We start from the raw sequence: 51,848 nt of genomic DNA on the forward strand, positions 1-51,848 counted from the left end.
TTCCTAAGCATTACTCACCCGTCCGCCGCTAGAAATCGGTAGCAAGCTACCTATTCCCGCTCGACTTGCATGTGTTAAGCCTGCCGCCAGCGTTCAATCTGAGCCATGATCAAACTCTTCAGTTTAAAATCAATAGTACCTTAAAGGGTACCAATCTTGGCTCATCAATTACTGACAAAAATTTGCTCAAATAAACTTCGAGTAATTTCTACCATTAATCAATGAAAATAATTTCGATCGATCAATCAGTAAAAATCCACACAAGTTATTCTTCATAATCTCTTAATGATCTTCTTAATGCTTCGTCAGCAAATAAGAAAACAACATCAAACAACTCAAAACCTTATGTTTATCGCTGTCTGCGTTGGTATGCAGCGTATTCTATAGAGTTTCAAAACAAACACAAGCCCCTATCACAGAAATTTCTACGATATTGCGCTTGAGTGTTTATTTTTTAAACTAAAAGCAATTTATTGCTTATTTAAAGATCAATATATCCGTATATTTTGCCTTATGAAAGACGAATTTTATAATTCTTGGTGATTTTTATATTCTTCAATCTAAAAAGCCCGTAATTCAACGGACTTTTCAAATAACACGGATTTTAAGAAAACCAATGAAGTTACGAAAGTGACTTTAGTTTGCTTGCTCAGCCAACCAACTCATGAATTTTTGACGTTCAGCCTTACTAGCCTTCTGCCAAAGCTGAATTAATTGTTGATCTGCTCCATTTTGATGAACAGCCACATTTTTTGGAGTAGCTACAGGAGATACTACGTTCGTTGGCTTTACTGTTACGGATTGTGCATAAACAGGTGCTGGTTGATTTTCTGGCACAGCTTCTTTCTTCGTAAAATCTACAGCATTACCCAAAACACCATTAGAGAAAATCGTTTTTTGTTCTTTCTTTGCCCCTGCTTGCTGCACAAGCAATTGATTAGATTTGTCATACAACCCAAATATCGGTTGGTCTTTATATTTTTGCGCTGCATCAAAATCTTTTGGTGCATTGACTAGAGCCAAACGATACTCTTGACCATCAATTAGTGCTGGAGTACGAATAGCCGCAACACCTGACTTTAAAATATCATGGGAATTATCAGCATGTTGAAAAAATTCGCTATAACGTACTGTTAATAGGTTTTCACCTGCATCTAGCTTATATTTCTCGGTAGATCTAAATAAACCACCGGTAACTTCTTGATCATTAACTGCAACTATTTTAATTTCTTCCGGAACAGTCAAAGTTACAGCTGCAAATCCGGCACTACTTAACATCAGCGCTGCAGCAGCAACAGTTAATCTTAAAGTCATCATTATCACTCTTTATCAATTATTTAGTTTCGATTGCACTATGCAATGCATATGTGACAATCTTATGACATCTAACAATCACTGTATATTTAGTTTCAAGTCATTATTTAGATATTCATTCAAGAATTTTACATATAAAAAAAGGATGCTTAAAGCATCCCTTTTTAATTCATCACACCATCATTACTTGAATGTTTTGAATCGCTCTTCATCTGCAATAAAGGTTTTTTCACCTGCAGGCGCTTCAATCGAACCGAAAACAAGTTGTGCACGTAGTTTCCATTGATCTGGCACATCAAATGCCGCAGCTGTTTCAGCATCAACAATTGGATTGTAATGTTGTAATGACGCACCAATATTTTTTTCAGCCAAAGCCGTCCAAGTAGCAAATTGAGCAATCGCCGTTGAGTGTTCAGACCATACTGGGAAATTATCTGCATAAAGTGCAAATTGTTCTTGGAGTGCTTTTACTACAGCCTGATCTTCATAAAATAATGCTGTACCAAAACCTGCTGCAAAACTATTAATCTTGCCATTGGTTCCTTCAAATGCATCTGCAGGTACAATTTTACGTAAAGTTTCACGTACGATATTCCAGAATTTTTGATGTGCATCACCAAACAGAATAACGACACGAGACGTTTGAGAGTTAAATGATGACGGACTTAAACGTACTGCATTTTTAATGGTTTGCTCAATTTCATCTTGCGATAAAGTAACGTTATTACCAATAGAATAGATTGTGCGACGTTGTTCGATTTGATTCAAGAATGACATTACAAGACCTCTTTTTATTTTCAATTAGCTGACTAAGTTGAGATTTATAATAGGTGATGTTTTTAACAGTTGCATGACTATATTTACAACATTGTGTCTTATTTCTAGAACAATCAGTTGCAAGCATCTAAATACCTACAACCCACTTACATTCAAATATTGGTTCACAGTCTTTAGGACAGCAGAAATCAAAGCAACCTACAGAACATAGAAATTACTCATAAATTCTAAACTGATCTTGATCTTCTGGTTCTAAACGTTCAGGCGCTTGACCTTCAATTGAACCAAAGACCAACTGCGCACGTAGCAGCCATTGTTTTGAAATATTAAAGTGTTCGGCAACGGCATAATCAATGTGTGGATTATAGTGTTGTAAACATGCGCCTAAACCTGCATCTGCGATCGAAGTCCATACTGCGAATTGCGCCATACCTGACGTTTGCTCCGACCACACTGGAAAATCTTCTGCACTTAATGGCACTTTCTTTTGTAATTGTTGAATCACAGCTTGATCTTCATAGAAAAGCACAGTTCCCAGGCCAGCTGCACACTGATCTATTTTGAGCGCCACACCTTCAAAAATATAACTCGCAACATTCTTGCGTTGTACGTCTTTTACAATGTCCCAAAATTTTTGATGAGATTCGCCAAATAAAACTACAATACGTGTGCTTTGCGAATTATATGCAGATGGACAACTTCTTACGGATTCTTGAATCAGTTCCGCCAAATAAGCCTGACTGTAATGCACCTTTTTTCCAAGCTCATAAATACTTCGACGTTTCTTTAGTTGGTCGACAAATGACGCTTCTACTTCTTGTTCGGTAGTTTTCTTTTTTAATTTAAAATCTTTAGTGATATCCGCAGTCAATACATGACCAATTTTATCGAGTAACGCCACCCTAAACACCCCAAAGCAATTTTTATATATAACAACAATTCCTTACTTATTCTAAGGGTATATCAGGCTAAATTTTGACTATGATTTATTCACATGTTGCTTTTTAAATCAATCAGTAAGTTCAAAAACAAAAAACTCCGCATTTTGCGGAGTTTATGTGACATTTAACGCAATTTATTTATCAGTTTCAAATAATGCTGCGACAAATGATTTTGCTGAGAATGGACGCAAGTCATCAATTTTCTCACCTACACCAATAAAACGAATTGGCACATGGGTACGGCTTGCAATATTAAATAACACACCACCTTTCGCAGTACCATCCAGTTTAGTAATGGTTAGACCTGTAAGCCCTACTGCCTCGTCAAACATTTCAACTTGGTTAATGGCATTTTGACCTGTACCTGCATCAACAACCAACATCACTTCATGTGGAGCTGTAGCGTCAATTTTTTGCATTACACGTTTTACTTTAGACAACTCTTGCATGAGGTGTCCTTTGTTGTGTAAACGACCTGCGGTGTCTGCAATCAGCACGTCTACGCCTTTTGCACGAGCACTTTCGAATGCATCAAAAATAACTGAAGCAGAATCTGCACCATGACCTTGCGCCACAACTGCAATATTATTGCGTTCGCCCCAAATTTGTAATTGCTCTGTTGCTGCTGCACGGAATGTATCACCAGCAGCCAACATTACTTTTTTACCTTCACCTTGTAAGCGTTTTGCTAATTTACCAATCGTGGTGGTTTTACCCACACCATTTACACCAACAACCAAAATCACATACGGATTTTTATTGCTGTCGATATGTAGCGGTTTAACACGTGGTGCAAGTAATGCCACAAGTTCTTCTTGAAGCGCTTTATATAAAGAATGTGAATAGATTAAATCGCCACGTTCAGTACGTTCAGTTAAGTTCGCAATAATCGTTTTAGTTGCATCGACACCAATATCAGCAACCAAAAGTTGCTCTTCAACTTCCTCTAAAAGCTCATCGTCAATTTCCTTCCCACCGATCAGGATATTCACCATGCCGTCTGCCAAGTTCTTACGTGACTTTGCTAGACCTTCTTTCATTCGACTAAAGAAGCCGCCTTTCGCCTTCGAGTCTTCAGTTTCTGACTCTGTTTCTTGTAATGGTGCAGCAACGTCTTGCTGTACTTTCGGTGTCTCGATAATCGGCACATTTACCGCAGGTAAACTCGGTAGCGTAACATCGTCATCACCGATATCAGCATCAATCAAAAATTTATTCTGCCCATGAGATTGCTGTTGCATGCCGAATCCTTGAAAAGCACTGCGTTAAAAAAACCGATTCTATCATAAGTTATCTTAAATTGAGTCGATACACGCCTGTCAGAGCGAAGCACACTAAAAAACAACATGTTGAACTTGCAATCAAAATTAACTTTAGGAAAACTAGATAGCTATAAAATGCATTTTAATGGATTCCTTTGTGTCCCATAAAAACAGATTTTCTCCTTGTCTTTTTAAAACTTTATTTCGCTCTGCGCTTCCTATCTGTGTCATTAGCAGTTGCCTTTGGTCAGCAACTCATCTACATGCAGACACACGTACCCAATTAACGCGTAGCACCTTTGAAACCACGCTTAAAAATGGTTTAAAGGTCATTATTCGTGAAGACCACCGTGCGCCGATGGTAATGACTCATATTTGGTATCGTGTTGGCAGTAGTGATGAGTCGGGCAATCTATTAGGGATCTCTCATGCACTCGAACATATGATGTTTAAAGGAACCACCAAAGTTCCTAATGATGAATTTACACGTCTCAGCCGTATCTATGGCGGCAGTATTAACGCTGCAACCTTTACCAATTACACCAATTATTATCAGTTGTATCCAAAAGCCTATTTCCCTATGGCGCTGGAGCTCGAAGCGGATCGTATGAGTAATTTACGATTACAACAACAAGATTTCGACCCTGAAATTAAAGTGGTTATGGAAGAACGCAGACAGCGCACAGATGATAACCCTCGTTCTTTGGCTTATGAACGTTTCAAATGGATCTCTTATCCGACCAGTCATTATCGCCAACCCGTCATTGGGCATATGAAAAATCTGCAAAACATCAAATTGGCAGATTTAAAACAATGGTATAAAGATTGGTATACCCCGAATAACGCCATTTTGGTGATTGTTGGTGATGTCGATGCCGAAGCAGCCATTCGTCAAGTTCAAAAATACTTTGGTGATATTCCATCACGCAAAACACCTGATCGTAATGATGTGATGGAATTCGAACGTGTGGGCTATCGTCACATGGAACTAAATTTGCCCGTACAAGTGCCTAATTTGTATATGGCGTGGAATGTACGCTCACTGGCTACCGCAAAAAACCCACAAGATGCTTATGCTCTCAATATTATTCGCAACATTTTAGATAGTGGTATTTCATCGCGCCTACAAGACAAACTGGTACGCGATAAAAAATTACTCACCGCTGTAAGTGTTTCTTATGATCCATACAATCGTGGTGATAGCTTGTTTACCATTTCAGCACTCCCTGCCGATGGCGTCAAAATGGAACAAGCTCAAAAAGCCATACAAGATGAAATCGAAATATTAAAAACAGAATTAGTCAAAACACCTGAAGTTGAACGTATCACCACACGTTTTGTCTCCAATTTAGTCTATAACCAAGATGACATCAGCAGCCAAGCCAAGACTATCGGTAACTTAGAAGTCAATGGACTCAGTTTCAGGCTAATGGATGAATTACCTAAATTATATGAAAACGTCAGCGCACAAGATATTCAACGTGTCGCCAATGCGTATTTTGTCCGAGAAAATTTAAGCACCATGTATCTGCTTCCGGAACAGACGGAGGTTCCAACAACCTCAAATAAAGCAGATCAAACTACAAAACCGGCTCAAACGGAAGTTGTTATTCCAGAGCAACAAACCAGCTCAACCCAAAACACAGAAAGCGTCTTGTAAGGATTAGTGATGACTATTACGAAAATTTTATCTCTAAGCTTACTCACTGCGTTTGGCTCACTCCTCCATGCAGAAACTTATACGGAAAATGTTCCTGACCTCAACGATAACCCGAGCCAATTACAATCTATCCCCATGCTGCAAAGTTTAAAGAATTTACAGATTGATAAAGACTACCGTGCTCCACTTGTTCAAGTGCTGAAAAACCGAAATGGTGTGAATAGCCTGTTTGTTGAATCGCAAGATCTACCCATGGTGGATATTCAACTGACCTTTAATGCAGGTTCTGCTCGTGATGAAGAAGTCGGAAAAGGCTTGTATGGTGTTGCCAACATGGCTGCACGTTTAATCGATGAAGGCACAGAAAAATACAATGCAACGCAAATTGCCTCGGTTTTTGACCAAACAGGTGCTCAATTTAGCGTGCAAGCACATCGAGATATGTTTGTCGTTCGGTTACGCGTATTGTCAGACCCTAAAAAATTAGAACCTGCTTTAAGTATGATGATGGACGTGATTAAAAATGCGACTTTTAAAACCTCTAGTCTAAACTTAGCTCTCAGTAATAACCAAGCTGGTCAGAAGCAACTCCAAGAAAGCCCAAGTCGCTTAATGAATATTCGTTTCTATCGGGCTGTATACGGCACACATCCTTATGCAGAACCGATTACGGGAACCAATGGCAGTATCAAAAAAATAACACCAGACATTTTAAAGAAGTTTCGTGATCAATTTTTAGTTGCTCAAAACATGAATATTGCCATTACAGGTAAACTCAGCAAAAAAGAAGCGCAAAACCTAGCAGAACGTATTTCTGGAAACTTAAACCAAGGTGAAAAAGCCAAAGCGCTTGCACAACCAGAAGAAAAACAAGGCTTTGATATTATCCATCTTCCCTACAATTCCACCCAAGCCAACGTCATATTTGGACATTTAGGCACCACACGCGATAACAAAGATCGATTAGCCTTAGAAGTAGCCAATCGAATGTTTGGCGGTGGTGGTTTTAACTCGGTCCTCATGCAAGAGCTTCGTGTTAAACGTGGTTATACTTATGGTGCCTATAGTGCATTTAGCTTTAGCCAAGCACCCGGAATCTTTAGTTTTAGCTATGGAACACGTCAAGATCAGCTTATAGATAGTATTCGAGTGGCACATAAGGCTTTTAATGATTTTGTCAAAATGCCTATTGATCAAAAACAAATGGAAGAAACCAAAGCCGGTATGCTGCGTGCTTTTCCAAATAATTACAGCAGTAATGCAACGATCAATGCACAGCTTGGTCTATTGGGCTTTTATCAACAAGACCCAGATTATTTGACCCAGTACCCTAAATTACTGGAAAAAATAACTGTAGCTGATGTACAAAATGCGGTTCGTACCTATATGCACCCTGAAAATATGACGGTGATTGTGGTCAGTAAAACCTTAGATAAAAATGAAGTACAGCAGATATTGGAGGAGAATGTACAAGCAGCTCCAACCAAGATAATCCCTGCGACTAAGGCTGTTCCTCTGCCAAAGCCGGAAGTTGATGTGCCCGCACAGACTCCATCTGATAAGCATGCATCAATTTAAGATAAGCACCAACGCGAATGTGATCTTGCTGTCTCAGCAGCATCGCCATTTCCTGAGTTTCAGGATAACTTTGCTGCAACGCAAGTCGTGACACGTTTTGGTATTGCTGTACAGAAATTGGACGATATAAGGCAATCACAGCCAATACCAAAATCACCACGATCATGACTGAAACAAAGATATTATAAATTTGCTCTAGCTGTATTTTAGATTTGAATTGAATAATTTTTTCTAAATCAATAGTCATACACTACCTCAGGTTCAAAGTAGTGTATGGCTGACGTTCAAGAAGTTCAAGTCACAGCGCTTAAAACTGCATCAGTCCCCTGTTTCAGTCTGTGAGTTAGCTAAACAATTTAATGAATAATGGTACGTATCACCGCAAAATAAAGTATCAATGCAATAATCGCCAAAACGATAAATACTGCAAAAATACTCATGCCACCTTCTGCATGCGCTGGATGTAAATCGTCATCATCGGCGATTTTGAGTAATTCGCCATTGTATGCATTGTAAAATTCTAAGCGCTGTCCCTTATCTAAATCCCGCGTGAAATCATATACACGTTTGCGCTGTGCCAAACCAAAATCTCCTAAATGAATCTCCTGATGAAAAATTGCGTCATCAAGATTGCGACGATGTAGATGTGCCAACTCCACAATTTGCGCTAATGTCGGAGGATAATCTAAAGTTAAACCGTCTAAAACTTTTGTCATTTTACTTCTCCTTATTATCTACAACTTCTTATGTTAGTATTTTACCCATGAAAACAATTGTTCATTGTTTAATCATGTAAACTATAGCAAATTAGAAATATTTACGTGAATAGTTGACAATTCAAGATAATTGTAATATTAGTTTAATAATACTTAGTTAAATTAGTTAATAGGGCTAAAGAATGGGCCCTTAATGATCATAATTAGAATAAGGAGTTAAATATGATTCAACAATTCTCTCAACATGAACTCGAACATGTATACGCAAATGCGGTAAACACAATTCAATCTCAAATGAACTTCAGCGATGCAGTTCATGAATTGGAAGATGCAGCTCGTGCTGGACATGGTAAAGCAGCGTTATTTTTGGCTGAACTTTATTATCAAGGCTTCCGCGTAGAACGTGACTCACTCAAAGCGCAATATTGGCAGAACATGGCAACCTTGCAAGCATAACAAAACGTCACTAAGGTGGCGTTTTTTACACCCTTCAACTTTTAACTACATAAATTCTTACAATCAAGTTCAAAGCTTACACAGCTTTTTCATAAGAATTTCCTACAATAGGAGCAACATCAACTACACGCTGCATATGATGTCTAAATTAAAGCAATATAAACCTATTCCAAAAGATTTATTTTTCAAAATTAGTATTTTAAAAACCATGATGTACTGTGGAGTCCTTTGGGGTCTCTACCACCAACAAGGTTGGGCAATGACCAGCGATCAAGATCATATTATCTTCCCGTTTTGGCTAAATGGCATTCAAGCGCATAAATATGCCAAAAAGCATTGGCCCAACTACACTCCACGACGCATTACACCAGAAGATTTTGAGGCATCGCTATTACCAACATTGACACGCCTTAAAGTTATCCCTGCGTTGCATAGCTCAAGTCACATTCGTCTCAAGCTCACAACATCACAAATGCGTTTATTCTTTTTTAACCAAGATAAGATTCAAATGGCATAAAACCCTCAGTGCATGTTTGACCTCTGCATGCACTGAAAAGTATTTGCTTTTTTCAAATTTCGCGCTAATTTAAATTAAACAAAAACTACTATAAAGGAATGAAAATATGACTACAGTTGCCCAAGTACTTAAAGACAAAGCTTATCAAGAAATTTACACCATCACCCCAGATGCGACTGTACTCGAAGCCATTTCCCTGATGGCACAAAAAGGCATTGGTGCCCTCGTTGTGACCCATGAAGGCACAGTTGTTGGGATTTTGTCTGAGCGTGATTACACACGTAAAATCGCACTCATGGAAAGAACCTCTTTCGATACCTCTGTCAGCGAAATTATGACGGGTAGTGTCATCACCGTGACAAGTGCCGCGACTGTCGAAGAATGTTTAGAACTTATGACAGATCGCCATTTACGTCATTTACCTGTCGTTGAGGAACAGAAATTAACCGGCTTAATCTCCATCGGCGACCTTGTAAAAGCAGCAATGGATGATCAACGCAAACTGATCGAACAACTTCAACAATATATTTCAGGCTAAACTCAATAATTCCCCCTTAACAAGCTTTAAGGGGGGAATTCTAAAAATCAATAATTTAATATAATTCAAAATTTGTAATGACATACACATTACAAATTAATTACTTTTCTCAATTTCCTTCTTATGCTTAAACCCGCTTTAGATAAATTAGACCAACTAGATGCCATCATTTTAGAATTAGAACGCTTAATGTTATCGATGAAAGACGATGAACTGCTGCAATACCACCGATGTACGATCAATTTAGAGATTGCTTCTGCTGTCGCTGAAATTTTAGATGCAAAGGCAATTATTTATGCGCTACATCCTGAGTTAATTCCAATTACATCAAGCGTTAACCACACTATATATAAAAATTATGTCAAAAAAAATATCCCAGTTAAAAACTGGGATACTTCGAATATAGATCGGGCTATACAACTGCAAAAGATTTTTGCACCATCAACAGATGATGAGCAACTTAGTCTTTTTTAATGGCAGTAATTAATTTAAACCTAATTTTTCAGCCACATAGTCTGAGTCTTTATCGCCCCGGCCTGAAACGTTAACAACAATCTTCACATCTTTGGCAAGTTTTGATGCTTCACGAATTGCCCATGCAACCGCATGTGAACTTTCTAGTGCAGGCACAATACCTTCTACACGTGAAAGCGTCATGAATGCATCTAAACATTCTTGGTCTGTCGCTGTTGTATATTCAACACGGCCTAGGTCTTTTAACAAGCTATGTTGTGGCCCCACTCCAGGATAATCCAAACCTGATGCAATTGAATGCACTGGTAATGGCTCACCCTGTTCATCTTCAAGGACATAACATGCCATACCATGAATTTGACTTGGTTTACCCAATGTCAACGTCGCAGAGTGCATATTGGTATCTAAACCATGGCCTGCAGGCTCCACACCCACAAGTTTTACATCTGTATCATTGAGGAATGCTGTAAATGCACCAACGGCATTTGAACCACCACCCACGCATGCAACCACATAGTCAGGATTTGCACCAAATCGATCATTGGCTTGAACTTTAATTTCATCACCAATAATTGACTGGAAGTCACGGACCATTTTCGGGAATGGATGTGGGCCAACCACTGAACCAATCGCATAAATAAAATTGGTTGGATCTTTTAAATATTCTTCAAAAGCGCTATCTACTGCATCTTTGAGCGTAGCTGTACCACGTGTAACAGAGATCAGGTTGGCACCTAAAATCTTCATTTTCACCACGTTTGGATGTTCTTTTTCAATATCCACTTGCCCCATGTGAATTTCACATGGAATACCTACCAAGGCACAAGCCGTTGCCAATGCTACACCATGCTGACCCGCGCCAGTTTCAGCAATCACTTTGGTTTTACCCATGTATTTTGCTAACAAAGCTTCGCCAAGGCAGTGGTTAATTTTATGCGCACCGGTATGGTTGAGGTCTTCACGCTTTAGGTAGATTTGTGCGCCACCTAATTTGTCAGACAAGCGCTTTGCATAAAACAATGGACTAGGACGTCCAACATAGTGTGCAAACAACTCTTTCAATTCATTTTGAAATTCTTCTGTATGACGAATTTGCTCATAAGCAACATTAATGTCATCCATTGCCTGTTTTAAATCTGGTGGAATGAACTGCCCACCGTATTCACCGAAGAAACCTTCTTCATTAGGTAATGCGATACCATTAATTTGATGATCCATCATATTTCCTTCATGTTGTATGCAAAACAAAGACTTTTAAATACTATCCAATTTTGAAAATAAGAAACAATGCAAAATTGGAGTAAGTAATATAAACATCATTGATAAGAAAAAGTAGCGTTTTTAAAGCTTTAGCGCGCTAAATATTTCGTCATATCTTCCACACCTTTGAGGGTCATCGGGAACATATGATCTTCAAAGATTTGTTTAATCGCAGCAATGGTCTGGGTGTAATGCCAATAACTTTCTTCTTCTGGATTTAACCACGCTGTTTTATCAAAATGATTGCGTAAGCGCTGTAACCACACCTGACCAGCTTCATCATTCATATACTCCACAGATCCACCTGCCGAGTTCAACTCATATGGTGCCATACTCGCATCACCGACAACGATGACACGGTAATCTCGACCATAGGTGTTGAATAGATCCCATGTATTCATACGCGTGCTTGAACGGCGAATATTGTCTTTCCATACATAATCATATAAACAGTTATGAAAATAGAAATACTCTAAAGTTTTAAATTCCGTTTTTGCAGCGGTAAAGAGCTTCTCACATTGGGCAATATGTGAATCCATCGAGCCCCCAACATCAAAAAGCATCAAGACTTTAATGCGGTTACGTCGTTCTGGAACCAACTGCACATCCAAAATACCCTGTTTGGCAGTTTCACGAATGGTTCCGTCGATATCCAGCTCTTCTGCTGCACCTTGACGGGCAAATTTACGCAAACGACGCAAAGCCATCTGCATCTGACGACTGCCGAGAATCTGCTCATCATCTAGGTTTCGGTATTGACGTTGTTCCCACACTTTCACCGCAGATCGTTTACGACCAGGCCCACCAATACGCACGCCTTCAGGATGGTCGCCATAGGCACCAAACGGCGACGTACCACCCGTCCCAATCATCCGATTACCACCCTGATGCTTTTTATGCTGCTCGCGCAAACGCTCTTCGAGCATTTTCATCAGTTCTTCTAAGGAACCAGCTTTTTTTAATTCTTCTCGTTGTTCTGGTGTTAGATGCTTTTCGATGAGCTCAAGGTCAAACCAATCTTTTGGCAGTTTATGTACCTGATTTAATAGCTCATCCAAATCAAAGGTAGCAATACCGTCAAAATAGTCCTTCATTGCACGGTCGAACTTATCAAAGTAACGTTCATCTTTGACCATGACGGTTTTTGCAAGCTGATAAAATTCATTTTGATCTGCAAAGACCAGCCCTGCTGCCACTGCTTGGTTCAAGTCAATCAATTCACGAGTTGAAACAGGAACACCGTATTTTCGAAGGGTATAAAACAATCGCACAAACATAGGCGAATAAAATCCAATAAAAATTAAATATCAGGAGGTCAAATCCAGTGTGAATGCATGTGATCTTGTTATTTCATCTGCAACTGAGTCTTGCCTTTACATCCACCATTATGAAAAATTGATCCTTACAAGTAAAGCCAAAAGCTTTTACTGCGTGTTCATATACGTTGCCCTACTACCCAAAGAAACACATACAGCATGATTTATTCGCAAGTCGCATTTCTTTCTTTAAGTGATTTTTTAAGAGTTTCATATTTGTGCTGAACATTGAGGCGATCTTGCTGCAACTGTTCAATAGATACGATTTTATGAAAACCTTGATGGTTTCTATAGCGGTTAAAATCGCTTAGGTTCAAGATCACAAAATCATAGTATTTCAGCTCGAGTACAGTTGCAGCACAGGTCTTTTGTTGAATGGCTGTGTGAGTTTCGGGATGATCCGATTGATCGATGAGTTTTTCTTTAAGTTGATGTTCTGAAACTTGCGCCCAATACGCATCTTGAAGTAACTGTTGATGCTGCTGTTCAAACTGAGCATCATCCATCGCATAGCTAAAACTAGAAAAATAAAAACTCGCAACCAACAAGAGTGCTGCCGACTTAAACCTCCTAGGTACAGCTAAATGTACACGTGATACGTATGCGCTTGTCTGCATAATTCACCTTTATATTTTTTAATGCTCAAAATAAAAGCCGGATAACCGGCTTTTAAATCTTTTATAGAATTGATATCAATTAACGACGTGACATAAATGCTAGACGCTCAAGCAATTGCACATCTTGTTCATTCTTAATCAAGGCACCATAAAGCGGTGGAATTGATTTTGATTTATCTGTGTTGCGTAAAATATCTTCTGGCATATCATCCGCCATCAGCAAACTCAACCAATCAATCAACTCAGAAGTTGAAGGCGGCTTCTTTAAACCCGGAACTTGACGTAATTTAAAGAAGATTTGTAGTGCTTCAGAAACCAAGGTATTTGAAATATTTTCAAAATGCACATCGATGATTGCACGCATAGTTGCTTCGTCCGGGAATTCAATATAATGGAAGAAACAACGACGCAAAAAGGCATCTGGAAGTTCTTTTTCATTATTTGAAGTAATGATCACGATTGGACGTTGTGTTGCCGTAATCGTTTCACCTGTCTCGTACACAAAGAATGACATTTTATCGAGTTCGTGTAGCAAATCATTAGGGAATTCGATATCTGCTTTATCAATTTCATCGATTAAAAGTACACAACGTTCTTCACTAGTGAATGCTTCCCAAAGTTTACCTGGCTTAATATAGTTTTTGATGTCATAAACACGGTCATCGCCCAACTGACTATCACGCAGACGAGATACGGCGTCGTACTCGTACAAACCTTGTTGAGCCTTGGTCGTCGATTTAATATGCCAAGTAATGAGCTTAAGGCCTAAACTTTCAGCCACTTGTTCGGCTAAAAGTGTTTTACCTGTCCCCGGCTCACCTTTAACCAAAAGTGGCTTTTGCAATGAACGTGCAGCTTTTACTGCAAGTTTTAAGCTATCGGTCGCAATATATTGATCTGTACCAGTAAATTGTTGAGTTTCAACAGACATGACATAACCTTATTTTTTTATTTAAAGCGGTGAAATTTTCTTGTTTACAACGTGCTGTGGTTTCGCTGCATTGTATTTTGTCCAAAAATATCCAAGGACTAAACCAATACCCACCACAAAGAGAATCAGCGATAGATTCAACCAAACCAATGGCAGATCTTTTGTTAATACACCAAAAATCAAACCAAAAATCGCAGGTGCGATCGCTGCATTTGAACCTTCAGAAACGGTTGGTGTTAATAAAATAGCAAATACGATAAGCCAACCAATGGCACCGATCGTTTTGGGTAAGCGCTTCATCAGCCCATACCAACACAACAAAGCAATTACAGCCCCACCTAGGTAAACCGTAATTGCAATACTGCTTTCAGGAATTGAGTCCAATACCGATACTACACCATTCATTTTCACAACTCCTGAATTAACTTAAGCGCCGCGCAAGCCTTCTGGCTCAACTGCATTTGGGTCAATTAAACCTTCTGGAGGCATTTGAATAAAGAACCCTTTTGTTTCAATTGAATCTAATACATGCAATACGTTCACACGTGCAAGTTTGCGTGATTCACTGAGTTCTAGATCCATGACAAATGTGGCACGACCAAATGCTGTACGTAAAGCATCAGGCATTACTGCAAGCGGATCTGTCGCTTCAGTTTCGTTTTCATTAACTTCAGGACGAGCAATATAAAGATACATTTCATCTTTTTTGCTCGATTTGTAGATAGAACAGTACATAATTGAATCAATACTCATTAAACGCAAGGCAAAGGATACATCAAAAAAAAGACTGATACATTAGTGTTTATTAACGCATCAGTCGTGAATTTGTATAAGTGATAGTTCTTTAATCAATCAGAACTTATTCCAACACTTTCATTTGACCAGAAAGATAACTTTCATCGGCATGCAGCACTTCAATTAAAGGCTTCGTCAGCAAATCATAGCGCCAGCCCAATAGATAGCTCGGTAAATCCTGTTCATCATTATGAAATACCACATGCTGATACAAGGCATTTAACCATTTTTTGCGCATTAAAACTTCTTTAGGCACAGAGGTTTCTTGTACTGCACGCTGAATAACGGTATCGACGCGCGAACCAATATCCTGAGAAGAATGACGAATTGGACGTGCCATACGCAGCGGCCATTCAGCTTGTTCTGGTAAAAACTTCAACAAATCTAAAATAATTTTACCATGCTCACGCACAATGTTCGGACGAATGTCTTTCACCGCGCTCAATTGAAAATTATTTTTTGGATTTTTTTCCACCATATCAATGATGGTTGAGTTTTTAAGAATAAAACTACGTGGCTTATTTAAGGCTTTCACCATTTGCTCACGCCAAACGGCCAATTGCTGAATTTGCATGAGCTGACGACGTGAATGTCGATAATTACCAACATCGTGATACAACAAATGGATCGGCGTTTCAGTGCCGATTTCATATGTTAAATTTTTGCAGTCCTCAAGCACACAATTTAATAAACTTTTCGCAGCCAACTCATTTTGAATCGTTTGGCTTAAATTCATTAAATAATGTACATCATTCGCTGCATAGTTCATTTGCTCGGCACTGAGTGGGCGAGCCAACCAATCTGAACGGGTCTGATCTTTATCAATATCGACATCGAGCATGGTTTTTAAGGCATTTTGATAGCTGACTTGTAAGCCATGCCCTAAAAATGACATCCCAACTTGTGTATCAAAGACATTTTCTAAAGACTTATGCTGTGCATAGTGATAAATCAGGTCGATATCTTCACTACAAGCATGAAAAATGTTTTGCTGGGCCACAAATAATTTTTGCCAAAATTGGCTTAAATCGAGGGTTGTACCATCAAGTAAATACACTTGATTTTGTACATTAATTTGGAAAAGTCCAAGTTTGGGCCACAGGGTATCTACTTTTATAAACTCGGTGTCGAGTCCGTAAATCGAGCTTTGGTCCATAAGATTTAAAACGGAATTTAAATCTGGCTGATTTTGAATAAATTGATACATAAGTTGCTGAGTCTAATTTTAGATGCTCTATGAGCTTATATTAACTGATATATATTATTTATCTATAAGGAAAAACGTTATTTTAGTGACTTATTTCCTTTATTTGGCTTTTTTATTCATTATAAACAAAAACTTTAATCGTTATTAAGTATAAATAATTAGGTGAATTTTATACAAAGCGAAACGAGTTTCGCTCTATAGTTATTTCATTCGCATTCGGTTATGCACGGCCTGACTTAAGGTATGGCTATCCACATATTCAAGCTCACCACCCTGTGGTACACCCTGTGCAATACGGGTCATTTGTATTGTTAAATGCTTGGTCGCTTCAACCAAATAATGTGCTGTCGCTTGACCTTCAACCGTTGCATTGGTCGCCAAGATCACTTCCTGCACTTTACCATCACTTAGTCGTTGAATTAAATATGGAATACCAATTTCGTCGGGGCCAATACCATCGAGTGGTGACAAATGTCCACCCAATACATGATATTTCCCTCTAAAACTGCCACTTTGCTCGATTGCCATGACATCTGCTGGAGATTCAACCACGCAAAGCAGCTGATCATCACGCTCTGAAGAGATGCAAATATTGCATACTTCATCTTCAGTCAATGAATGGCAAATGGAACATTCATGAATATAGTTGGTTGCTTCAGTCAATGCATGTGCCAAACCAACAGCGCCTTCCCTATTTTTCATGATTAAATGCAGTGCCATACGTTGAGCCGACTTTGGCCCAACGCTTGGCAAAATACGCAATGCCTGTACAAGTTGATCAAAACGATCACTAAACATTCAACGTATTCCTTAGAATAAACCTGAAAGACCTGGTGGAAGCCCCATACCAGAGTTTGCAGATTTCAGTTTTTCTTCTGAAATCACTTCAGCTTGACGTGAAGCATCATTCATTGCCGCTGCAATTAAGTCTTCAATCATATCTGCATCATCTTGAAGTAGTTCAGGATTAATTTCGATACGTTTCACTACATGACGTGCAGTCATAGTAACTTTAACCAGACCACCACCTGCTTCAGCGTGAACTTCAACTTGTGCAAGCTCTTCCTTGGCTTTTTTAATGTTGCTCTCAACTTCTTTTTGCATGCGTTGAGCTTGCTGCATGAGCATATTAATGTTCATAAAAATCTCCGAACAAAACTGATGAATTCACTTTAGATAAGATCTAAACCGCGTGAAAGATCGCGAATAATATCATTAATATCTTCTAAACCAACAGATACGCGAATTAAACCTTCGCTAATCCCTGCTGCTTTTTTCGCTTCTGCTGACATTCTGCCATGAGAAGTCGTTGCAGGATGAGTAATTGTTGATTTTACATCACCCAAATTACTTGTAATAGAAAGGAACTTGGTATTATCAATCACTGTCCAAGCGCCTTCACGTTCGCCTTTCGCAACAAACGATACAACTCCGCCAAAGCCTTTTTGTTGCTTTTTCGCCAACTCATGACCTTCGTGATTTGGAAGTCCCGCATAGTACACTTTTTCAACTTTCGGGTGCGCATCCAACCATTCAGCTAAAGTCTGAGCACTGGCACAGTGGGCTTTCATACGTAAGCTTAAAGTTTCTAGGCCTTTCAGGAAGATCCATGCATTGAATGGGCTCATCGAGTTACCCAGTGTACGAATAACACCTGTAATCTCTTCCATCAATTTTGCACTACCTACAACTGCACCACCGAGCGCACGACCTTGACCATCAATATATTTTGTTGATGAATAGATCACGAGGTCCGCACCAAATTTAATCGGTTGCTGTAACACTGGTGTACAGAAGGTATTATCGACTGCAAATAATGCCCCATGTGCATGTGCAATATCGGCAATGGCTTGTAAATCACCTACTTGAGCTAATGGGTTTGACGGTGTTTCAATAAACAATAGGCGTGTAGTTGGACGAATCGCTTGTTTCCAAGCATCTAAATCTTCCAAATCTACAAAAGTAACATCAACGCCAAATTTGATGACATATTTTTCAAACAGAGAAATGATCGAACCAAAGACAGCACGTGAACAAACCACATGATCGCCAGCTTTCAAATATGCCAAAGTAATTGCGTGTACGCCCGCCATACCTGAACTTGTCGCAACCGCGGCTTCAGCACCATCCAAAACAGCTAAACGTTTTTCGAAAGTTTGTACAGTTGGGTTGGTATAACGTGAATAGGTATTGCCTTCAATTTGACCTGAAAATTTTGCTGCGGCATCTGCTGCACTTTCACAAACAAATGATGAAGTCAGGAAAATTGGCTCGCTATGTTCACCCTCAAAAGTACGAGTATGACCTGTACGAATCGCTAAAGTCTCTAATTGGTATTCGATGTCGTCTTGTTGGCTCATCTGTATTACTCAGTCGCGAAGAACTGCCTTTGTGAAGAATTGCCAATATTTTGAGCGTCTAAGCTATTTAAGGTCAAGGTAAAATACGAAATTATCGCTTAGACTTCGACCAATCCTACAAGGACTTAGGCAATTGACAGTTATGCACCCTTTCAAACAGAAATTTCTGGCGCAGCAAAAGAAAATTAAACACCTGTCTACACGTGTGTTTAATGCAAAATCGCTGGTCCTTTCTCAATCGACACCCTATGAAGTGATTACTGAATATAAACATGCAAAAGTTCGGTATTACGCTTCGCCTGATCGCAAATACAAAGAACCCTTAGTGTTTGTTGCACCACTAGCCATCAATATGGCGATTTATGATTTGTATCCATATCGCTCATTGGTGAAACATTTTCAACACAGTGGCTTTGATGTCTATTTGTTGGAATGGGGAAAATTAAACTTTCAAGATCGTTTCTTAAATTTTCTATCGTTTATTGATGATGTGATTCCACATTGTATTGATCAAATTTCTCAGCATGCAGATAGTCGATACATCTCACTACATGGTTGGAGTATGGCTGGGGTCTTTGTAACGCTGTATACCGCATTACATCAACCTGAACATGTTAAAAATCTAATGGTGATGGGCGCGCCGATAGATAGCTATGCCTCAGGTCGTATCGGAAAGTTATTTCAAAAAACCAATCGCTTGCTTTCACGTAGTAAGAATTTACAAGATACGGTCTACACCGGGAAAATCCCTAAACATTTTATCCATACACCGGGTGTGCTCAATGCGATTGGCTTTAAAATCGTCGATCCAATGGGTTGGTTCAAAAGCCAAAAACAATTTCTTTCCAACTTAGATAATCTGCATGATCTGTATGAACATGCAACCATGGGCGATTTTCTCAATCACATGATTGACTATCCGGGTGGCATTAACCAAGACATGGTATTCAATGTTTGGCTGCAAAATCCGCTTAAAAACGGCATTATTCAATTGAAAGATAAAGTTATTCAATTAAAAAATATCCACTGTTCATTGTTAATTGGCGCGGGTTCTACCGATCAAATCGTTACGGCAGATGCAGCAAGTCCTTTAGGCGAATTGACAAGTAGTCAAGATGTCACGTTTACTCTCATTCCCGGTGGTCACCTCGGCCTGATGTCGAGTCAAAAAAGTGCCAATCAATTTTGGCCAACTTTGACCCAGTGGCTTACACAAAGATCCAGTTTATTGAAATAAAAATTTAGAGGGTAAAGATGATTCAGTCAGTTGCATTTATCGGATTGGGCGCAATGGGTTACCGTATGGCAGCGCACCTACCAAAACAGTTCGACACGGTTTATGTCTGGAATCGAAACTTTACCAAGGCAGAACAACATGCTGCTGAATTTGGTACGCAAGCGGTTGCTTTAGAGCAAGCAATACAAGCGGACATTATTTTTTCCTGCCTACCCATCAGCCAAGATGTTGAAAATTTAATTGCGAGTGTAACGCTGAAATCAGGCTCGATTTGGGTCGACTGTACCAGCGGTGTACCAGAATCTGCAAAAAAACTCGCTGCTGCCTTAAAGCAGCAAAATATTGCATTCTTAGATGCCCCTGTGAGTGGACAAACCATTGGCGCTGAAACGGGAACATTAACCGTCATGATTGGTGGTGACAAAGTAGCCTTTGAACGTGCATTACCTGCGATCCAAACATTTGGCAAACTGATTAAACATGTGGGTGAACCGGGTGCGGGTTTTGCCGTCAAAGCTGTAAACAACATGTTAATGGCTGTAAATCTTTGTGCAGTTGCTGAAGGATTCACCACCTTAAAAGCGCATGGCGTGGACTTACATGAAGCACTCGATTGTATTAATGCGTCGAGCGGTAAAAGTAATGTGACTGAAACAGTTTTACCGCAGCGCGTACTGAATCGTAGCTTCCCATTAACCTTTGCACTTCCATTACTTGCAAAAGATACGGGAATTGCTGTTGATCTGGTGCGACAAGCAAAACTTTCAGCACCGGTGCTCTCTTTGACGCAAAATTTAATCCAAGCAGCAAGCGATCAAGCTGAAGAAAACAGTGATTTTTCAAGCGCTATGATTATGTATGAAAAATGGAGTAAAATTACAATTGAGTAATAACTCGCCATTGAATAACGATAAATAACCATCATATTGTACTCTAGTGTCATAACACACATTGTTACAAATGACAGAGGAAACTCGCATGAACAAATTTACCCTCGCAACTTTGCTAGGTGCTGTAACTTTAATCGGGGCTTCTACTGCTGTTTTAGCATCTGAGCAAGAATGCCAAAAGTTGAAAAATGACCATGATGTGATTTATGCATCGAAAGGTTTCTGCTTTAAAGATCCTGACGCTAAAGCGAAGTTTGGCAATGACAATTGCTACACAACTAAGCCTAAATTTTCAGAAAAAGAGCAACAACGACTTGACGCGATCAAAGATCGTCAGAAAGAATTGAACTGTAAATAATTACGATTCAATTCGCTCAAGGAATTTAGCAATGACTTATGATGATCAAAATATTTTTGCTCGGATTTTACGTGGAGAACTTCCTGCGTTTAAAGTCTATGAAGATGATCAAGTACTCGCTTTTATGGATGTCATGCCACAGGCCGAAGGTCATACGCTCGTAATTCCTAAAACCCCTGCTATTACACTGCTTGATTTAGATACTGAAGCGGCTGCTTATACCATTCAGGTTGCTCAAAAAGTTGCGAAAGCAATGGAAAAAGCCTTAGACGTGAAAGGTATCGTATTGATGCAGTTGTCTGGCGCTGCTGCGGGTCAAACTGTTCCGCATGTACATTTCCACCTAATACCGACTTCAGTGCATGAATTAGGTAAACATGCCGCACAAATGGGCGATATGGAAAAAATCAAAGCCATTGGAGAAAAAATCAAAGCAGCACTTTAAGTTCAATTGAGTTTAAAGTGATGATCAATGGAGCTTCGGCTCCATTTTTTATGTCTCGAATATTATCCCAAGTACTTTTTAGCTGCAAAATTTACTGTTCAATACAACTCTAAGCATTTAATAAATATTGCTTTTTATAAGTATAAAAGTAATTTAAACCAAAAGTCACCTTTCACCGTTTTGAAATATTTCCTTAATAGAACTGTCTTATTTGTAATGAATACTTAGCGCCATTAGATAGCGAAATTACTTCTAGCCAAGCTACTGATAAAACATATTGATATGACTGGAAAAGTCTTCTGGAGCTTCAAATGAAAAAAACTCTATGTGCATTAGCAATCGGGGCAACAATTCTTACACCAATGATGGCATCTGCTGCAGATGTAAAAATTTATGGCCGTGCACATGTCTCTCTTGACTATCTAGATGATGGTAAAGATTACAACGAAGTTGGTCTTTCTTCTAACGCTTCACGCTTAGGCTTCAAAGTAGATCAAAAAATTAATGATGACCTCAACGTATTCGCTCAAATTGAGCAAGAAGTAAACTTTGCAAGCGGTAGCCAAGACAGCAAAGGCGTAGATTTTTCAACACGTGACACATTCGTGGGTTTAAAAAGTTCAACTTATGGTCAAGCACGTGTAGGTCGCTTTGACAGCCCATTTAAAGTTGCACGTAGCCCTGTGAACTTCTTCGGTGACATGGTTGGTGACGTTAGAAATGTAACACGTGTCGGCAACTTAAAATTTGATGAACGTAATGAAAACACAATTGAATATAAATCGCCAAAATTTGGCGGTGGTTTCAATGTATTAGCTGCAATGTCGATGCATTCAGGTACACAAATTGACCGTGAAGCAGATGGCGAAGGCAAAGATGACAACAAAGCCTATGACCTTGCTCTAACCTATAAAGAAGGTCCAATTGATTTTGCAGCAGCTTACGAAAAGTATGATGAAAATGCAGCAAACGCAGCTGGTGGTGCAAGTCGTGATGCCTTCCGTATTGCCGGTGCATATAAATTAACTGAAGAATTTAACTTGGGTGCCTTATACCAAATTGCCAAACACGACAACGATACAGCCAACCCAGATGCGCAAGTTTTCGGTGTAGCTGGCGAATATAAAGTAACGCCTAAAACCTCAGTACGCGGTGAATACTTCTACCGTGACGTAGATGCTGATGATGCCAATGCAAGCTTGATCGGTGTGGGTGTAGAACATAAGTTGGATAGCACATTACGCGTATACGGCAACTTAGCAACTGTGCTTAACGACAAAAACTCTAAACTCAATCCTTGGAAAGAAGGTCGTAGCTTCGGTAACGGTATCTCAGGTATCGGTGATGAAAATGCAACTGCACTTTCTCTTGGTCTACGTTACGACTTCTAAGCTGCAATATCTCCCCCAAAAGACATACTCCGGTATGTCTTTTTTACTCTTAAATTCAAAAAAGAAGAGCAACAAAGATTAAATTATTAGAGAGAAGCAAGTTGAGTTCGCATTTTGCTTCCGACCGGTCAAAGTTGCATCATGAACTATACTCATCTCACTCAAGAACAAAGATATCAAATATACAACTCGTTATGCAGAGGTTTTTCTAAGGCTGTACTAGCTCAAATCTGATCTGACGGTTACCAATTGCTTAAGGCTGTACCGCTTAGTAACCACCTTCTGTTTTCATCACTTGGGTATCTGTTTTATACTTCGATAAAAGCTCACGTAACGAATTCATGAGCACACTGGTGTCGACACCCACGGCAACAAATTCTGTGCCTAACTCGATATACTTCTGAGTCACATCATGCTGTGTCGACAAAATACCTGCGGCTTTACCCGCCTTACGTATGCGCTGAATCGCATCAATCACGGTTTTTTGTACTTCAGGATGGTTCGGATTCCCTTGATAACCCATCGTCGCCGACAAATCCACCGCACCAATAAACACCCCATCGATGCCATCAATTTTCAGTATTTCATCTAAGTTTTTAATCCCTTCAACCGACTCAATCTGAATCAGTAAACAGATATTTTCATGTGCAGTTGCATAGTAGTCAGGAATACTGTTCCAACGTGTTGCACGTGCTAATGCTGCACCTACTCCACGAATACCTTCAGGTGGATAACGTACTGCCTTAACCATAAGTTGAGCTTGTTCAACAGTTTCAACCATAGGAATCAGCAAGGTTTGCGCACCGATATCCAACAATTGTTTAATCAGTTGCACACTACCAATTGGAGGTCGAACTACGGCTTGCGAAGGATATGCTGCAATACTTTGCAATTGCGACAATGTCGTCCGTAAGTCACTTGGCGCATGCTCACCATCAATGAGCAACCAGTCATAACCTGCATTTGCAGCTATTTCAGTCCCATAAGCATCGGCTAATCCGACCCATAAACCAATCTGCTGTTCGGTTTTTAATTTTTTCTTGAAATGATTGGTGTAATCCATCGCTGCTGTCTCATGCTTAAACTATGATTAACTACAATTGATTAAACGCCTTTTGGCAAAAACTACCAATAGCATTTATCTATCTTATGATTTTATATAACTCTAATTCGCACTTCATACAGCTTAAATCTGTTAATTTTTAGCCAATGAGTACAGCATATACGACTAAGATCTATCTTTGGAAAATTTTCTCCTTAGACCATTTGGCCATTTATCCGCTAAACTACAGCAAACTATATCTGGAGATATTCGATGGATCTGTTAAACGTATCAAAACAACGCTATACCACGAAAGCATATAATCCTGCTAAAAAAATTCCACAGGAACAATTTGAGCGTTTATTACAAATACTCCGTTTAACACCATCTTCCATTAATATTCAGCCTTGGCATTTTTTTATTGCAGATCATGATGCAGCCAAACAACGCATTGCCAAAGCCTTAGTAGGAAAATATGCCTACAATGCCCCAAAAGTTTTAGATTCATCACATACGATTTTATTCTGTACTAAAGCAGACATCACTGCAGAGCATTTAGATAATCTTTTAAATCAGGATGATCGTAGTGGTCGCTTTAAAGATGACAAAGCCAAACAAGGTCAAAAAGACAGCCGTACAGGTTATGTCGATTATTATCGTAATGAAAAAGGTGATATTCAACGTTGGGCTGAAAACCAAACATTTATTGCTTTAGGTCAAATGCTTTTGGCAGCAGGCATTGAAGGTGTGGATGCAACACCGATTGGTGGATTTGACGAAGCGATCATCACTGAAGAATTGGGCTTAGTTGAACAAAACTTGATTCCTTCTGTACTGATGACTTTAGGCTATCGTAGCGAAAATGATTTCAATGCGAAATTACCTAAATCACGTCTGAATGCTGAAGAAATTTTTACACACCTCTAAGCTTTCCATAAAACCGACGAAAGGGGCAATTTTGCCTCTTTTTTGTCATTTCGGGACTTATTATTTAAACAATTATCGAGTATATTCTGCTCAAAATATACTCAGGTTTCTCCCTATGCCTACAGCTATAAAATTACCTATGAAATTTCATTGCGAAGCGTGCAATACGGTTTATTTACAAAAATATGCGGGCGATATGCTCCATAGCTATCCAAACTGCCCAAACTGTAAACAACCTGGTCAGTTACAAGGCACCATTGAAACTCAAGATTTTCTGAAGCACCCTGTTGCTGTGGGTAAATGTTATTTTGAAAATACCTTACAACGTTTTCAACAACTCACACGTTAACTAAGCATCTAAAACTAAAAGCCCTCAATACGAGGGCTTTTTTAATAACGACATATTTAGTAACAATGTGAGAAAATAGAAATTTTATAAATTGGTCTGAACTTTGCTGAATAATTTGAATCAAAACAACAATTCAAGCAGAGGTGGGACATGTCATATTTACTACAAATGCCGATGAAGTTTGAATGCGGTCATTGCCATCAAATGTATCTGCATACTTATCAATATACTGATCATCACTGCCCTGAGTGTCCAACCTGTCGAGATCAAGGACTGCTCATGGGCGTGGCTGAGTGGGATGATTTGCTACAACACCCGATCGTTTTTGCTAAAAATTATCTTAGACAGACATGGCATATGTTAAGCAAACCACACTCATGATCCCTGCAATCAAACCAAATACGGTTGCGACTCTCAATTTTTCTTTAAAGATGATGAGGCCCGCAACCACACCTAAAACCACGACCAAAATATTCATTCCAGCAAACACGATTGCAGGTGTGTCTTTAAGCAACATGTGGGCTTTCACATACAGTGCGATATTAGCAAAGTTTAAGAGACCTAAGCCCAATCCAGCGAGGATATTTTTGGTCTGCCCCAAACTGCCGTGTTGTACGATGTTATAAATACTCGAAAGTATAAATGCACAAATAAACACCAGATTTAAAGTCACTGCAAACTGCATGCCCAAACCTGAAGCAAATTTTAATAACACATCAATCAGTGCATAGCCTGCCCAAACGCTCAATAAAAATAAAATCCCCTGCTTTCCATCAATGCTTCCCTTACGCTGTGAAAATAAAATCAGCAACACCGCTAGTACACCAAGTGCAATACCAATGAGCTTAATGGCATTAAAATATTCACTGAAAATAAAATATGCTGCGCTAAGAGAAAGCACAACAGATAAACGCTGAGCCAATTCCGTCTTTAAAATACCCGCTGTTTGCAGTGAGCGTGCTAAGCAATAAAAAATCGTCGGCAGTAATACACCCAAAGCCGCAATTAAAACCCACGGCGTTTTATTAATCGAAATATGAGCTAGATCCGGCTTAAACCACAAAAAACATAAAATACTCGCAGATGCATAATTCCATGTGATCATTTGTGCAGGGTTAAAACCCCGATCACGACAGAGTTTTAGAATTACTGAAACGAGAACACTGCAAATCGCGGCAGCAAAGATCAATTCCATGACACGCTCTTATTCTTGAGTTGTATTTAAAGCAATTTTTCTAAGTTCAAATCAAAGAAAAGCCCACTTAATTGTGGGCTTTTCTTCAAAAATAATCTATCTCAAGACAAATTATTTATAGTGACTCACCATTTTCTCTAAAGAAATTGGACGAATCTTGTCAGCATTACCCGCTGTACCAAATGCTTCATAACGATCGATACAAATTTGTTTCATCGCATCAACAGTTGCAGAGAAGAATTTACGTGGGTCAAATTCAGCTGGTTTTTCAGCCATCATACGGCGCATAGCACCTGTAGAAGCAAGACGTAAGTCAGTATCGATATTAATTTTACGAACACCATGTTTGATTGCGTCTACAAGTTGGTCTACTGGAACACCGTAAGTTTCGCCGATGTTACCACCGAATTCATTAATTACAGCTAACCATTCTTGTGGCACAGAGCTTGAACCGTGCATTACAAGATGCGTATTTGGTAACGCAGCGTGAATTTCTTTAATACGGTCAATCGCTAAGATGTCACCTGTAGGTGGGCGAGTAAATTTGTACGCACCGTGTGAAGTACCCACTGCAATTGCAAGTGCGTCAACATTGGTATCAGCTACAAATGAACGCGCTTCTTCAACTGAAGTTAAAAGCTGAGAATGATCAAGTACGCCTTCAGCGCCTACACCATCTTCTTCACCAGCCATACCAGTTTCAAGGCTACCTAAACAACCGATTTCGCCTTCTACTGAAACGCCACACGCATGTGCCATTTGAACAGTACGACGAGTCACGTCTACGTTGTATTCGTATGAAGTTGGCGTTTTACCGTCTTCACCTAAAGAACCGTCCATCATCACTGATGAGAAGCCAAGTTGAATAGAACGTTGACATACATCAGGGCTAGTACCATGGTCTTGGTGCATAACCACAGGAATATGTGGCCATTCTTCGATTGCTGCCAAAATCAAATGACGCAAGAACGGAGCGCCTGCATACTTACGTGCACCCGCAGATGCTTGTACAATTACAGGTGAATTTGTTGCATCTGCTGCAAGCATAATTGCACGCATTTGTTCTAAGTTGTTTACGTTGAATGCTGGTACGCCGTAAGCATGTTCGCCGGCGTGATCCAAGAGCTGGCGCAATGAAATAAGAGCCATAATATCCTCCCAGGTAATGCCGCATATTCTACATGCTCAATCATTTCAATTCAGCAACAAATAACACTATTTAAAAAAAAATCCCTGCATTTGCAGGGACTTTTTAAATAAAGACAACAATCTTAGTGAGCTGCTGCTGCTGAAGCGGCTGTTTCAGCGTCAGCTGTTGCTTCGTCTGCAGGTGCATTTGCAATTTCAGCAGGAACATCTTGGTTCTTTTCATCCAATACTGGCTTATCAAGTTCATCAATGGCTTTTTGTTGTTCTGGCGTTGTTTGAGCATTGTCTACGGCAACAGCAGATGCTTCTGATTCCGTTGGTGCAGACTCTTTTTTAGCACAAGCTGTCAAAGTTAATGGTGCGATTAAAAGTACAGCAAGTGCAAGTTTTAAGTTCATCGTTGTTTCCTACTACTGCGAATTAGGTGTTGCGATGAATTTTATTGCAGAAATATTGCACTTTGATGACGACAAAATGAATGGGCGATAAAAAAAGGCTGACCGAAGCCAACCTTTTTTAATACTGTATTATCTTATTGATAATACTAAATTAAGCACGGTCAAGAAGCGCCGCTACAGCAGGAAGAGTTTTACCTTCAACGAATTCAAGGAAAGCACCACCACCAGTCGAGATGTAACCAATTTTGTCTGCAACTTCATATTTATCAATTGCAGCAAGCGTATCACCACCACCCGCGATCGAGAAGCCTTCAGATTCAGCAATCGCTAAAGACAATGCTTTGGTGCCTTCGCCGAATTGATCAACTTCAAACACACCTACTGGACCATTCCATAGAATAGTTTTTGAAGTTTTCAAAATCTCAGCAAATGTTTTTGCAGTTTCAGGACCTACATCCAAAATCATGTCGTTGTCTGTTACATCTTCAACTTTTTTCACGACAGCTTTAGCAGCAGCTAATGAACCGAGGAAGTCTGCAAAATCAATTTCAGCAGCATCAGCAACAACCACATCTGTTGGAAGTGGTACAGATACTTTTGCTGCAATGGCTTTTGCTGTGTCGATCAGGTCATTTTCACAAAGTGATTTACCAACATTAAAGCCCGCAGCAGCTAAGAATGTATTGGCAATACCACCACCCACGATCAATTGATCACAGATGTCAGATAGTGAAGTTAATACATCTAATTTAGTAGAAACTTTTGAGCCTGCAACAATCGCAACCATTGGTTTTGCAGGAGTTTTAAGTGCACGGCCTAGTGCATCAAGCTCAGCAGCAAGTAAAGGACCTGCAGCAGCCACTTTTGCACAACGTGCTACGCCTTCAGTCGATGCTTCTGCACGGTGAGCCGTACCAAATGCATCCATTACGTAAACATCACAAAGTGCTGCGTATTTAGCAGATAATTCAGGATTGTTTTTCTTTTCACCCACGTTGAAACGGCAGTTTTCAAGTAAAACCACTTGACCTGGCGCAACGTCAACACCGTCCAAATAGTCAGTGATCAGTTGAACGTCCTGACCCAACGCCTCTGTTAAATAAGCAGCTACAGGTGCTAGAGACTGTTCTGCTTTAGGCTCACCTTCAACAGGACGACCTAAGTGTGAATACACCATTACAGCAGCACCTTTTTCTACAGCTGCTTTAATTGTTGGCAAGGCCGCACGTAAACGTGCATCGCTTGTAATCACGCCATTTTTAACTGGTACGTTAAGATCTTCACGGATCAGAACACGTTTACCCGCCAAATCTAGGTCAGTCATACGCTGAAAGTTCATGCATTACTCTCTTTTATTGATATCAAAACGCGACGATTTTAAATGATTATGCAGAAAAACGTTAGCTTCTTTTGCAGAAAAGCTATGTCGAGCCAAAGTTTTGTTATGATAGCGAAAAGCCTTATAAAGATTCAGCGCTTATGTCGATTCATCCAGACCCAAATATTAATCGTTTAAATGTTTTAGGCGAACCCTTGGCAAGCTGTTGTTTTGATCCGATTACCGGATATTTTAGAAATGGCTTTTGCCATACAGCAACAACAGACCTTGGTCAGCATACGATGTGTGCACAAATGACATCTGAATTTTTAAACTTTTCCCAAAAAGTTGGCAATGACCTAATCACACCCTTACCCGAAGTTGGTTTTCCAGGACTACAACCTGGTGACTTCTGGTGTATCTGTGTGACTCGCTGGGTGGAAGCGTATCAAGAAGGATTTGCCCCACCTATTAAAATACAAGCGTGTCACCAAGCGGCGCTGTCTTATGTGCCGCTTGATGTACTTATGGAATATGCAGTGTAATGAGTACTCCCAAAATCATTTTGGCTTCTAGCAGCCAAACCCGTAAAGACCTGATGGACCGTTTACGGATTGATTACCACTCAATCGTACCAGATATAGACGAAACACCTCGCGGTGAAAACCACGCCGATGAGTTAGCAAAGCGACTGGCATTTGAAAAAGCTTCTGCGATTGCAAACCAACACCCAGACGCAATTGTGATTGGTTCTGACCAAGTCGCATGGCGCGAAGGCGCACCAGATATTTTTATTGGTAAACCGCTTTGCGATGAAAAAGCCGTTAAGCAGCTTCAAGCCAATTCAGACAAAATCGTTTATTTCAGTACTGCACTCAGTGTCCAACAAAAATCGATAGGTTTTGAACAAACCCTTGTCGAGCACTATAAAGTGAAGTTTCGCAAACTTAGCTTGCCTGAAATTGAACGTTATGTTCAGGTTGAACAGCCGCTACACTGCGCTGGCAGTTTTAAGTGTGAAAGTTTAGGGATTAGCTTATTTGAAGAAATGATCGGGCAAGACCAAACCACACTCATGGGTATGCCGATGATTAAACTCTGCAATATTTTGCGTGAGCTTAAGATCTTAGTCCCATAATTTTAAAATCTTTATCTGTTACAGCATAATAAACACATCATTAGCTCTTTATGGGCTAATGATTAAAAAGTCACTTACTTATTTATTACAACCAAGAACTGAAAACATGAAAACGTTTAATTTACTTTCATCTAGCCTCATTAGCATTAGCCTTCTATTTTGTTCGACAAACGGTCATACCAATACAGTGAATCAAACTGTGACCAACTCTCAGCAATACAATAAAAACTTAGTCAATGAATGGGTTCAATATAAATTTATCTATGCTGAATTAGAACAACAAGGCGCTGCAATGCAGGAGCAAATCATTCAACAACTAGGCACTAAAACCAAAACTGGCGGTAGTAACACGCTAGAACAACAAATCAATAAACTGGTTGCTCTAGGCAAACAAAAATTTGAAAGCATTCAACCACAAACAGTTGAAGTGAAAAAACTTCTAAAACTACAAACCGAAAATGTTGAAATGATGGCAAAAGTCATGCCGAATCATTTCAAATTAATGTCTGACAAAGAAAATACTAAAATTGACACCAATGCACATTTTGAGCAATTCATGAAATTTTCAGCGACTACGGCTGCTGCCAATAGCTATGATTTGGAAGTTGAAAAATTAGTCATGCAATATCTCAAAGACAATCCTTTAAAATAGTCTCAAGTTAATCGCAATAATTTAATGAAATAGAGCCTTGCTAAAAACAGGAATCTCAAGGGACAATATATCCATTGAAATTGTATGTATTTAGCTATGGCTCATTCTCTTGACATCCTCGGCGGCATCAGCGCTGAACAATTCCTTGCCGAATATTGGCAAAAAAAACCATTATTGGTTCGTAATGCACTCCCTGAAATTGCCCAAATACTTGAACCGAAAGACGTTCTTGAATTGGCTTTAGAAGATAACGTCACTGCACGTCTCATCAAACAAAAAGATCGTGATCCTAACCAATGGACAGTGAAATCTTCTCCACTACTTAAAGCCGATTTTCAAAAAATGCCGAAACTGTGGACTTTATTGGTTCAAGCTGTCGATCATTATTCTTTTGACCTAGCCGAGCTATGGAAGCAGTTTTCATTTATTCCGCAATGGCGTCGTGATGACATCATGGTGTCGTATGCACAAAAAGGTGGCTCTGTCGGACAACATTTTGATTTTTACGATGTATTCCTTGTTCAAGGCTATGGTCACCGTCGTTGGCAATTGGGTCAGATGTGTGATGCAGATACTTCATTTGTCGAAGGTCAACCGCTTCGCTTACTACCAGAAATGGATGTTCATTTTGATGAAGTACTTGCTCCCGGCGACTTACTTTATGTGCCACCAGGCCTATCACACTATGGCGTAGCTGAAGATGAATGTCTGACCTATTCATTTGGCTTCCGCATGCCAAATGTCACTGAAATGATGGATCGAGTGACAGACAAATTCACAGACAATCCTCTACTTAAAAATCCATTAACTGACATTTTACGTGACCAAATCAGTGCGATTGGCCAAGTGACTGAAAATGAACTTGAGTATTTAAAAGAAAAGTTATTTGAACAATTGCAAAATTCAACCGTACTTGAAGATGCAATCATGAGCTTAATGTCAGAACCTAAATATCCTGACAATATTCCTGAAGCCGAAGAAATCGGCACTGGTGATCTTGAAGAGGCCTTAGATCAAGGCTATCAACTCATGTTAGAACCGGCTTCACGCTTACTATATACAGAGCAAGACGGTGATATTTTGTTTTGGGCAAATGGCGAAGGAATCTGTATCTCAGACGAATTTGCAGTGCATTTAAAAACCATTGCCGATGGCCAAAGTCTAGCGCTAGACGAATCTTTATATGATGCTTATATTTTAGAAGATATTGCCATGCTATTAAATGAATCTGTGCTCATGCTCGTCCCAACAGAAGCTGAATAAAATCAATAAAAAGGGAGCGTCATGCTCCCTTTTTATGCTACTGAATAGCATTATTTTCGCTTTCTACGATTTAAAAAATCTTCGACTTGATCGGCTTTTTTCTTCACGATGACGCGATAAACCCATACTATCAACAACACAAATCCAATAAACCAAAGATAGCGCATCACGCTGTATTTAAGGTGAAGACATAGACTAGAATGTGGTGATCGTAGATACCATCGGAATTCAAATATAAAAGCCTAAAAACAAAAGCGAAGCTATGGTGACAAGAAAAAAGGCACATATTTTCAAAGTTTAAGTCATTATTCATCGCAGATTCAAATCCCAAGTGCGACACATTTGTAGTTAGTTGAAAAAGTTAGATGTATTCATAGAATCATTAGACTTTTTCAACTCGCAATTGGAAAGCACACAATGAAGAAATACACCCAACTTTCTCAAGATGAAAGATACAAAATTTATGCTACTTTGAAAAGTAAAAGTTCAATCACTACCCTTGCTCGGGAGCTAGGGCGTTCACGATCAACCATCTACCGTGAATTAAAAAGAAATACTGGGCAACGTGGATATAGGGCTCAACAGGCAGCTAAATTTGCAAGTCAAAGACGGTACCGTCCTTCATCATCAATGACAGCATTTGCCTTCGCGTATATTGATTATTTGATTGGCTTGGACTGGTCACCAGAACAAATTTCAGGTGCTTTAACACAACGCAGTTGGCTGGATGCACCTTCACATGAATGGATTTACCAGTACATTTATCAAGATAAATCAAAAGGCGGTAAACTCCATCTACACTTAAGGCATCAGAAGAAATATCGAAAACGAGGTTACAAAAACACGGATCGTAGGGGTCAAATCATTGATAAAACAAGTATTCATTGCCGAGATGAGGTCATTGATAACGACAACGTTTAGGAGATTTCGAAGGTGACACGGTGATTGGTAAGCATCATAAAGGTGCTTTATTAACTCTCGTTGATCGAAAGAGCCTGTACGTACATATTGTTCATTTAGGGCCAACGAGAGCATCCCCTCAAACGATTACTTATGCATTAGATCGTTTACGAATGAGCCATGCTTATAGCGTGACATTTGATAATGGCAAAGAATTTTCCGAACACAAAAGAATTACTGATACCGGCATAGAGGCGTATTTCGCTGACCCTTACAAGTCTATTCAGCGAGCTAGAAATGAAAATACGAATGGTTTAATCCGTCAATATCTGCCAAAATCATCATCGTTTGATGACGTGTCAAACGAACAAATAGAGCAGATAGAATTTGCACTCAACCATCGTCCTAGAAAAACACTAGGTTGGTATACACCGAGTGAAGTTATGGCTGGTTTTTATACTGTTGCACTTGCTGCTTGAATCCGCCATTTTAAAAAAATTTAAAGTCAAATATCACAATCATGGTTTTTTTTACATACTTTATCCCAGTATTCATAATCTTTTGAATTATTTAGTTTTTTATAATAAAGTCTTAAGTTGTAAATAGCATCAGGGTTCCCATTTATTGCTAATGGTTTTATTATTTCAATAGCTGTATTAATATTAGCTCCCACACCATACCCTTTAAAATATAATGTTGCTAATTGGATCTCCGCTAGAGAATAATTTTGATTTGCCGATAAAGTGTACCACTTGAAAGCCTCCTTAAAATCCTTATTAACCCCTATTCCTTCAAAATACATTTGCCCAATATTAAACTGCGCATCTGGATTACCTAGCAAAGCAGCCTTCTTATAATATTTCAGTGCCTTTTCTAAATCTACATCATAACCATAGCCATAATTATACATCACACCTATTAAATTAAAGGCTGGCGCGAAATTATCATTTTCAATCTCCTTAAAAATTGATGCTGCTTCTGTATAATATCCTTGCTCTAATCGAACTCTTCCTACATTATAAATAGCTGGAATATAATTTTCATTTCCAGCTTCAGCATAATATTTTAATGCAGAATCTAAATTTTTATCGACATAAATTCCATTCTCATAAAAATTCCCAAGCTCATTTTTAGCATAACTACTAATATTATTTACGTTTTCTAAAGTTAATAATTTTTTATATGCTTTTTCATACTTTTTCTTTTCAAGCAGACCTTTATACTCATTCAAAATATTTTTTTCTTGCTGTTCGGATAAAATTAATGGTTCAGATGAGCTTGATGAACAAGAGCTTAAAAAAAATACTATAACTAAAGGTAAAAAATATAATCTAAAGTTCATAACTAATCCGTGAATTCAATATCACTTATTTCTTAATATTTTATAAAAGTCGTTTAAACCTAATAACAGATTAAACTTACAATATTCTAATTAATCAAATTTAAACACGTATAAAATTCGCAATATACTTTTAATAATAAAATAAGGGCTGATAAATCAGCCCTTATTTTCAACTACTTAATCAATTAAGACAATTGAGCAGCAGCAATTTTCTTAGTATCAACATCTTTAGAAGCGTCAGTATAGTCGCTCATTTTGTCGAAGCTTAAGTATTGGTAGATGTCAGCAGACATGCTATCAATTTGAGCTGCGTATTCTTGGTACTCAGCTGGAGTTGGTAATTTACCAAGTACAGCAGCAACAGAAGCAAGCTCAGCAGAAGCTAAGTAAACGTTCGCACCTTGACCTAGACGGTTCGGGAAGTTACGAGTAGAAGTCGATACACAAGTAGTGTTCGGAGCTACACGTGCTTGGTTACCCATACATAATGAACAACCTGGCATTTCTGTACGAGCGCCAGCTTTACCATAGATGTTATAGAAACCTTCTTCCATCAATTGACGTTCGTCCATACGAGTTGGAGGAGCCAACCATAGACGAGTAGATAAAGAACCACCAGGAACTTTGTCTAGAAGTTTACCAGCTGCACGGAAATGACCGATGTTAGTCATACATGAACCAACGAATACTTCGTCAATTTTCACACCTTGAACGTCAGAAAGCAATTTAGCGTCATCTGGGTCATTCGGGCAGCAAAGAACTGGTTCAGTGATTGTAGAAAGGTCGATTTCGTACACTTTAGTGTATTCAGCGTCAGCATCAGCTTTAAGAAGTGATGGATTAGCCAACCATTTTTCCATGTTCTCTACACGGCGCGCCATAGTACGAGCATCGCCATAACCTTCAGAAATCATCCATTTCAACATAGTAATGTTTGATTTAAGGTATTCAGCAACTTTCTCTTCAGAAAGCGTGATAGAACAACCAGCAGCTGAACGTTCAGCAGATGCGTCAGAAAGTTCGAACGCTTGCTCAACAGTAAGGTCCGTTTCCATTTCTGTAAGGTCGATCTCAAGGATACGACCAGAGAAGATGTTCTTCTTACCTTTTTTCTCTACAGTTAAGTCGCCTTGTTGAATCGCAACGTAAGGAATCGCATGTACTAGGTCACGTAGAGTGATACCAGGTTGCATTTTACCTTTGAACTTAACAAGAACAGACTCAGGCATGTCTAGTGGCATAACGCCAGTTGCAGCAGCAAACGCTACAAGACCAGAACCCGCTGGGAAAGAAATACCGATTGGGAAACGAGTATGTGAGTCACCGCCAGTACCTACTGTATCTGGAAGAAGCATACGGTTTAACCAAGAGTGAATAATACCGTCACCTGGACGTAGTGATACACCACCACGGTTCATAATGAAATCAGGAAGCGTGTGCTGCATTTGAACATCAACTGGTTTTGGATACGCAGCTGTATGACAGAAAGATTGCATAACTAGGTCAGCAGAGAAACCTAAGCACGCCAAGTCTTTTAATTCGTCACGAGTCATTGGACCTGTTGTATCTTGAGAACCAACAGTAGTCATCTTAGGTTCACAGTAAGTACCTGGAAGTACACCTTGACCTTCAGGAAGACCACAAGCGCGACCAACCATTTTTTGAGCTTGAGTGAAGCCTTTACCAGTAGCTGCAGGTTGAACTGGAGTACGGAATAAAGTTGAAGGTGCAAGACCAAGAGCTTCACGAGCTTTAGTTGTTAAACCACGACCAACGATAAGGTTGATACGGCCACCAGCACGTACTTCATCTAAAAGAACTGGAGTTTTAAGTTCAGATTCAGCGATTTGAACGCCGTCTTTGAACGCAGTTACTTTAGCAGCAGCGTGGTCGATTTTAAGCGTGATTTCGTCGCCCATGTTCATGTTTTGAACATCGATTTCTACTGGCAATGCACCAGCATCTTCCATTGTGTTGAAGAAAATCGGAGCGATTTTAGAACCTAAGCAGTAACCACCGTCTTTTTTGTTCGGGATGTGAGCAATTTCGTCACCGAAGAACCAAAGTACAGAGTTAGTTGCTGACTTACGGCTTGAACCAGTACCAACAACGTCACCTACGTAAGCAACTTGGTTGCCTTTCGCGATAAGGTCTTTAATTTGGTTAAGTGGACCAACTTCACCAGGAACTTCTGGGTTGATACCGTCACGTACGTTTTTAAGCATTGCGTTAGCGTGTAACGGAATGTCTGGACGGCTCCACGCGTCTTGTGCAGGTGACAAGTCGTCTGTGTTAGTTTCGCCAGTTACTTTGAAAACTGTAAGTTTAATTTCTTCAGGAACATCTTTACGGCTAGTGAACCATTCAGCGTCAGCCCAAGATTGCATAACTGCTTGTGCATTTGCATTGCCCGCTTTTGCTTTATCAGCAACGTCGTGGAACGCATCAAATACAAGAAGAGTTTTCTTAAGTGCTTCAGCAGCTAATTCAGCAAGCTCTGCATCATCAAGAAGTGCAACTAAAGGAGCAACGTTATAACCACCAAGCATAGTACCTAGTAGGTAAACCGCACGTTCTTTAGTTACTAATGGAGAAGTCGCTTCGCCTTTTGCCAAAGCAGCTAAAAAAGCAGCTTTAACGTATGCAGCTTGGTCAACACCCGCTGGAACACGGTTTTCTAGTAAATCAACTAAAAATGCTTCTTCGCCAGCTGGTGGGTTTTTTAATAATTCAACTAATGCAGCTGTTTGAGCATCGTCAAGTGGCTTCGGTGGGACTCCGAGTGCGGCACGTTCTTCAACGTGTTGGCGGTAAGCTTCTAGCACGGTGTTATTCCTCTTTTTTAAAAAATTATTTACGTATTCCTGCTTTAAATAAAGCTACGCAAATAATATGGACTGCTAAATTTTACTAAAATTCCAGTTAAAAGTTAATGCACTACAAGTGTTTCTTCGTGATGCCCGTTATTTTATAAATAAATGATCCTCATATCGTTTATACATTAAGCAAAATCAATACTTAGAACACGCTTTTCTTGCGCATATTAACTTTTGACTAAAATTAACCATCAAAAAAAGGCAACTAAATGTTGCCTGTTTTTATCAGTATTGGATATTCCACCTTAGTGTACAGTGGTTGCAGTGATATATTGCTGAAGTTCTGCTCGATCGCCTGTAAATCTGAGGCACCATTCGTCCTGACATGTGGTTTGATGTTGATTACTTGCAAAGCTGATATCGACCAAATAACGCTGAGAAAATTCATCTATTTTTTGGCGTAATGTGACTTTATCTCCAATGCTGAGCACGTAGTTCCCACCACCGATAATTGCTACGCCTTGTTCATCTTCTAGGAGTAGATCTGAGTGATGCATATAACCTATAACGTCCATATTCTGCTCCTCTACTGTTTTTTATTCTCCATTTCATTATTCATTAAAAAGATTTGCTTTTCTATATTTATGATTTAGCAAGTTGTCACAATTTGTATTCCGCTATGCTTAGGCTATTTTAAGTCTTTAAGCATCTTATACTCAAAAGTAACCCGAAGATAAATATGCATTCGCAAAATAAGCATGAACTCAATCATATGGCTAAACAACGGATAGTTACCCAGTTGTAACTACTCACTGATGAATACAGCCTTTAGGTTTTGCTTTACGCGCTTTCTCGCATAAAAAACCGTTCCTTAGAACGGTTTATAATCTGGCATTTCAGTATGCGGTGTTGCGATACATTTTTCAGTAAACTCAGCACGAATTTTTTCACGTGCTTTTTCAACATCAGTATTAATCTCAGCTTGCGGCAAGGCATAAACTTCATCAATGATGTTCAGGATAAATCCTTTGGTGGTTTCATCCTCAATTTTGTTGGCATGCTCAACTGCTTTGTCTTTTTCAATTGCATTTTGACGATCTAACATAATCGTACGTGCAGCATTACCTACACTGCGGCAGTAACCCTGCCACTGCTCTTCAGGGGTTAATGGTTTTTTTTCAGCACAGCCGACCAAAGCCACCATAACGGATAAAGCAAATAACTTTTTCATGAACTTCTCCTTACGAGGGGCAATATAAAAGATCGTAATGGATTTGTCATTTAAATTAGTCGTAGCCGAACAAACAAAAAAAGCCCTTTCGGGCCTTTTTTATGCGTTTGAATTAACCGCAAGTTGCTTGAATAATCTTTTGATTGATTGGATTTACGGTGACGGTAACGCGCTCTACACGATAATCCATTGTTATTGGCTGCCCAGGTTTTACTAAACGGACAATTTGAGCTTGGCTAATCGCCTTGATCTGATCTTCAGTCAATTTTGCTTGACCAATCAGCGTCTTAGCCTTATCAGCTACACATTCAGTTTGGCTACTACGGAATAATACCCACTCTTCAACCACTTGTCCGTTTGGCAGATGGCAATACCCGACCTGACCATTTGCTTCATCACGAATTTCAAGTTTACCTTTTTGTTCTACACAATACTGGCTGGCTGGATTTGCCATACCAATTTTTTCTGGTGTCGTTTCAGTTTGCTGTGTTGTGCTACAACCCGCCATAAGTGCTGTCAGTGCAACTAAAATCCATATATTTTTCATCATGTCTATTTCTGAATATAAAAATTTAACTTATCAAGTTTGTGGTAAATAAACGAGTTGTTTATTGCAGTTTTTAGCAAGCACTCTTTTTCTGTGATTGGGTGTGATATCCAAATTGGGCAACAACACATCCATTGTTCAATAATTAGGAAATCCATGAAAGAAGAATAAAGGATTAAGCTGTATTGGGTTATGAAACCCGTTAAAAACCATTGCTGAACGTTGTCGGGGTAACAAACTAGGATAGAGATTCTATTTAATTGCTGGAATCTATAATTTGGAACTGCGTAAAAATGACTTATAAAAGAGGTCTATTAATTGAGTAAGATATAATCTTACTTCAACAAAGTTATACATAAGTTACTAACATGCTTAATATTTCAGCTCAATCTTAGATTTTTTTCGACTTAATGCTATGACCGAGATTTATCGACATCTAAACCAAAATATATTAAGGCCAATGATTTCGACAAGACTGAAGTATCTATTACGCTCACAATATTTAGTTTTGCTGCGCTAAAAAAGCTTGAATCGCCTGCTGTGCAATTTCAGCATCCTGAAAAGACTTTACGCCAGACACGCCCATTGCACCAACCAACTGCCCTTCATACATAATCGGCTCACCGCCTTCCAGCATGCCTGAAAAGGTATCCATGGTCAGAAAGCCCATTTGACCGCCTTTAATAATGTCTTCAAAAAGTTTTGAAGGACGGCGGCTAATCGCAGAACATTTGGCTTTTTCTAAGCATAGGTTTGCTGTCATTGGCGATGCACCATCCATACGTTTCATGGCCAATAAATTGCCAGTTTCATCTGTTATCGCAATACTTACGTTAAAGCCATTTTCTACTGCATAAGCATGTGCTGTGTTTAATAAAAATTCTGCATCCGCCAAAGTTAAATAATGCTTGGTTTTCATTTAAAAATCCTTTTTCAATGCACGTTCAATCATGCGGCTACAATAAAGCCCACAGCAGGCTGCGGGCTTTATTCTAAAGCAGAATTTGCCGTTTTAAATGAAAATTACTTCATTTCGGCAAAAACTTCTTTCGCCTTTTCAATGGTAAATGCAATATCTTCATCGCTATGCGCGCTTGAGAAGAAGCCTGCTTCAAAAGCTGAAGGCGCTAAGTTTACACCGCGCTGTAACATACCATGGAAGAATGTACGGAATGCATCTACATCACATTTCAAAATTGAATCAAAACCTGTGATTTCAGTTTGATCTGTAAAGTAAATACCAAACATGCCGCCCACTTGCTGAGTAAAGAACGGAATGCCCGCTTCATCGGCAGCAGCTTGTAAACCTGCAAGCAAGCCTGCCAATTTTTCAGTTAATGTTTCATAGAAACCTTCTGCACAAAGATGCTTAAACATCTCAATACCCGCACGCATTGCAAGCGGGTTACCTGATAATGTACCTGCTTGATATACCTTGCCCAGTGGCGCGATGCATTCCATCACTTCGCGTTTACCGCCAAATGCACCAACTGGCAGGCCTGCACCAATGATCTTGCCTAAAGTGGTCAAGTCAGGTGTTACGCCATAATGCGCTTGCGCACCGCCAAGACCGACACGGAAACCTGTCATCACTTCGTCAATGATAAAGACAGAACCATGCTCATCACATACATCACGGATCGCTTGCAAGAAACCGTCAATTGGTTTCACCAAGTTCATGTTGCCTGCAACTGGCTCGACAATCACACCTGCAATTTCTGAACCGAATTTTGCAAAGCATTCTTTCAGCATCGCAATATCGTTGTACGGCAGGGTTAAAGTGTGTTTGGCGAAATCAGCAGGAACACCTGCAGAAGTCGCTTCGCCTTCACCTTTAGTGAGTAAGCCTGAACCCGCTTTAACCAAGAGTGAATCTGAGTGACCGTGGTAGCAACCTTCAAATTTTACAATCTTGTCACGGCCGGTATAGCCACGAGCAAGACGAATGGCTGTCATAGTCGCTTCAGTCCCTGAATTAGTCATACGAACCAATTCAATAGACGGCATAATTTCGCAAATAATATCCGCCAAAGTCGTTTCATGAACGGTTGGCGCACCAAAACTCAAACCATCAACAGCCGCTTCTTGAACTGCTTTAATAATGTCGGGCTGCGCATGACCTAAAATCATTGGGCCCCAAGAGCCGACATAGTCGACATAGCGTTTTCCGTCTACGTCATAGAGATATGCGCCTTGCGCTTTTTCGATAAATACCGGTGTACCACCTACACCATTGAATGCACGTACAGGAGAGTTTACGCCGCCAGGAATATGCTTGCTGGCTTGTTTAAATAATTGTTCTTGCTTAGCAGATAAGCTCATAAAAATTCTCTACTTATTCAATCTAAAAAAATTAAGCTTGTTCAGCAAAAAGCTCAGACCATTCATAAACACGACTGCTGACAGCAGACATTGAACGACCTAATACATCACTAATCACAGCACAAAGATCAGCACCTGCTTCAATCACTTCTGCTGAATTTTCTACAGTTAAACCACCAATTGCACAAATAGGTACATTTAGTTTCGCTTTGGCTTGTTTTAGCGTTTCTAAGCCAATATTGCCTGCTTCAGGCTTGGTTTCAGTTGCAAAAATGGCACCAAAAGCCACATAGTTTGCACCGTCTGCAATCGCCTGCTCAGCCAGTTCTAAAGAGTTATTACAGCTTCGACCGATCAAAACATTTTTAGGTAAGCGTGCTACAGCTTCAGCAATTGAACCGTCATCTTGCCCTAAATGGACACCCACACCATATTGAACTGCAGTTTCGAGATCATCATTAATGACAAAAGGCACTTTGTACTGATTACACATATTTTTCATGTATTCAATTTCATAAGCCTGATCTTCTTTTGCCACTTTTTTACGGCGATATTGCAAAACAGCGACTTCATAAGTCGCCATCGCGCCTTCAAGTTTGGCTAAAAGCAATTCTATAGGATCATCATTGGTAATGAGGTATAAACCACGCATAGTTCAATCACAACTTAAAACTTTTGAATATTATAGCGATTAGGTCTATGAAATGTTGCTTGGGGCATAAAATTTTAATATTTTCCCGCTGTGAAAGTTATATTCCTTTTCACAAGACTGCTTATATAAATGTTTAATTGAATTGTCTGTAAAAAATGGAAAAAAATCACTATTTTTAGGTATAGAACAAAACTGATACAAATTATCTAATAGCGAAACAGAAGAATACAAAAAACAGCGCATAAAAACAAAACACTTGATAAGAATAAAATATGCAACCTATTAGACTTTTTGGTGCTTGGTAAGAAACGTTATGGGGAGCGTTCAGAGCATCAAAAAGTCTAGCCTATTTTTTTTGTGAACATTTTTGTGGTTAAATCTTTCAAACAATAGACCATTTCTAAGGCCATAAAAAAAGCCTAGAGAAGGTCACTCTAGGCTTGGAAAACTGGGGTTTATCGTCTATTTATCTTTCAGATAAACAGTGAATAAACAATATGAACATTATTAGACTAATCACTCTAAACTTACAAGTCATTTACTCAAAAAACTACACCAAAATCAATAAAAATTAAACGTTTGATTAATAAATAATTAACTATCAATCTTATCTAAATTACGGTCTTTTAAGCTTAAGTTCCCCTTCACAATATCAGACAGCATGCGCCAATCGGAAATAAAGCTGTATAAAGGCTGCTTGAAACTTGCCGGCTTATTTTTTTCAAAGAAAAAATGTCCGACCCATGCACAGGCATAGCCTGAAACCAGGCCATAAGCAAAATACTTTGGTTGTCTTTTTAAAATTGCTTTTGCAAAGAAATAGAGTCCAATACTGCTGCCGGTGGCATGTAAACGACGACTCATAATATTTCGATGTTCAGTCAAATAAAATCGATAAAATTGCGAATAGTCACGAATCGGTAACTGAAATTCGGGCTTTAAGTTTCGATTAAACTCGGGTTGTACTTGTGAATTCATGTTGTGCTCATCCTGAACTTATTTTAATCAACATAGCTTAAAATTCGTCCGCGTTAAAGACGTAAAATTTTATTTTGTTCCAATGAAAGTCGAACCATTGTGAATTATACAATTGATGGAATATCCATCTTTTAAAACTTTTCTTCGTCCAAAATCAGAGTTTTCAAATCCGTCAAGTCTTACTTCTCAACTGTTTTTCGCTACAATCGATACGCGTTTAGTTGATAGAAAATGTACGCACATTTTAGTTTTTCATTTTTATAAAAATTTAAAGATCGCTTCATGCCAGATCATGAAGTTGTGACATCAGGACAGAAAACCATGGTTGAAGTTGAATTAAAGTTCCAGATTCCAGAAGCACGTCGAACTGCATTATTAAAAGCACTCGATCCAAAAAAATCGGAACAAATTCAACTTAAAGCTAAATATTTTGATACCCCAGATCGAAAAATGGCACAGCAGCATGCAGCCTTGCGTCAGCGTTTAGAAGGAACCCGCTGGATTCAAACCCTGAAAGCTGCAGGTAAAAGCCACATTGAACGCTTTGAACATAACTTAGATTTGGGTGAAGTTGAACAAGCTCCTGCTTTAGATTTATCGGTCTATGCCAATAAAGCTGAAGTTCAATCGGTTTTAAAAACCACTTTAGGCGATCAGCAAGATACGCTACAACTTCAGTTTGAAACAGACATTCTCAGAACTTATCGCGTCATAGAGTTTGAAGATGCCGAGATCGAAGTTAGCTTAGATGTCGGCTGTATCCGTAGCAACAATACAGAAACAGAGGTTCATGAAGTCGAATTTGAGCTTAAAAGTGGCTCTATTCAATCACTCCTTGCCTTTGGTTTTGAATGGGTTAAAAAGTACCATTTGTGGTTGGATGTTCGCAGTAAAGCGGAAATCGGTAACTTGCTGGCATTGAATCAAACTGTGAGTCCAGCAGTTGAGGCTAAAGAATTTCAACTCAGTAAAAAAGATACTGCCGCAAAAAACTTACGACTTTTAATTGCTCAGGAAATGCAGCACCTTCTGCCTAATATTGCCGCAATTTCTGCAGGTGTTGCTCAGGCTGAGCACATTACACAAGCTCAGAAAGCACTCCATCATCTACAATTAACCATTTCACTGTTTAAAGATTGGAACAGTGATATCATTGAAAAATGGGCTATGCAATTGGGCGCATTTAAACAGCAGTTTGAACAATTACACCATTTTGAGCATATGCAAAATACCTTGGGTGGCTTTTTACAAAACCCAACGACCTCAGAAAATTTAACCAAAGATATTTTGTATGCCAAAGAGAAGTTAGGCAATTTGGTTAAATCGACTCAAAATGTGCATCATTATCTTGAGCTTTTAATGTTTAGTTTGAAAGTCGATGAAGCACCGCAACAACATGATTTTAAATGGTATGCTCAAACTACCCTTCAAAACCAATATAAAGCCCTGCAAGAGGCTTTAAATGATGCCGACATTAACAATTTTGAAAGCTTAGATGTGCTTTCTCAGCGCATACAAGAGCTTAAATTTAGCTTCCCAATTTTGACGTCTATTTATGATGTAAAAAACTTGCAGAAATATAGTAAAGCGCTCAATGATGCACAAGTCGCGGCTCAGGAATATCAAGTCCTTTCCTCTTCTGCACAATATATTCAGCAAACAGAGCTGGAAGCTAGTGATTGGTTTGTTCTCGGCTGGTTGACTGCAAAACAAGAGGTTTATGCAGATAAGCTATTAGAAGCGACCGAGCAATTCCTTGTCAGTCGAAAACTCATTAAATAAAACCTAAGGGAGATTCAATGAGTCTCCCTTTTTTATTTGTATCCTACATTGTCATATAGTTATTCATTTGTTGAACATTCATATTCAAAGTTAGCTATTTTCAATTCATCATTTCCTTAGTTTGACTCAGTTACATTGAAATATTTTGAGAACCTATTATTTTTGTTTTCTGGATAAAAACTTTTAAAATAAGCTATCTGAAAACTTAGATTCAGGGTGGTTTTATGTTGAAAAGTCACATACCTGTAATTTATCCCCTATTTTCATTTTCACTTATTTTTATATTTTTCCCAATACTGAGTGCTTGTAGTGAACAACATAAGCCTGTGCAAAGTACCGAATTAAGGCGCACGGCATCCTTACAAGTCGAAAAGCCGCTTTCTCCAACTCAAAACTTTGATCAGACACGACGAACCTTTAAAGTCCTGCGCAATAATAATGAGGACTATGGTGATGAGTCTTACCAAATCAAAACCGATGCTGGCACACTGAGTATTTACAGCATGAACTTGAATCCGCAACAAGGTCAGCTACTATCTAGCGTCAAGTCTGGAGAATGTCTCACCCTATCGAGTCAAAGCGACAATTTAATTGCGGTTAACGGTTATATCAGTGTGATGGAATTGGGCGACATTAAAATTCATCCCTGCAAATAAACTTCAATATAGTATTTGCATATCAGTCATTCAAAAAAACTAAGAAAATTGCCTTAAGGCTACACTGCTATTGGGGGTTTAATTCATAATCCATACTGATTTAACCTTGTGCTAATAACCCCCATGATTTCATGGCATTACTCACCATGCGTTGTAATTGTGTCAAGGCCATACCATCACGTGCTTGTATGGTCATCCCTTGCAATAAGGTCATATAAAAATCAGTCAATTGCTCTGCATGAGCCAAACTTTCAATTTCGGCATTTGCCATAGTGGCTATTTTCACATTAGGGCGTGGATTACATAATCCAAAGCATCCTTGTGCAGCGAACTAAATTCACGTTCTAAGTAATATCGTCAACATATTTAATTAACTGATGTTACGCACGTAAAAGTAATTACGCATTTTTAAAATGATTTTTAAGTCTATTCGACGGAGTCTTACATCTAGGGTTTAAATAAAGGGATTAGCCTTCGGCTGGAAGTACTTTTGTTTCGGCAAAAGTACCCAAAACCATTGTCATCCGCAAAACTCGTTCACTAGCGTCTACTTATTCAAAGTATCGCAAAAACATCTTTAAATAGATGTAGTTCTGTCTCAAACACTTGCGGATGACGTTGCCGCGTATCGCTCTTTTATTTGAATCAAATGGCGCTTCTGATGTTACTGCGTAACATCAGTAATTAACGATATTTATTAATTAACGATATTTCCCAAAGATTTTCCACGTATTGTTATCTGCTAAAGGGTCACTATAGCTATCGCTACGGGCTTTACGTGGTTTGTCACGGGCATCCACCAATTTAAACTCGTTTTCGACACTAAGTACAATGCCATTCACATAAAAACGAGTACGGGTATAATCACTTTGTCCATGTTGAAATACATAGGTTCTGAGGTCAATAAATTCACGGTGTGCGACCAAAGCAGCCGTATCATCGCTGTCTAGCCAATGTCGCATCGCTTGAATTTGATCTGCTTCAAACTGCCCACATTTTTCAACCAAACTTGCAATACCACGAAAGGTTTTAGATTCTTTCGCACGTGTTTTGTTGATTCGAATACGATCCACATGAAAATAAAAAAGCGGCAGATTCAAATGACTCGGCAAATGGATTGCATCAAGGACTTCATCTTCCATAAAGGGTTGAAATAAGTCTTGAGCACGTTCGATTAAGCCTGTCCACTGTGCATAATATTCGGCCACTTCAGACTGCGTACCATAATAAATGGGCAGCCCTTCTACATTGGCTAAGGTTGAGGGCGGCCAAACATTTTGTCGAAGTAATGCAATATCACTTTTCAGACTTTGCACTGCGATTGCGTCTTGCATGAAGCATTCCATTTTACTTAGGCTATTTTTTAGATTAAGTCAAAGGTTTAGTTTCTGCAAGGCTTTGCCTATAATACTGCATTAGATTTTTATGCTAGGACACATTCATGGTTCAAAAGATTGAAGCTACTGATGTAACCGAAGAAGAAGCGTTGAATGCAGCTTTCTTTGAACGTGCGGATGAATTTATTAAACAAGCCAATGAATTTTGTCGTGTTGAAAAAGGTTCTCAAGTTAAACCTGCAGAAATGCGCGGCCAAGTGAGTGCTGCCATGTTATTTGGTACTGCTCGCTTTAATACTTGGGTTGCTGCAAATGGCTTCAAAGATGGCAAAGAAATGCGTGATGCCAAAGATCAAGTGATGTCTTATATTCTTCAACAATTTCAAATGATGCTTGAAGATAATTATGATGAATATTGCGAACAGTTTGAAAACTATCTTCGCTTCCGTCATAACGAAGAATTCCATGCAAATAAGCATGATCACGACCACGATCATCAGCATTAATCAAAAGCCCTTCGGGGCTTTTTTTATACAACTTCTCTTTCACAAAGCTTTGATTTAATATTTAGTCATAACGTTGTATTTTCATCATTCAAACTATTTTCAGTACCTTGTGTATTTGAAAATACAATGAAATACGCAAGAAATGGACATGGCTTTAAGGACAAGGATAGCAATGCAGACACTCGATTTTGCCATCGTGGATTCACATATACATCAATGGGATCCATACAATACCCCACATGCCGCTTCACTTGCCGTGAAATTATTGGGCAAACATCCCTACTTGCTCGACAAAATGATGCGCTTAGTTAAGCCGCAAGAGTTAATTGACACAGTTGGTTTGACCAAACATGTGACGACACCGTATTTGCCTGAAAATTATAAGCAAGATGCAGGACATTATCAGGTCGATCAAATCGTACATGTAGAAGCGAGCTGGCATGACCATAAAGGCAAAGGGGTGGTTGGTGAAACCAAGTTTATTGAATCTTTAGACTTTAACGCTCAAAAAATTAAACTTGGCGCCATAGTCGGCACTGCAGACCCATGTGACAGTAGTTTTAAGAAAATTCTTAAAATGCATAAACAAGCCTCCCCACATTTTCGTGGCATACGAAAAATGGCAGCTGTACATGAAGACCCAAAAGTTCATGCATGGACCAATGAGCCCCATCTCTATACCAATAAAAAATTTATGAAAGGTTTTGAAGCTCTTGCTCAAATGAATTTAAGTTTTGATGCGTGGGTTTATTCAGACCAAATTCGTGATTTAACCGCTTTAGCACGTGCTTTCCCTGAAACATCTATCGTGCTGGATCATTTTGGGACACCTGTCGGTGCCTTTGGACCTGTCGGCTCACATACAGGCTTAACCCAAACTTCACGTGACAATATCTTGTTTCGTTGGAAAGATGATTTAGCTGAACTGGCAAGTTGCCCAAATGTTTATACCAAAATGTCTGGTTTATTCATGCCGGTGCTGGGTCATCAGTTTCATAAAGAACAACGCCTGGCTTCCAAACAAGAGATTTTCGATTGTGCCTTCCCGCTTATTTCTCATGCTCTACAATGCTTTGGGAAATACCGTGTGATGTTTGGCTCTAACTTCCCGATGGATAGCGTGAGTGCATCCTTGGTAAATATTATTGACGCCTTTTCAGATGCGGTCGCGAGTTATGATCCTGATGCACTGACTTTAGTCTTCCAACAAAATGCCCGTCAGTTCTACCGCCTATAAGTTCGTTTAGATAATCTTGCAATCAAGTTATCCATTGCAGCTCAAAAAAAAATCCTCCATCTGGAGGATTTTTTATTCGGTTTATTGTTGAGTAGATTTTGCGGCTTGACCATATTGGTCAGACATCACTTCTACCAAATGTTCAGGTTGAATATATTTTTTGATGACAGCATCAACATCCGCCTTGGTCAAAGCAGCAATGCGTTGATCACGTTTTTCACGATAGTTTAGGTCACGACCTTTTTCTAACTGTGGAATCAACATGCTATGAATGCGACGGTCATCTTCAAGTGCAGTTAAACGCTTTTTCAAAATACTGGCTTTGGCTGCTTCTACTTCCTGTTCCGTCATGCCATTTTTCAATAAGTTTTGCAAAACTTTATGAACAGACTGAGAAACTTGTGCTGATTTACCCGCAGTGTAGTTTGCATCAATACTCAGTACACCCGAATTCACCCATTCATCAAAATTAATGTCTGCACTAAAACCATAAACCAGTGCATTCTTTTCACGTAACTCTTGAGCTAAACGTGAAGACAACTGTGAATCACCAAGTATGTGGCGTAATACTTGTAGTGCAGGAGAATCAGTATGCTCCACACCTACAGGTAGAGTCATAATGGCTTGGTAACTACCAAACTCACGCTGTTCAGACAATGCATGCACTTTCTGTGCGGGATATGCCGTAAACGTAGACTCTAAGCGTTGATATGGCTCGCTGGTTTTCCAATCTGCAAATTCTTTTTTCAGAATTTTTTCAATTTGCTTAGTATCAAAATCACCAGTTACCGCAATTTGTGCATGCTGTGTTTTAAAGAATTTTTGATGTAACTGCTCCACTTGATCACGTGTAGCCGACTCAATTTGTTTTTTCGCAAGTTCAGGTTCGAAGTGATAACGAATATCCCCCGGCTCATAGATCTCGACAATACGCGACAGTGTCATTGCAGCAACGGTATCCGGCTCTGTATAAGGTCGATCTAAACTCGATAAACTTTGCGCTTTAATTAAATCAAATTGTGACTGTTCAAATGCTGGATTTTTAATAACATCAATAACATATTGCAAAAAGTCAGCAAATTTTTCTTTACGAGCAACCACTTGAATCATGAGGCCATTATCATTTGCACTAACCGTTGCACCGCCACCGACATCAATAATTTTATCGGCAATTTGCTGTAAGCTTTGATCTTTAGATGCACGGAACATGAGGTAAGCTGTTAAATCTAGCAACTCCCCTTTATTCATTAAGCTTTGTGCTGTACCAAAATCCAATGCAATCGTAGCATAGGTCTTGTCGTCACGTGTTTTAGTTGGAAACAATGCATACTGAATGCCGTTTTTAAATTTAGCGCGCTGAATCTGTTTTTCTTTCTGATTTAAATATTGCTTAGACTCTGCAACATATTGCTTCACTTCAGCACGATAAACACTCGCATCTTTCAATGGCTCTTCTGCAGGTGCTTGCTGATCTAAAGTTTCAGCAGGTTTCGACGCTGCTTGTTGCTGTGCTTTCTTTTGATCTTCAGGTGTAGGCAGAATATTTCCTGTGACACGGTATTCAGGCTTTAGAAAATCCTTATACACCTGATTCACGTCGCTTACATTCAGCTTTTGTACTTTATCTAAGTCTCGGAAATATTGAGTCCAGTCTCCGTTATAAGCCACAGTATAAGAACTGAGACGTTCGCCAAGTGCCGTAGCGCTATTCTTAACATTGTCAGCCATATTTCGAGTCAGGCTTTTAACACGGTTCAGCTCAACATCATTAAATGCTTTGGTCTGCTCCACACTTTGTGCAAGACTGGTTGCCACTTTGTTTGCATCATGACTTGGGCCATATATCGCCCCCATAAACACCAAATTAAAATCTTTATCTAACCATGTGGTCGATTGAACTGCGGTTGCTGTCCCTGTTTCCACCATGCTTTGGTACAAATGTCCACTTGGCTGTAAGGTATACAACGTTGGAGATACAGCCAAAGCAGTTTTAATTGGTTCGACTGCACCATTTAAATAAATATTAAATTTGCCAAAGTCACTGCCCTTATGAACGGTAAATTCGCGTTGCTTTAATTTCGTTCCATCTAATTTAGGGACTTTGGCCTGTTCAGGAATTTGACGTGCGGCAATTGGGCTAAATTGTTGATCAATTTGTTTTAATACAGCCGCTTTATCAAACTTACCAGAAATCACCATCACTGCATTATTTGGCACATACCAACGGCGATAGAACTGGTTTAATTCGTTCATATTGATCGATTGAAGTTCTTTCAAATCACCAATCGGTAAACGACCTAAAGATTGATTGCCATAGGCTTCTTTTAAAACTTGGTCGATTAAGACGGAAAATGGCTGATCTAAACGAATTTCACGTTCACGCTTAACGATATCAATTTCTGTTGGTACAAACTTTTCCTGAAGTACCAATTTATCCATCCGTTCTGCTTCTAAATGCAAAACTTGATCAATTGAACTTTGTTCAGGACGAATCACATTGGTATATTTCGTTGAATAATAATCTGTACTTGCATTGGTCATCAGCGTGAATTGATCTAAGCGACGCTGAAATTCATCACCTTTGACATTTTCAGTGCCTTTAAAAGCTAAATGTTCAAGCAAATGTGCCAAACCACCTTTGCCCGCAGGGTCATTTAATGAACCCGTGAAATACACCGTATTCATAAACACTTTGCTTTCTTTATCGTTTTGCGCCAAAACCACACGAAAACCGTTGTCTAATTTATATTCTTCAATGGCTTGTTCAGTTTTAACCAATACAGGTTGAGCAAAGAGGCTTGTACTTAAACCTGCAAAAAAAAGTGAAAGCGTTAAATGTTTAATACGCATGTAATTCAAGTGTCCTTTATATTTAGCATCGATCAGCGCAGTGCTGTCGATCAGATTGGTTTTGATTTTATGCTGAGCTTTTCTGGATTAATAGTAGATCTCTTTCATAAATCAAAAAACGATCTTCTTTTTGGTTAATATTTGCACTCCGGATTTCTTAGCATTCGTGCATAATCTGCGGATGAAATACATCGATTCAAACAAGCTTTCTGATCCTCAGT

53 protein-coding genes, 1 rRNA gene and 2 pseudogenes are annotated in these 51,848 nt (G+C 39.2%); 22 read left to right on the top strand and 34 right to left on the bottom strand.

The features are described from left to right. The 5 genes from FTU37_RS10230 to ftsY all read right to left on the bottom strand — a co-directional run. Window positions 1–125: ribosomal RNA gene (locus FTU37_RS10230) — 16S ribosomal RNA — on the bottom strand; the annotation flags it as partial. Between the two features lie 511 nt (window positions 126–636). Then, the gene (locus tag FTU37_RS10235) at window positions 637–1,314 is read right to left on the bottom strand and encodes a DUF2057 domain-containing protein (protein ID WP_180124305.1); all 678 of its coding nucleotides are present in this window, start codon (window positions 1,312–1,314) and stop codon (window positions 637–639) included. Window positions 1,315–1,497: 183 nt separating this feature from the next. Next, on the bottom strand, window positions 1,498–2,091 hold the full coding sequence (locus FTU37_RS10240) for a nitroreductase family protein (RefSeq protein WP_168379659.1): 594 nt from the start codon (window positions 2,089–2,091) through the stop codon (window positions 1,498–1,500). A gap of 214 nt (window positions 2,092–2,305) precedes the next feature. Then, window positions 2,306–2,992 carry a nitroreductase family protein gene (locus FTU37_RS10245; protein ID WP_180063081.1) on the bottom strand — a complete coding sequence of 229 codons (687 nt, stop codon included), beginning with the start codon at window positions 2,990–2,992 and terminating at the stop codon, window positions 2,306–2,308. Window positions 2,993–3,166: 174 nt separating this feature from the next. Next, window positions 3,167–4,273, bottom strand: coding sequence for a signal recognition particle-docking protein FtsY (gene ftsY, locus FTU37_RS10250; RefSeq protein ID WP_168379661.1), 1,107 nt, complete (start codon window positions 4,271–4,273; stop codon window positions 3,167–3,169). A 250-nt stretch (window positions 4,274–4,523) separates the two neighbouring features. On the opposite strand from ftsY, the pseudogene FTU37_RS10255 reads away from it, so the two are divergent. Both FTU37_RS10255 and FTU37_RS10260 read left to right on the top strand, forming a co-directional pair. Continuing rightward, window positions 4,524–5,837, top strand: a pseudogene (locus FTU37_RS10255) (M16 family metallopeptidase); the annotation flags it as partial. A 123-nt stretch (window positions 5,838–5,960) separates the two neighbouring features. Then, entirely contained in the window at window positions 5,961–7,532 is a 1,572-nt protein-coding gene (locus tag FTU37_RS10260) for a M16 family metallopeptidase (protein WP_373686309.1), read from the top strand. Here the strand turns inward: FTU37_RS10260 and FTU37_RS10265 are convergent. Beyond that, window positions 7,456–7,779 carry a hypothetical protein gene (locus FTU37_RS10265; RefSeq protein WP_180124287.1) on the bottom strand — a complete coding sequence of 108 codons (324 nt, stop codon included), beginning with the start codon at window positions 7,777–7,779 and terminating at the stop codon, window positions 7,456–7,458. The two genes, FTU37_RS10260 and FTU37_RS10265, sit on opposite strands and share 77 nt — an antisense overlap. A gap of 109 nt (window positions 7,780–7,888) precedes the next feature. Continuing rightward, complete coding sequence (locus FTU37_RS10270) at window positions 7,889–8,248, bottom strand: hypothetical protein (RefSeq protein ID WP_078188493.1); 360 nt, start codon at window positions 8,246–8,248, stop codon at window positions 7,889–7,891. Between the two features lie 222 nt (window positions 8,249–8,470). Between FTU37_RS10270 and FTU37_RS10275 the strand changes: the two genes are divergently transcribed. From FTU37_RS10275 to FTU37_RS10290, 4 genes are all read left to right on the top strand, one after another. Next, the gene (locus tag FTU37_RS10275) at window positions 8,471–8,704 is read left to right on the top strand and encodes a hypothetical protein (RefSeq protein ID WP_078188494.1); all 234 of its coding nucleotides are present in this window, start codon (window positions 8,471–8,473) and stop codon (window positions 8,702–8,704) included. A 139-nt stretch (window positions 8,705–8,843) separates the two neighbouring features. Next, window positions 8,844–9,221 (top strand): DUF2750 domain-containing protein, encoded by a 378-nt coding sequence (locus FTU37_RS10280; protein WP_078188495.1) that lies wholly within the window; start codon window positions 8,844–8,846, stop codon window positions 9,219–9,221. Between the two features lie 106 nt (window positions 9,222–9,327). Next, window positions 9,328–9,759 (top strand): CBS domain-containing protein, encoded by a 432-nt coding sequence (locus tag FTU37_RS10285; RefSeq protein ID WP_078193901.1) that lies wholly within the window; start codon window positions 9,328–9,330, stop codon window positions 9,757–9,759. Window positions 9,760–9,882: 123 nt separating this feature from the next. Continuing rightward, the gene (locus FTU37_RS10290) at window positions 9,883–10,233 is read left to right on the top strand and encodes a hypothetical protein (RefSeq protein ID WP_180060180.1); all 351 of its coding nucleotides are present in this window, start codon (window positions 9,883–9,885) and stop codon (window positions 10,231–10,233) included. 9 nt (window positions 10,234–10,242) lie between these two features. Here FTU37_RS10290 and trpB read toward each other — a convergent pair whose 3' ends face one another. The 10 genes from trpB to FTU37_RS10340 all read right to left on the bottom strand — a co-directional run bounded on the left by trpB (window position 10,243) and on the right by FTU37_RS10340 (window position 18,719). Continuing rightward, window positions 10,243–11,451, bottom strand: a complete 1,209-nt coding sequence (gene trpB / locus FTU37_RS10295; protein WP_180005109.1) for a tryptophan synthase subunit beta — start codon at window positions 11,449–11,451, stop codon at window positions 10,243–10,245. 131 nt (window positions 11,452–11,582) lie between these two features. Further along, complete coding sequence (locus FTU37_RS10300; RefSeq protein ID WP_078188499.1) at window positions 11,583–12,770, bottom strand: VWA domain-containing protein; 1,188 nt, start codon at window positions 12,768–12,770, stop codon at window positions 11,583–11,585. A gap of 203 nt (window positions 12,771–12,973) precedes the next feature. Further along, a complete protein-coding gene (locus tag FTU37_RS10305; protein ID WP_180124288.1) occupies window positions 12,974–13,426 on the bottom strand; it encodes a hypothetical protein in 453 nt (150 codons plus the stop codon). 79 nt (window positions 13,427–13,505) lie between these two features. Then, entirely contained in the window at window positions 13,506–14,357 is an 852-nt protein-coding gene (locus tag FTU37_RS10310) for a MoxR family ATPase (RefSeq protein ID WP_180124289.1), read from the bottom strand. Between the two features lie 21 nt (window positions 14,358–14,378). Then, the gene (locus FTU37_RS10315) at window positions 14,379–14,762 is read right to left on the bottom strand and encodes a hypothetical protein (RefSeq protein ID WP_180124290.1); all 384 of its coding nucleotides are present in this window, start codon (window positions 14,760–14,762) and stop codon (window positions 14,379–14,381) included. A gap of 21 nt (window positions 14,763–14,783) precedes the next feature. Then, window positions 14,784–15,092 (bottom strand): YcgL domain-containing protein, encoded by a 309-nt coding sequence (locus FTU37_RS10320; RefSeq protein ID WP_078188503.1) that lies wholly within the window; start codon window positions 15,090–15,092, stop codon window positions 14,784–14,786. A 124-nt stretch (window positions 15,093–15,216) separates the two neighbouring features. Further along, window positions 15,217–16,359 (bottom strand): HRDC domain-containing protein, encoded by a 1,143-nt coding sequence (locus FTU37_RS10325; protein WP_180124291.1) that lies wholly within the window; start codon window positions 16,357–16,359, stop codon window positions 15,217–15,219. Window positions 16,360–16,560: 201 nt separating this feature from the next. After that, window positions 16,561–17,157, bottom strand: coding sequence for a recombination mediator RecR (gene recR, locus FTU37_RS10330; protein ID WP_180124292.1), 597 nt, complete (start codon window positions 17,155–17,157; stop codon window positions 16,561–16,563). Window positions 17,158–17,169: 12 nt separating this feature from the next. After that, complete coding sequence (locus tag FTU37_RS10335; protein WP_078188506.1) at window positions 17,170–17,499, bottom strand: YbaB/EbfC family nucleoid-associated protein; 330 nt, start codon at window positions 17,497–17,499, stop codon at window positions 17,170–17,172. A gap of 32 nt (window positions 17,500–17,531) precedes the next feature. Further along, window positions 17,532–18,719: an O-succinylhomoserine sulfhydrylase gene (locus tag FTU37_RS10340; RefSeq protein WP_168379669.1), complete on the bottom strand. Its 1,188-nt coding sequence runs from the start codon at window positions 18,717–18,719 to the stop codon at window positions 17,532–17,534. 142 nt (window positions 18,720–18,861) lie between these two features. Between FTU37_RS10340 and FTU37_RS10345 the strand changes: the two genes are divergently transcribed. The 5 genes from FTU37_RS10345 to FTU37_RS10365 all read left to right on the top strand — a co-directional run bounded on the left by FTU37_RS10345 (window position 18,862) and on the right by FTU37_RS10365 (window position 23,040). Beyond that, entirely contained in the window at window positions 18,862–19,956 is a 1,095-nt protein-coding gene (locus tag FTU37_RS10345; RefSeq protein ID WP_180124293.1) for an alpha/beta fold hydrolase, read from the top strand. A 17-nt stretch (window positions 19,957–19,973) separates the two neighbouring features. Continuing rightward, window positions 19,974–20,846, top strand: a complete 873-nt coding sequence (locus tag FTU37_RS10350; RefSeq protein WP_180060194.1) for an NAD(P)-dependent oxidoreductase — start codon at window positions 19,974–19,976, stop codon at window positions 20,844–20,846. A gap of 88 nt (window positions 20,847–20,934) precedes the next feature. Then, entirely contained in the window at window positions 20,935–21,204 is a 270-nt protein-coding gene (locus FTU37_RS10355) for a YARHG domain-containing protein (protein ID WP_078188510.1), read from the top strand. Window positions 21,205–21,235: 31 nt separating this feature from the next. Then, window positions 21,236–21,649 (top strand): HIT family protein, encoded by a 414-nt coding sequence (locus FTU37_RS10360; RefSeq protein WP_180124294.1) that lies wholly within the window; start codon window positions 21,236–21,238, stop codon window positions 21,647–21,649. Between the two features lie 311 nt (window positions 21,650–21,960). After that, window positions 21,961–23,040: a porin gene (locus FTU37_RS10365; protein ID WP_078188512.1), complete on the top strand. Its 1,080-nt coding sequence runs from the start codon at window positions 21,961–21,963 to the stop codon at window positions 23,038–23,040. Window positions 23,041–23,308: 268 nt separating this feature from the next. Here the strand turns inward: FTU37_RS10365 and hpaI are convergent, their stop codons facing one another. Continuing rightward, window positions 23,309–24,103 (bottom strand): 4-hydroxy-2-oxoheptanedioate aldolase, encoded by a 795-nt coding sequence (gene hpaI, locus FTU37_RS10370; RefSeq protein WP_180124295.1) that lies wholly within the window; start codon window positions 24,101–24,103, stop codon window positions 23,309–23,311. A 252-nt stretch (window positions 24,104–24,355) separates the two neighbouring features. Here hpaI and nfsB point away from each other — a divergent pair, with 252 nt between their 5' ends. Both nfsB and FTU37_RS10380 read left to right on the top strand, forming a co-directional pair. Continuing rightward, window positions 24,356–25,009: an oxygen-insensitive NAD(P)H nitroreductase gene (nfsB, locus tag FTU37_RS10375; RefSeq protein WP_111883737.1), complete on the top strand. Its 654-nt coding sequence runs from the start codon at window positions 24,356–24,358 to the stop codon at window positions 25,007–25,009. 115 nt (window positions 25,010–25,124) lie between these two features. After that, window positions 25,125–25,358 (top strand): hypothetical protein, encoded by a 234-nt coding sequence (locus FTU37_RS10380; RefSeq protein ID WP_078188692.1) that lies wholly within the window; start codon window positions 25,125–25,127, stop codon window positions 25,356–25,358. A gap of 340 nt (window positions 25,359–25,698) precedes the next feature. Here FTU37_RS10380 and FTU37_RS10385 read toward each other — a convergent pair whose 3' ends face one another. From FTU37_RS10385 to FTU37_RS10400, 4 genes are all read right to left on the bottom strand, one after another. After that, complete coding sequence (locus FTU37_RS10385) at window positions 25,699–26,553, bottom strand: EamA family transporter (RefSeq protein WP_180124296.1); 855 nt, start codon at window positions 26,551–26,553, stop codon at window positions 25,699–25,701. A 111-nt stretch (window positions 26,554–26,664) separates the two neighbouring features. Further along, window positions 26,665–27,702 (bottom strand): class II fructose-bisphosphate aldolase, encoded by a 1,038-nt coding sequence (gene fba, locus FTU37_RS10390; protein ID WP_078193509.1) that lies wholly within the window; start codon window positions 27,700–27,702, stop codon window positions 26,665–26,667. 122 nt (window positions 27,703–27,824) lie between these two features. Further along, window positions 27,825–28,100, bottom strand: a complete 276-nt coding sequence (locus tag FTU37_RS10395; RefSeq protein WP_078193510.1) for a hypothetical protein — start codon at window positions 28,098–28,100, stop codon at window positions 27,825–27,827. A gap of 151 nt (window positions 28,101–28,251) precedes the next feature. Then, window positions 28,252–29,439, bottom strand: coding sequence for a phosphoglycerate kinase (locus FTU37_RS10400; RefSeq protein ID WP_180124297.1), 1,188 nt, complete (start codon window positions 29,437–29,439; stop codon window positions 28,252–28,254). A gap of 140 nt (window positions 29,440–29,579) precedes the next feature. Here FTU37_RS10400 and FTU37_RS10405 point away from each other — a divergent pair, with 140 nt between their 5' ends. The 5 genes and pseudogenes from FTU37_RS10405 to FTU37_RS10425 all read left to right on the top strand — a co-directional run bounded on the left by FTU37_RS10405 (window position 29,580) and on the right by FTU37_RS10425 (window position 33,850). Then, window positions 29,580–29,963, top strand: coding sequence for a DUF2237 family protein (locus FTU37_RS10405; protein WP_078188698.1), 384 nt, complete (start codon window positions 29,580–29,582; stop codon window positions 29,961–29,963). Next, window positions 29,963–30,556, top strand: a complete 594-nt coding sequence (locus FTU37_RS10410) for a nucleoside triphosphate pyrophosphatase (RefSeq protein ID WP_168379679.1) — start codon at window positions 29,963–29,965, stop codon at window positions 30,554–30,556. Before FTU37_RS10405 ends, FTU37_RS10410 begins: the two co-directional genes overlap by 1 nt. Window positions 30,557–30,662: 106 nt before the next feature. Next, window positions 30,663–31,208 (top strand): hypothetical protein, encoded by a 546-nt coding sequence (locus FTU37_RS10415; protein ID WP_180124298.1) that lies wholly within the window; start codon window positions 30,663–30,665, stop codon window positions 31,206–31,208. Window positions 31,209–31,304: 96 nt separating this feature from the next. Beyond that, window positions 31,305–32,471: a cupin domain-containing protein gene (locus FTU37_RS10420; RefSeq protein WP_180124299.1), complete on the top strand. Its 1,167-nt coding sequence runs from the start codon at window positions 31,305–31,307 to the stop codon at window positions 32,469–32,471. A gap of 417 nt (window positions 32,472–32,888) precedes the next feature. Then, a pseudogene (locus tag FTU37_RS10425) lies at window positions 32,889–33,850 on the top strand (IS30 family transposase). A gap of 26 nt (window positions 33,851–33,876) precedes the next feature. Here FTU37_RS10425 and FTU37_RS10430 read toward each other — a convergent pair. From FTU37_RS10430 to FTU37_RS10470, 9 genes are all read right to left on the bottom strand, one after another. Beyond that, window positions 33,877–34,713, bottom strand: a complete 837-nt coding sequence (locus FTU37_RS10430) for a tetratricopeptide repeat protein (RefSeq protein ID WP_180063092.1) — start codon at window positions 34,711–34,713, stop codon at window positions 33,877–33,879. Between the two features lie 185 nt (window positions 34,714–34,898). Beyond that, entirely contained in the window at window positions 34,899–37,538 is a 2,640-nt protein-coding gene (locus tag FTU37_RS10435) for a bifunctional aconitate hydratase 2/2-methylisocitrate dehydratase (protein ID WP_180124300.1), read from the bottom strand. A gap of 296 nt (window positions 37,539–37,834) precedes the next feature. Then, on the bottom strand, window positions 37,835–38,104 hold the full coding sequence (locus FTU37_RS10440) for a hypothetical protein (RefSeq protein WP_078193937.1): 270 nt from the start codon (window positions 38,102–38,104) through the stop codon (window positions 37,835–37,837). Between the two features lie 296 nt (window positions 38,105–38,400). Continuing rightward, the gene (locus FTU37_RS10445; protein WP_078193938.1) at window positions 38,401–38,760 is read right to left on the bottom strand and encodes a hypothetical protein; all 360 of its coding nucleotides are present in this window, start codon (window positions 38,758–38,760) and stop codon (window positions 38,401–38,403) included. Between the two features lie 112 nt (window positions 38,761–38,872). After that, window positions 38,873–39,310, bottom strand: a complete 438-nt coding sequence (locus FTU37_RS10450; protein WP_180090407.1) for an I78 family peptidase inhibitor — start codon at window positions 39,308–39,310, stop codon at window positions 38,873–38,875. A gap of 499 nt (window positions 39,311–39,809) precedes the next feature. Further along, window positions 39,810–40,226 carry a heme-binding protein gene (locus FTU37_RS10455; RefSeq protein ID WP_168378948.1) on the bottom strand — a complete coding sequence of 139 codons (417 nt, stop codon included), beginning with the start codon at window positions 40,224–40,226 and terminating at the stop codon, window positions 39,810–39,812. 104 nt (window positions 40,227–40,330) lie between these two features. After that, the gene (gene hemL, locus FTU37_RS10460) at window positions 40,331–41,629 is read right to left on the bottom strand and encodes a glutamate-1-semialdehyde 2,1-aminomutase (RefSeq protein WP_168378947.1); all 1,299 of its coding nucleotides are present in this window, start codon (window positions 41,627–41,629) and stop codon (window positions 40,331–40,333) included. A gap of 31 nt (window positions 41,630–41,660) precedes the next feature. Then, complete coding sequence (gene thiE, locus FTU37_RS10465; RefSeq protein WP_078188828.1) at window positions 41,661–42,281, bottom strand: thiamine phosphate synthase; 621 nt, start codon at window positions 42,279–42,281, stop codon at window positions 41,661–41,663. Window positions 42,282–42,875: 594 nt separating this feature from the next. Then, window positions 42,876–43,259: a DUF962 domain-containing protein gene (locus FTU37_RS10470; protein WP_168378946.1), complete on the bottom strand. Its 384-nt coding sequence runs from the start codon at window positions 43,257–43,259 to the stop codon at window positions 42,876–42,878. A gap of 321 nt (window positions 43,260–43,580) precedes the next feature. Here FTU37_RS10470 and FTU37_RS10475 point away from each other — a divergent pair, with 321 nt between their 5' ends. Next, a complete protein-coding gene (locus tag FTU37_RS10475) occupies window positions 43,581–45,041 on the top strand; it encodes an inorganic triphosphatase (RefSeq protein ID WP_168378954.1) in 1,461 nt (486 codons plus the stop codon). Window positions 45,042–45,265: 224 nt separating this feature from the next. Further along, the gene (locus FTU37_RS10480; protein ID WP_180124301.1) at window positions 45,266–45,697 is read left to right on the top strand and encodes a hypothetical protein; all 432 of its coding nucleotides are present in this window, start codon (window positions 45,266–45,268) and stop codon (window positions 45,695–45,697) included. 100 nt (window positions 45,698–45,797) lie between these two features. Here FTU37_RS10480 and FTU37_RS10485 read toward each other — a convergent pair whose 3' ends face one another. Continuing rightward, on the bottom strand, window positions 45,798–45,968 hold the full coding sequence (locus tag FTU37_RS10485) for a hypothetical protein (RefSeq protein WP_180002979.1): 171 nt from the start codon (window positions 45,966–45,968) through the stop codon (window positions 45,798–45,800). A gap of 430 nt (window positions 45,969–46,398) precedes the next feature. Next, on the bottom strand, window positions 46,399–47,031 hold the full coding sequence (locus tag FTU37_RS10490; RefSeq protein WP_180124302.1) for a hypothetical protein: 633 nt from the start codon (window positions 47,029–47,031) through the stop codon (window positions 46,399–46,401). A gap of 107 nt (window positions 47,032–47,138) precedes the next feature. Between FTU37_RS10490 and FTU37_RS10495 the strand changes: the two genes are divergently transcribed. Together FTU37_RS10495 and FTU37_RS10500 are read left to right on the top strand one after the other, a co-directional pair. Beyond that, entirely contained in the window at window positions 47,139–47,540 is a 402-nt protein-coding gene (locus tag FTU37_RS10495) for a DUF3144 domain-containing protein (protein WP_078188837.1), read from the top strand. Window positions 47,541–47,712: 172 nt separating this feature from the next. After that, on the top strand, window positions 47,713–48,777 hold the full coding sequence (locus tag FTU37_RS10500) for an amidohydrolase (RefSeq protein WP_180111719.1): 1,065 nt from the start codon (window positions 47,713–47,715) through the stop codon (window positions 48,775–48,777). A gap of 81 nt (window positions 48,778–48,858) precedes the next feature. Here FTU37_RS10500 and FTU37_RS10505 read toward each other — a convergent pair whose 3' ends face one another. Beyond that, a complete protein-coding gene (locus tag FTU37_RS10505; RefSeq protein WP_180124303.1) occupies window positions 48,859–51,627 on the bottom strand; it encodes a pitrilysin family protein in 2,769 nt (922 codons plus the stop codon). Between the last annotated feature and the right edge of the window lie 221 nt (window positions 51,628–51,848).

Origin of the sequence: Acinetobacter sp. YH12097 (genome assembly GCF_013419225.1) — a bacterium.
Taxonomy (GTDB): domain Bacteria; phylum Pseudomonadota; class Gammaproteobacteria; order Pseudomonadales; family Moraxellaceae; genus Acinetobacter; species Acinetobacter amyesii.

Coding starts and splice junctions, on each gene's coding strand:
- FTU37_RS10235 (WP_180124305.1), bottom strand. CDS start 1,314: ATGACTTTAAGATTAACTGTTGCTGCTGCAGCGCTGATGTTAAGTAGT.
- FTU37_RS10240 (WP_168379659.1), bottom strand. CDS start 2,091: ATGTCATTCTTGAATCAAATCGAACAACGTCGCACAATCTATTCTATT.
- ftsY (WP_168379661.1), bottom strand. CDS start 4,273: ATGCAACAGCAATCTCATGGGCAGAATAAATTTTTGATTGATGCTGAT.
- FTU37_RS10265 (WP_180124287.1), bottom strand. CDS start 7,779: ATGACTATTGATTTAGAAAAAATTATTCAATTCAAATCTAAAATACAG.
- FTU37_RS10270 (WP_078188493.1), bottom strand. CDS start 8,248: ATGACAAAAGTTTTAGACGGTTTAACTTTAGATTATCCTCCGACATTA.
- FTU37_RS10275 (WP_078188494.1), top strand. CDS start 8,471: ATGATTCAACAATTCTCTCAACATGAACTCGAACATGTATACGCAAAT.
- FTU37_RS10280 (WP_078188495.1), top strand. CDS start 8,844: ATGTCTAAATTAAAGCAATATAAACCTATTCCAAAAGATTTATTTTTC.
- FTU37_RS10285 (WP_078193901.1), top strand. CDS start 9,328: ATGACTACAGTTGCCCAAGTACTTAAAGACAAAGCTTATCAAGAAATT.
- FTU37_RS10290 (WP_180060180.1), top strand. CDS start 9,883: ATGCTTAAACCCGCTTTAGATAAATTAGACCAACTAGATGCCATCATT.
- trpB (WP_180005109.1), bottom strand. CDS start 11,451: ATGGATCATCAAATTAATGGTATCGCATTACCTAATGAAGAAGGTTTC.
- FTU37_RS10300 (WP_078188499.1), bottom strand. CDS start 12,770: ATGTTTGTGCGATTGTTTTATACCCTTCGAAAATACGGTGTTCCTGTT.
- FTU37_RS10305 (WP_180124288.1), bottom strand. CDS start 13,426: ATGCAGACAAGCGCATACGTATCACGTGTACATTTAGCTGTACCTAGG.
- FTU37_RS10310 (WP_180124289.1), bottom strand. CDS start 14,357: ATGTCTGTTGAAACTCAACAATTTACTGGTACAGATCAATATATTGCG.
- FTU37_RS10315 (WP_180124290.1), bottom strand. CDS start 14,762: ATGAATGGTGTAGTATCGGTATTGGACTCAATTCCTGAAAGCAGTATT.
- FTU37_RS10320 (WP_078188503.1), bottom strand. CDS start 15,092: ATGTACTGTTCTATCTACAAATCGAGCAAAAAAGATGAAATGTATCTT.
- FTU37_RS10325 (WP_180124291.1), bottom strand. CDS start 16,359: ATGTATCAATTTATTCAAAATCAGCCAGATTTAAATTCCGTTTTAAAT.
- recR (WP_180124292.1), bottom strand. CDS start 17,157: ATGTTTAGTGATCGTTTTGATCAACTTGTACAGGCATTGCGTATTTTG.
- FTU37_RS10335 (WP_078188506.1), bottom strand. CDS start 17,499: ATGAACATTAATATGCTCATGCAGCAAGCTCAACGCATGCAAAAAGAA.
- FTU37_RS10340 (WP_168379669.1), bottom strand. CDS start 18,719: ATGAGCCAACAAGACGACATCGAATACCAATTAGAGACTTTAGCGATT.
- FTU37_RS10345 (WP_180124293.1), top strand. CDS start 18,862: ATGCACCCTTTCAAACAGAAATTTCTGGCGCAGCAAAAGAAAATTAAA.
- FTU37_RS10350 (WP_180060194.1), top strand. CDS start 19,974: ATGATTCAGTCAGTTGCATTTATCGGATTGGGCGCAATGGGTTACCGT.
- FTU37_RS10355 (WP_078188510.1), top strand. CDS start 20,935: ATGAACAAATTTACCCTCGCAACTTTGCTAGGTGCTGTAACTTTAATC.
- FTU37_RS10360 (WP_180124294.1), top strand. CDS start 21,236: ATGACTTATGATGATCAAAATATTTTTGCTCGGATTTTACGTGGAGAA.
- FTU37_RS10365 (WP_078188512.1), top strand. CDS start 21,961: ATGAAAAAAACTCTATGTGCATTAGCAATCGGGGCAACAATTCTTACA.
- hpaI (WP_180124295.1), bottom strand. CDS start 24,103: ATGGATTACACCAATCATTTCAAGAAAAAATTAAAAACCGAACAGCAG.
- nfsB (WP_111883737.1), top strand. CDS start 24,356: ATGGATCTGTTAAACGTATCAAAACAACGCTATACCACGAAAGCATAT.
- FTU37_RS10380 (WP_078188692.1), top strand. CDS start 25,125: ATGCCTACAGCTATAAAATTACCTATGAAATTTCATTGCGAAGCGTGC.
- FTU37_RS10385 (WP_180124296.1), bottom strand. CDS start 26,553: ATGGAATTGATCTTTGCTGCCGCGATTTGCAGTGTTCTCGTTTCAGTA.
- fba (WP_078193509.1), bottom strand. CDS start 27,702: ATGGCTCTTATTTCATTGCGCCAGCTCTTGGATCACGCCGGCGAACAT.
- FTU37_RS10395 (WP_078193510.1), bottom strand. CDS start 28,100: ATGAACTTAAAACTTGCACTTGCTGTACTTTTAATCGCACCATTAACT.
- FTU37_RS10400 (WP_180124297.1), bottom strand. CDS start 29,439: ATGAACTTTCAGCGTATGACTGACCTAGATTTGGCGGGTAAACGTGTT.
- FTU37_RS10405 (WP_078188698.1), top strand. CDS start 29,580: ATGTCGATTCATCCAGACCCAAATATTAATCGTTTAAATGTTTTAGGC.
- FTU37_RS10410 (WP_168379679.1), top strand. CDS start 29,963: ATGAGTACTCCCAAAATCATTTTGGCTTCTAGCAGCCAAACCCGTAAA.
- FTU37_RS10415 (WP_180124298.1), top strand. CDS start 30,663: ATGAAAACGTTTAATTTACTTTCATCTAGCCTCATTAGCATTAGCCTT.
- FTU37_RS10420 (WP_180124299.1), top strand. CDS start 31,305: ATGGCTCATTCTCTTGACATCCTCGGCGGCATCAGCGCTGAACAATTC.
- FTU37_RS10430 (WP_180063092.1), bottom strand. CDS start 34,713: ATGAACTTTAGATTATATTTTTTACCTTTAGTTATAGTATTTTTTTTA.
- FTU37_RS10440 (WP_078193937.1), bottom strand. CDS start 38,104: ATGGACGTTATAGGTTATATGCATCACTCAGATCTACTCCTAGAAGAT.
- FTU37_RS10445 (WP_078193938.1), bottom strand. CDS start 38,760: ATGAAAAAGTTATTTGCTTTATCCGTTATGGTGGCTTTGGTCGGCTGT.
- FTU37_RS10450 (WP_180090407.1), bottom strand. CDS start 39,310: ATGATGAAAAATATATGGATTTTAGTTGCACTGACAGCACTTATGGCG.
- FTU37_RS10455 (WP_168378948.1), bottom strand. CDS start 40,226: ATGAAAACCAAGCATTATTTAACTTTGGCGGATGCAGAATTTTTATTA.
- hemL (WP_168378947.1), bottom strand. CDS start 41,629: ATGAGCTTATCTGCTAAGCAAGAACAATTATTTAAACAAGCCAGCAAG.
- thiE (WP_078188828.1), bottom strand. CDS start 42,281: ATGCGTGGTTTATACCTCATTACCAATGATGATCCTATAGAATTGCTT.
- FTU37_RS10470 (WP_168378946.1), bottom strand. CDS start 43,259: ATGAATTCACAAGTACAACCCGAGTTTAATCGAAACTTAAAGCCCGAA.
- FTU37_RS10475 (WP_168378954.1), top strand. CDS start 43,581: ATGGTTGAAGTTGAATTAAAGTTCCAGATTCCAGAAGCACGTCGAACT.
- FTU37_RS10480 (WP_180124301.1), top strand. CDS start 45,266: ATGTTGAAAAGTCACATACCTGTAATTTATCCCCTATTTTCATTTTCA.
- FTU37_RS10485 (WP_180002979.1), bottom strand. CDS start 45,968: ATGGCAAATGCCGAAATTGAAAGTTTGGCTCATGCAGAGCAATTGACT.
- FTU37_RS10490 (WP_180124302.1), bottom strand. CDS start 47,031: ATGCAAGACGCAATCGCAGTGCAAAGTCTGAAAAGTGATATTGCATTA.
- FTU37_RS10495 (WP_078188837.1), top strand. CDS start 47,139: ATGGTTCAAAAGATTGAAGCTACTGATGTAACCGAAGAAGAAGCGTTG.
- FTU37_RS10500 (WP_180111719.1), top strand. CDS start 47,713: ATGCAGACACTCGATTTTGCCATCGTGGATTCACATATACATCAATGG.
- FTU37_RS10505 (WP_180124303.1), bottom strand. CDS start 51,627: ATGCGTATTAAACATTTAACGCTTTCACTTTTTTTTGCAGGTTTAAGT.